This is a genomic window from Actinomyces ruminis, assembly GCF_002154335.2.
In the GTDB taxonomy this organism is placed as follows: Bacteria; Actinomycetota; Actinomycetes; order Actinomycetales; family Actinomycetaceae; genus Actinomyces; species Actinomyces ruminis.
Genome location: NZ_MTPX02000039.1, coordinates 57672 through 115342, shown reverse-complemented (window position 1 = coordinate 115342; position 57671 = coordinate 57672). Strand labels below are relative to the sequence as shown.

Below are 57671 nucleotides of genomic sequence, written 5' to 3'. Positions count from 1 at the left end.
GGTCACCTCAAAGTGCGGCCCGCGGTCGCGCACGCCGCGGTGGTTGACCAGTTCCACCTTGATGACGCCGTCGGCGACGGCGGTGAAGGTCGCCGACAGCAACGCCACGTTCAAGGTGTCGCCACGGCCGGAGACCGGGCGGACCGGGGCGTATGCGTGAACAGTGCTGCCGGTGTCGCCGCAGTGGGCGGCGCCGACGGATAGGTCGAGCAGACCGCGGGCCTTTTCCACGGTGTAACCGGAGCGGTCGAGCCAATAGCCGTTGGAGAACTTCATAGCGGGTTCCTTTACTTGACCGCGCCGGCGGTGACGCCGCGGGTCAGGGTGCGCTGGAAGAAGAGGAAGAACAGGAAAGTAGGAACAAGCGAGACGAGGGCGCCGGCGTTGAGGGTGGGCACGTCAAGCATGCGGTCCCCCTGCAGGCTGGACAGGGCGATCGGCACCGTCTGATTGTCATTGCTGGTTAGCATCACCAGGGGAATGAAGAACTCGTTCCACGTCCAAATGAAGAAGAAGATCGCGAGCACACTCATGGTGGGGCGCACGATCGGGTAGACCACCCGCCACAGGATCTGCCAGCGGCCGGCGCCGTCGAGCTCGGCCGCCTCCAGCAGGGCGCGCGGGAAGGTGCCCAGCACGGAGGACAGCAGGTAGGTGCCGAAGGCCGACTGAATGACCGTGAAGATGATGACGATCGACCACGGGTTGTCGGTGAGTCCGACCCGCTGCGCCATGGTGAACAGGGGGTAGATCAGCCCCTCCTGCGGCAGCATGTTGGCGATCATGAACACGGCCACGATCCAGGCGCGCCCCCGCACCCGGCCCACGCCGATGGCGTAGGCGTTCAGCAGCGAGAGCAGGGTGCCGGCCACGGCCACCAGCGCCGAGGTCCAGATGGAGTTCCACAGTTTGACGGGGAAGTTGACTCGCTGCCAGAAGTAGGCCAGGCCGTCGGTGTAGATCTGCTTCGGCAAGGACAGCGGACTGCCGCCGGAGTAGTCAGCCGGAGATTTGAAGGCGTTGATGACCATCAGCAGGAACGGGGCCACCATGAGCAGCGCGAACAGGCCGACGACGGCGAGCACGATCCAGCGTCCGGCACCCCGATGGAAGCGGTCCTTTTTGCGGGTGACCGCTTCCGGTTTCAGCGTCAGGGCGCGTTTGGTTGTGCCCGCCACGCGAGTGCCCGCAGATGCTGAGCCAAGAACGGTGTCAGGCATATCAGCGTCCCTCCTCCTCGCGGCGGGCACTGCGGTTCTGGAAGACCTGAATGACGCCGGCGATGACGATGATGACGATTGTGAGCACGGTTGAAATGGCGGCGCCGTAGCCGACCTTCGACTTGTCGAAGAAGTTCAGGTAGGAGTAGTAGCTCGGCACCAGGGTGGAACTCTCCGGGCCGCCGCGGGTGAGCACGTAGATGGGAGCGAACACCTTCAGCGCCGCGATCGTGCAGGTCAGCACGATGACGAATGTCTCCGGCCGGATCTGCGGCACGGTGATGGCGCGGAAACGCGCGAACCAGCCCGCGCCGTCGAGCTCGGCCGCCTCGTACAACTCCGGATCCACCCGCTGCAGGGCGGACATGAAGATGACGGTCGGGTAGCCGATCTGGATCCAGATGAGCACGAACATGACCGAGCCCAACGCCGTCGAGGTGGATCCCAGCCAGTTGGGCGGATCGGCGACACCCAGACCACGCAGAATCGTGTTGATCGCCCCCGTCTGGGAGTTCAGGATCCAGTTCCACACAATGCCTGCCACGGAAATCGGCAGGATCTGCGGCAGGTAGTACATGGCACGCAGCGTCGCGGCGGTACGGGAGCCAAAGTGCTTGCCGATGTAGTCGAAAAGCACCGCCGCCAGCACCAGCCCGATAAGTGTCGGGATGATGACCATGGCCACGATCATCGACAACGAGTTACGGAAAGACGCCCAGAACTTGGCGTCATCCAGCAGCCGGGCATAGTTGTCCAGCCCGATGAACCGCATCGGCGACATACCGCCCTTCCAGCTGTTGAGCGAGTACCAGACGTTCAGCGCCAGCGGCACCAGAATGATGATGGTGAAGCAGACCGCTCCCGGAATGAGGTAGGAAGGTAGGCCAGACTCCGCGATCTGCGGCGCGAGGGCCCTCCGGTTCGGGCGCGCATGGTCAGCCCTCGATGCCCATATCGGCCTTGCCCTCGTCGTAGGCGGCCTGCAGGTCGGCCAGGACCTCGGCACCGGTCTTGGAGCCGTTGATGAGGGACTGCATGGCGGAGACAATCTGGTCGTAGAAGCCCGCCACCGGCCAGTCCGGGTAGAAGGCCAGGCCGTCCTGCTCGTTGATCTGGGCGAAGTTCTCCGTCATGGTGCGGGTCTTTTCATCCTCAATGGCAGAGGGGTCGCCGGTCACCGGCAGCCCGCCCTTCTCGCCGAGAATCGCCTGAACCTCGTCGGACAGGGTGATGTCAATGAAGTCGTAGGCGAGTTCCTTGTTCTTGGCGTTGGTCGGCACCACCCACAGGTTCCCGGAGGAGCCCGGGAACAGGTCCGTGCCCGGGAAGAGGAACTGATCCCAGTTCTTGTCGGCCATGTCCCCGACGATCCGCCCGAACCACCAGGAACCGGAGACGAACATAGGGTAGCTGCCGTTGATGAAGGCGGTGCCGGCGTCCTCGGCGGTCAGGCCGGCGGAGTCGGCGGCTACGTACCCCTTATCGATCCACTCCACGAGCTTGTCGGTGCCGGCCTTGATCGGGTCGGCGGTCCAGTCGACGTCGCCTTCGAAGAGTTGGTAGGCGTTGACGAAGGAGCGATCGGCGTGGGAGAGAACCAGCTGGTACCAGAGCTGCCCCATGGGGTACTCCGAGCCGGCCTCGGCCAGCGGGATCTGCCCGGCGGCTACGAAGGCGTCGCATACGGCCTCGAACTCCTCCAGGGTGGTAGGCACGCTTAGCCCCTGGGCTTCGAACATGTCCTGGTTGTAGTAGACGAACACGTACTCGCCGTAGTTGGGAACCCCATACCAGTCGCCGTCGCCCATTAGCCCGTCCTCGGTGTAGCGGGCGGTGGTCTGCAGGGATGCGGCGAGCTTGGCGTCCCAGCCGCGTTCGGTCGCCTGCTCGGTGAGAGGCTCGATGAGCCCCTGGGAGGCGAGCTGCCCAGAGGTGGAGTTGCCCTTGTTGTACTCCATGATGTCTGGGACATCGTCCCCGGTCAGGACGATCTTGGCGTTCTTCTGCAGTTGCTCGAAGGTCTGGTCCTCGATTTTGACGGTGACCTCTGGATGCTGCTCCTTGAAGATCTCCACCGCGCGGGCCCAGGCCTGCCCCATGGCGGAGTCGTCGGACTCGTAGTCCCAGATGGTGAAGGTGTCCGATCCTCCTCCGGAGGACCCGGAGGAGCCGCAAGCGGACAATGTCGGGCCGAGCAGTCCGGTGGCGGCTGCGGCGGCCAGGAGGGCGTTGAAGTTCCTGCGTCTCATGATGTGATTCCTCTTCATTGAGTGTCCGTAAATGGGCGTGGTGGTGGAGCCCGGCGCGGTCGGAGCCGGGAGATGTGGGTTTTCCGCGGACGTTATGAGCCGCTCGCTCTAGCCGCTGGACAGCCGGCCTATTCGGGGCGGCTGCGGCGCAGGACCGAGGCTCTCGCCCTCGACCACCGTGCAGGTGACCAGTTGATGGCAATCGGCGGGGTCGAGCTTCTCGTCGAGGATCGCCAGTAGGGCGCGGGTGGCGAAGGCGCCCATGCGCTCGCCGGGAGCATGCGTCGTGGTCAGCGTGGGTACCGTCATGGCGCCGAGCGTTGGTGAGGAGACCGCGCCGACCACGGAGACATCCCTGGGCACCCGCAGTCCCATGGCATGCAGTCCGGCAAGCAGACCGAGTGCGGCCAGATCGTTCATGACGACGACGCCGGTGGGTGGGTCCTCGCGCCCCATCAGAGTGCGGGCCATGGCCTGACCGGCTTGCGGACTGGCATCGCAGTCATAGGCAAGCGGCGCCAGCGCACGATTGCTCACCGCGCGCAGATATCCCTGTCTGCCCCTGACGGCCGGACCGTAGCCCGCCTCCGTCTGAGATGCGGGACGCCCAATGAAGGCGATATGCCGGTGACCCAGGCGGTACAGCTCGCCGATGGCGTCGTCGACCGTGCGTTCGAAGTCGATGTCTACGTATGCCAGGCCGGTCGGGTCCGCAGTGCGCCCGACCATGACGAACGGCAGCCGGGCACGCTTGAGTGCGGTGACCCGCGGGTCCTCCACCCCGACCTCAACCAGCAGTACGCCGTCGGCCTTGCCCTGCCGCACCAGTTTGACTAGCTCGGCACCGGCCTCGGCATCCTCCAGCGGCCAGATGGCGAGGTTGTAGCCGTTGCGGGAGGCCTCGTGCTGAGCACCGCGGACGATCTCGAAGACGGTTTCGCCCATGGCGGTGTCGAAGTTGGGGAAGGTCATGGCCAGGGTATGGGAGCGGCGGCTGGCCAGCCCGCGTGCCATGGCGTTCGGCTGGTAGTTGAGTTCCTCCATTGCGGCGCGGATGCGTCGGGCGGTCTCTGGGGCCACTGGGCGCGCGCCAGAAAGGGTGTAAGAGACAGTTGACACGGCGACATTGGCCCGCCGGGCCACGTCCTGCATGGTCGCCATGTCTGCCTCCTCGATCCGATCGGCGTATCCGCTTCCCGGCGCTGTCCTTGCCGCGTACAAGCAGCACCGGAAGTCGTCCCGGCCGCTGCTGCCCGACCTGTGCTCGCAATCCATTGCGAGCCTCGCGTCTACGTTGGAACCCAACGTTCGAAGCGCTTCGTCGAAGCGTTTCGAACAGTGTGCTACGCGCCCGCGGCTGGGGTCAACGCAACAGCCAAAAGATCGAAATTTCGACTCTCGCCACTTCATTCTGTGTTGGTCCCGGGAACAAGCCACGCCCGCCGACTCGTTCGCCGCTCTCCACGGCCGCCGCCAGGGAGTATCTGCAGCAGCCACACCAACTGCCTTAGCATTGAGCCGTGGGCGAGGAGCGGGGCGACGTCGAGCTGCTGCTGCGGGTGGCACGTATGTACTACGAGCAGCACCTCACCCAGGCCGACATCGCCCGAGAAATCGGCTACTCCCGTCCCAGCGTGTCGCGCCTGCTAAACCGCGCCCGTGAGCAGGAGATCGTACAGATCACTATTTCCCATCCCCTGGAGCACATACTCTCGGTGGAGAAGCGCCTGCGCGAAAGGCTGCCGCTCAAGACGGTCCGAGTCGCCGAGGTCGACGGGACCGACGTGATCGGCGCCGTTGGGCAGGCCGCCGCGGAGCTTCTGATCGACTCGGTTTCCAATGGACAGGTCGTCGCCGTCGGCAACGGACGCTCTATCCAAGCCGCCGCCCAGCGCATCCCGCAGATCCCGCGGGTGGACTGCACTATCGTCCAACTGCTCGGTTCGATACCCGGCGGTTTGCCCTCCTGGGGCCGGGATGCGCCGACCATCTGCACCCGTATCGCCAGCCAGCTGGGCGCGAAGGTGTCCCGCATGCCGGTGCCACTGATCGTGGATAATCCCTCACTGCTGCGGCCGCTCATGCGCGAGGAAAAGGTTGCCACCACCCTGGCTCTGGCCGCCCGCGCCGATGTGGCGCTCGTCGGCGTGGCCGGAGTGGAGGCTAAGGCGCCGGCAACATCCTGGCCGAGTACCTAACCCCGGATGTGCGCGAGGCCATACGTGAGGGTGGAGCGGTAGGCATATCCTCGATCACCATTACGACGCTTCCGGCAACCCTGTGACCACGCCGCTAACCCCACGCACGCTGGCACTGCCGCTGGACGAGTTGCGGCGCATTCCGCTGGTGATCGGGGCGGCCGGCGGCGAGGACAAGGTGGAGGCGATCGTCGGGGCAGTGCGCGGCGGCATCCTCAGCGCCCTGGCAACCGACTACCAAACCGCCCTGTCGATTCTCGACTTCCTCTGAACCGCGCAACCGCCCATGTGTCGGGCTCGGAGGGGCACCACAAGCAAGCGGGCGCATTGCATGCTGGAGCCATCTCCCAGAACCAGCCATTCGTGTTTGAGGATGTGGTGCGCTGCCGGGCTGCGGTTCACCGGAGACGGCTGGCGTGCGTACCAGGGGCCCAGGGTGCGCAGCGTCCAAATACAGGACAAACGAGCATCGACGCCCGCGATCCCCGATCCTGCATCCGTCTGATTACGAAATAGTCCGCGGAAGCCGGCGCTGTCGTCCTCGTCCACCCGACATCGTCCTCGCAGGCCCGAGCACGTCCTCTAGTCGGCGAGAACGTCCTGTTTCGCCCCAAACCCTCACGAATGTGGAGGGTTTGGGGATGACGAGGACGTTCTCGACAGGAGGACGCCGCCCGAGGACGGCCTCCCAGGCCCGAATATGATCACTCCACCGCAGCCTCAGCTTGAACGACCACGCCCCCAAACACGGAGCGCCGCTAATTAGGGGTGGTGCTGACAGCGCCGAGGCGCGCGCCGATCACTCCCGGCACTCAACGCTGGCACCCGGGACATCGCCTGACGTACGACTTTCTGCCTCACGTACGGTTTTCCGCCACACGCACGCGTTTTGGAGTTCTACGGGGTTCTGGCACGGGCAAACCTCCAAAACGCGTACGTGAGAGGCGAACGCGTACGTGAGAGACGTCGTGGCGTCTGCCGCCGCGTCGCCTGGCGCCGGGCCGCCCGCCCCTGCCTGCCACCGCCCGGCCAGACGCACCTCCAGCCCAGCCGCTCATGGCGCCGCACCGTCCCGAGTTTGGACCCCTTACGTCGGTTTGGACCTCTTACGTCGGTTTGGACCGCCCACGTCGGTTTGGACCGCCCACGTCGGTTTGGACCGCCCACGTCGGTTTGGACCGCCCACGTCGGTTTGGACCGCCCACGCGGCACACAACGGCGGTCCAAACAGGGGCAAGCGGTCCAAATAGACTTACGCGGTCCAAACAGGGGACAGCGGTCCAAACCGAGGAGGTTGGCAGCGGGCATCCCCCTACACGCCACACTTAAGCAACACGATCGCGCCGACAACTCGGCATGTCGAAGAACCGGAAACACCGACGCCGCCAGGCCAAGGCGCCCAAGGGTATGAAGAGCAAGCAAAAGGCCCAGATCTGGCGGACGGCCATCGAAACCATTCCGCCCATCATCTGGGCCCTTGCGGCTCTGCTCAGCGTCCTACCGGGCCGCTGAGATCAACATCCCGGATGTCTCCGGAGAGCCGGGCGGTCCCGTCCGCTCGACTCCCCACATTGGTCTCACATCGCAAGTCATCGGCGCCATCACACGTTCACCGGCCGCCGCCCCATTAGTCCGTTTCCGCCTGTGGAACCGCGGCGCGCTTGCGGTGGTAGAGCAGATAGGCCCCGACGCGGGCACGCAGGCTCGGACGCACCTCATGCGGCCAGCGGCGGGCGACGTAGGCGACGGCGTCGTCCACCTCCAGCCGCTGCGTGGAATTGCCGACCCGCACCCACAGTTCGGTGCCGCCGTTGCCCTTCGGCCCCTTGAGGTAAACGGGCACGGGAGAGGGCGGAACCGTCACCCGGCACACCTCTCCGGAGCCATCGGTGGCCGGGGCAAAGTCCAGGCGTGGCAGCGCGGCGGCATTGGCCCCCAACCGTACCCGCCACAGACTGCGCAGAAACAGCTCGAAACGGTCGGCGTCGGGCTGACGCAGGGTGGCGTAGTCCGGATCCAGGCCGATCAGGCGCCCATCATCGTCCACACCCAGCAGCAGGGTGCCGCCACGGGAGTTCAGGAAGGCGGCCACGGTCTTCGCCGCCACCGTCTCCATGGCGTCGTCCCGCCTGCCGGTATGCATGTTGACCCGAGCGGAGGACTTAAGCTCCAGGCGCTCGGACTCGCCCTGCCGGGCCACCTCGGCGATCGGATCGAGCGGCGGTTCGTGCTGGATGCGAGTGATAATCAGCGCGGTCACCCCCACTACGATCACCGCCACTATCACGGCCGCCGCGAGCATGCGCGGCGCCCACAGATAGTCCTCGTTGAACAGCCAGGCGCCGCCGGCGAATCCGGCCCACAGCCCGATCAGGGCCGTCAGAGTAGCGGTAGAGGTGGAGATATGTGCCCGTCGCCGTACCAGGTGGGAGGCGAAGCGGCCGGCCAGGTAGGCGACCAGAAGCGCTGCCGGCTGAATGAGGACGGCGAACAGCAGCACCGGGCTGCGCGGGGCCGCCGGCAGGGCCGTGGCGTTGAGCGGCAGGGCGCTGATGAGAACTGTGAGCGTGACTGGCACGGCACCCCAGCGTAGAGGAACACCGGGGCACCGTGCCGTTCAGGCCGCCCAGGCGGCGAGAGCCTCGAAGATGAGGCGGCCGACGACGGAGCCACCATCGAGCACCCCGATGCTGCGGGAGGCGGAGTAGGCGGCACGCCCATGCACGGCCTCCATTTCCCGGGTGGACTCCGAGCCCTGGGCGGCCGCCTCGGCGGCGCGCTGCAGCAGCTCGCTCAGCGCAGTCTCACCCCCGGCGACGGCGTCGGCGCCCTCCACCAGGGCTGTCGCCCCGGGCGCGAGCGCGTCCAGGACGGTCTTCTCCCCCGGCTTGGACTCGGCCTTGTCCATGATGGCCTCCACGCCCGCCTGTAGGGCCTGTGCGGCGGTGACGACGTCGGCTTCTGTTTTGCCGCGCAGTGCCCGAGCCATGCCCATCATCCCGAAGCTGAGAATGGTTCCCAGCGACGATGGCGCCGCACTGTTGAAGGCCTTGGCCGCTCCGCGCAACAGCTGGCCGAGGTCGGTCTGCTCCTGGACAGCAAGGTAATCGGCGAGTGCCTTGAAGCCGTCGTCCATGGAGATACCCAGATCACCGTCCCCGTTGACCTGGTCCAGTGACACCAGGTAGTCCCGGTTGGCCGCCATCAGGGCGCTGATCTGGCCGGCGATTGCCAAAAGCGATTCACGGTTCAGCATGTGGTCCTCACTTGTTCGCGTTGGTGTAGAAGGGCGTGGTGGCCGGAGCGCGCAGCAGCTCCTTGAGCTCGGCGTCGAGCTTGAACACGGAAACCGACAGCCCGGCCATCTCCATGGAGGTGGCGAACTCGCCCACATGCGGCATGACCACCGTGACCCCACGTTCGGCCAGCAGGGCGTGCACGGAGCGGTACACGATGAGTTGTTCCTCCAGCGGCGTCCCGCCCAGGCCGTTGATCATGACGGAGACCTCGTCTCCGCCGGCCAGGGGCAGGTCCGCCTCGATGGTCTCCAGGATGAGACGGGCGATCTCGTCGGCGGTCATCATGGGACGCACCTCAATGCCAGCCTCCCCGTGGATACCCATGCCGATTTCGATCTGCCCGTCTTCGATGGTGAAGGTCGGCTCGCCGACCTTGGGGACAATGCACGGGGACAGAGCCACACCCATGGTGCGGATGTTGTCCAGGGCGCGGGCGGTGACGGCGGTGACCTCGTCGAGTGTCATCATTTTCTCGGCGGCCGCCCCGGCGATCTTGAACGCGTAGACCAGCCCGGCCACGCCTCGGCGCTTATCGGCGCGTTCCTTGGGGGAGCTGGCGACGTCGTCGCGGCCGAGCAGCTGCCGGGTCTCGATGTCGTCGAACTCGACATCCTCGCAGGCCATGCGGAAGTTGAAGATGTCGCCGTTGTAGTTGCCGTACAGGCACAGCACGCCGGCCCCCCGGTCGCAGGCCCGGATCATGTCGGCCATCTTCTCCGCGGCCGGTGAGGCGAAGACCTCCCCGACGGCGCATCCGTCCAGCATGCCCTGCCCTACGTAGCCGAGGAACAGGGGCAGGTGACCGCTGCCGCCCGCGGTGACGACGCCGACCTTGCCCTCGGGCGCCGGATACCGTGACATGAGCACCCGGAAGTCGCCGTCGAGCAGGCCCACGCGGTCGCCGTATGCCGCTTCAATGCCCTCCATCGTGTCGCGGACGAAGGTGTCGGGGCTGTTGAGTATTTTCTTCATTGTTCTCTCCCAGAGTTCTACGGGCCGGCTCAGTGGTGGTTGCAGAAGGTGATCTCCGACGGGTAGGCCCACTTCTGGAGTTCCTCGGTGGCGAAGGACTCGGGCTCGACGCCGCCGTTGGCCGTGAGCGCGTGGTGGTACAGCTCGGCCAGCTCCTCGATGTAGGCGGCCTTGAGGTAGGCCTCATAGAGGTTGCGGGAGTCGACGGCGACGGCGCCGTGCTTCTCCAGTAGCACGCAGTCGGCCTCGCGCACGGCCCGGCGCACCGATGCGGCCAGCTCGGGCGTGCCGGGGCGGCCGTATGGGGCCACAGGGATGCGGGCCCGGCTCAGCCCCAGGTTGGCGACCTCGTAGACGATCGCGGGGATCGGCTTGTTCAGCAGCGCAAAGGAGGTGGCGTAGGCGGAGTGCGTGTGCACGATCGCGACCACCTCGGGACGCTCCTTGTAGATCTCCAGGTGCATGAGCACCTCGCTGGTGGGCCGCAGACCGGATTCGTTCTCGACGACGTGGGCGTCCAGGTCCATGACCACCACGTCACGCGGAGTCATCAGATCGCGGTCAAGGCTGGTAGGTGAGGCGACCAGGAGGCCGCTTTCGGCGTCGCGAATGGAGAAGTTGCCGGACTTGTGCTTGCACAGCCCGTCGTGCTGGGCCCGCTTGGCGATCTCGCACAGTTCTTTCTTCAGGGTTTCAAGCATGGGTGTGTTCAACTTTCTTGTTGCGGTGAATTCTCGGGTGTTCATCGGAGCCGTGGCGGCGGTGGCGGAACCACCGCCGCCACGTGAGTCAGTTGCCTCAGGCGGCGGCCCCGGCGGTCTCAGCGGCGGCCGCGCGCGCCTCGTTGCGTTCCTTGATCAGGCTGCGGGAGTACAGCACGAAGCAGATCAGCCAAACCACGAAGATGAGCAACGGAATGAAGTTCCCGTCGAGGAACTGCATGAGATGGGACAGCGCGTAGGTGAAGATGGGCGCGTCGATGGAGGAGTTGGAGATCAGCTGCCCGGCGGACAGCTCCACGGCCTTGGTGGAGTTGGCCAACTCGGTCATGAAGGGGGCGAAGGCGGTACCCACCCACAGGAACACGGGCGCGAAGATCGTGCACTGGATGAGCATCCGAATGATGTTCCCCTTGCTGGCGAAGTAGGCCCCCACCGCGATGCAGATGTTGATGATGCCCGCGAAGGGGAGGATGCCGTTGCCCGGCAGGAAGAAGGCGTAGGCCAGGGTCACCGGGATGGTCCAGATGACGGCGATCCAGATCTCGTTGGCGCCGCCGAGGAAGGGCCAGTCGAGTCCGACGAACAGCTGGCGGTCATTGAAGCGCTTCTGCATGTACTCCGAGATGGCGTTCGAGATCGGTTCGAGCGCCTGCATGAAGTACTTGGAGATGACCGGGAACAGGGTCAGCGCCGTCGCGGCCTGAATGCCGAGCGTCAAAATGGCGGCCACATCGAAGCGGGCGAGAATGCCGAACAGGATCCCGAGGATGAAGCCCAGCACGTGGTTCTCGGCGAAGATGCCGAGTTTGTCGCGCAGGTCGGCGGCGTTGAACGAGCGGTCAAGCCCGGGAATCTTGCGCAGCAGCCAGTCGATCGGGTACATGGGTGCGGCCAGGAACACCATGCGTGGGTGATCGTCACGCCCGGAATGCCGGACATGGTCTCCACTCGATGCTGGTGGAAGTCGGCGGTTTTCAGTTCGAAGACCACCTGAATCGCCGCGATGACGAAGGCCAGCCAGACCTGCCCGGTGATGTAGTAGACGGCGACGGCGGTGAAGATCTTGCCCCACACGTTCCACAGGTCGGCGTTGAAGGTCTCGGTCTGCTTCAGCAGGATCAGCACGATGTTGATGCCGATGACCAGCGGGAACATCAGAAAGGCATAAGGCCACGACCAGGAGATCGTGGACATGGTGGTCCACCCGCCGTCGGTGATGGGCAGGTCCACGCCGATGGTCTCCGACATGGCCTGGGCGGCCGGGGTGATGGCCTCGGTCATGTAGGTGATGAGCATGGTCATGCCGGAGAAGGCCACGCCCAGGGTGATGCCCGCGGAGATGGCGTCCTTAACCTTCATCCGGACGATCAGCCCGGCGATGATGATGATTATGGGGACGAAGATGGCGGCCCCGAGCGAGAGCAGGAAGTTGACGGAGCTCTGAAGAACTTGCATGTCAGTTGCTCCCGGAGGCCTTGATGGCCTCGATCAGCTTGGCCAGCTCCTGGTCCTGCCCCATGCCGGTGAGGAAGGCGATCCCGTTGATGACGGGGACCGAGCGCGGCTTGTTCTCCCGCACGATGGTGATGTAGGCGGCGGCGTCGGTCAGGTGGCGATCGACGGACTTGAGGTCGACGGCCTGGACGTCGGCGTCGACCTTCGCCTCCTTCAGCAGACGGTTGACCTTGCTGGCCACCGTCTGGGAGGTGGCAACACCGCTGCCGCAGGCGACGATCACTTTCGCGGTCATGATGCTTCTCCTTGTGGATGGGTGGGTGTGGGGTACGGGCGCGCCCGGGTCATGCGGCCTCAAGGCCCGACATGCCGGAAAGCACCCGGTAGTACTCGTCCGGGGTCTGCGCCTCGCTCAGCTGCTCCATGAAGGCCGGGTCCTGGAAGGCCTGCAGCATGATCTGCAGCACCTCCACGTGGCGGTCCTCCTGTACGAAGCCGAGGACGAAGATGAAACGGACCGGATGGATGACGTCGTCGTTGCCCATCTCCCGCCAGTCAATCGGCTTGGCCAGCCGCACCGAGGCGATGAAGGGCCTGATGATGTGTTCGACATCGGAGTGCGGGATGGCAACTGCCTCGGGTGAGGTTGGAAGCGCCGTCGGATACTTGCGTTCCCGTTCCACCAGCGCCTCGCGGAAGGACTCCCTGATGTAGCCCGCGCGCAGGAGCTCCGTCGCGATCCGATCAAAGAAGTCCTCCTGGTCCTTCACCTCCCAATCGAGGCGAACCAGGTCGCGCTTGAGCAGATCCAGCTGCATGTCTGCCTCCTTGAGTCTCGTCATCGAGTACCAGGGCCCGGACGCGGTCCGGACACCCCGGAACGTAGCGCAGCCACTGCCCAAGAAACAGGGCCTCGACGCACATATGTTCACCGGATGTGCCGCCAATCACGCAGGGAAGGCCCGACAATCACGCATCTGTGAGCGCTTCTCGGCCTCCAAGTCCCATGCGGACCGCACGCGAACATGAACAGATGTCAACCCGGAGGATGAGGCAGTGTCCACGTCCTAACAACTCGAGACCTGCCGAGACCAAAGAGCCATGGAGGAATCACCGTTTGTAGCGCCTTGGACATCGCAGGCCTTCCGGCTCATAGGTATCGGTTGACGACCATGCGGTGGTCAATACCGGGGCTATGCGCCTGGGATCACACCCGAGTGCGAGAAGACGTAATCGGCTCAATGCGTACGTCATCGAGGTGATCAGGTCGTTGTCGGGACCCTGAGAGCAGATTCATCGTTGTCTATGTTGCCCGTCCCTGTTGACATGACCCCGAAGGCACCATGCTCCAGCGGGGCACGCTACGACCGCGCCTCGGAGTACAGCTCCGCAAGGCTTCAGGGCGGGGAGCAGGCAGACGGGAACATTCGTGTCACGGGGAGACTGACAAGCCCCTCGCCAGTGATGCCCCAGCAGGCCGACCATGACCCTCCCACAGTTCTCCGACGCCAGATCCCCGAAGCGGATAAACATATGGAGGTCCGCCGACCCCGATGTCGACGGACCTCCATCTGGGCACAGCGCTAGGCACCCATCGAGCGAACCGCATCCTCCCGCTCGCGGAAGTAGGCCACCGTGTCATGCACGAGTCGATCGAGTGCCGGAACGTCAGGAACGCCATTGCGCGCGGGATATGGCCCCGCACCAGGGCCGAGAGGCTCGGGAGTCATAAAACGCCCCTCGGAGTTGGCCCCAACAAGGTACGCCGCCATAATGACCGCGTCTAGATCGAGCGAGCCATCGCCCAATGCTCTCCTGTTCGAATCGGCCAGGTGCAAGTTGACTAGCCTGCCCCCCGCCTCAAGTATCGCCCTCGGGATATACTTCTCCTCCACCTGCATATGATACACGTCTCCATTGATGCATTGGACCCCTGGCGCATCAACCGCGTTAATGTAGGCCACGGCGTCCGCCACCGTATGTACAATCGAAGTCTCCGCGGATCGAATAGGCTCGATCGCAGCTTTGACCCCCTGCTCACTGAACACGTGTGCGACACGCTTAAGAGCCAATACCGAGCGCTCAAACTCATATGAGTCATAGGCATCGGCTCGCCCGACGGAGGCCGGAACCACTAGCAAGTAATGGCCTCCCATGGCCTTCGTGAACTCGACCTCCCTCTTAATGTAGTCAAGCGCCGCTTGCTGACAAATCGGACGATTCGAAGACAAGTCATTGTCATCCGAAAACATGCCACAGACGCCCGAGGTCTGCAGGCCGTAGCGATCGAGAATCGCACGGGTCTCCTCCACCTCATAGCCCAGCGAAGGACCATAGTGATTCCCGTGGAGCTCGATAAACGTGACACCATTGGCCGCCAGTCTCTCGGCCGAGCGCTCGAGATCCTCCAGTCCGAACCCCCAGTTCGACCACGATAAGTTCAGCCTGGGCGCGAACCGAGTAGGGTTCGCCTGCTTAGCAGCGAGGTACTGCTCGACAAGTTCGCGCTTCCAACGGTCAACATTCTGCTCCGACAACATTTACTGACTCCTAACTAGTTCATAGAAAGACGAAACATCAACCCACATCGGTGACTACGCTGATTGCCGCACGATGAGCTCCGCATCAAAACTGCGGCCCGACACCAACTCCCTCCCATTCAAGAAGCCGCCTATCTCCTGGGCGATGTGGTCGCAAATGCCCGCAATTGGCTGTCGTATGGTAGTGAGCGGAACGCCAAGCACAGACGCATATGGCACATCGTCGAAGCCAGAGACACACACATCACTACCAACCGTCAGACCAGCTTCCGTAACCGCCTTTGAAACACCCATTGCAAGGTGATCGTTAAGGCACACGAAGGCATCCGGCCACAAATTGTCCGGACGGACCAGGACGCGCCGCGCAACCTCGTAGCCGCCGTCCCAAGTGGGCCCGGACGCCCACTGAACGTCAACGTCCTCCACACGCATGCCGCGTTCCGCAAGCTCATCAGAGAAACCGCGCCAACGATCCTTATGCTGAGTCGCCTGTACCGGCTCGTTCACGAAACTGAACCTGCGCAGGCCACGCCTCCAAAGATGACCGGCCAACTTCCGCATGCCGTCATAATCGTCGATGCCTACCGACGGGAAACCCGGACGCTCGCTACGCTGCGCCATCAACACCACCGGAACACCCCGATCACGTATACGAGTCAAGTCGTCCCAGCAAGCACCGGTCGAGCACACGATCAAGGCATCGACCCCGACTCGCTCCATGTTACGAAGTACTCGGCTCTCAACCTCCGCCACCTGATCGGTTTCGGCTAGAACCATCGAACAACCAAGGTTTTCAAACAACCGACTCAACTGATGGGCCGCCTCAGCGAAGAACGGATTGGAAATATCGAAGAAGACCACACCGATCATGGACGAGCGACCCAGGCTAAGCGCGCGGGCTGTCGGATCCGGGCTGAAGCCGCTCACCTCCAATACACTCTCCACGCGCCTGCGCAAACCATCTGAAACCCGTTCCGGGTGGTTGATCACGTTTGAGACCGTGCCTACAGAAACGCCAGCAAGTCGCGCCACCTCCCGGATCTTCAGCCTTCTGCCGCGCACCGTGTCCAACTCTTCAGCTCCGTAGTTGATACCGGCGCGCAGCGTAACTATTGATCAGGATTGAACAAATCAGTACGGCGCCAAGCGCAAGCAATTGGGAACGCGATCCTGCGGAACCCTCCATCGAAATAAGCAGCCCGGCGTTCAACCACGTGATCAGCACCGCCGCCATGACGACGCCGCTCACCCTCCCAAATCCTCCTTGGATAAGGACACCGCCGAGCGCCGCTATCGTTATCGCAGTCAGCGCCATACCGTTACCCGCTGTACCAGCGTCCGGCCTTGCCGACGCGTACTGGGCGACATTGACGACCGCGGCAAGTCCGCACAGCAAGCCCGAAACCATATAAGACGAGCCTCGAATTGCGCGAACATTCTGAGCCGCATAGCGCGCCGCTGTCGCATTAGTTCCGACGGCCAATAGCGACCGCCCCCACGTCATACGGTCAAGCAACAGCCATGAAATGATCACGCTAGGAACCAGGATCGTTAGCACCTGCGTCGGAATCATAAGGCCGAACAAAGGAACCCGTCCGGTGAGAACCCCGTTCGCCGCCGTAATCCTGTCGCCGGAGATCGGCGCAGAGCCGGAAACCACCATGGCAATTGAGGCGTAGGCGTATTGCGTCGCCAGAGTAGCAATAAGCGGGGGAAACCTGAGATATCCCACTAGCATGCCGTTGACGGCCCCCAGCAGCCCGCCCGCAACAACTGTGCATACGACCGCCGGGACAAGCGGAATTCCGGCGTTCTGGATCAAGTATCCGAAGAGCATTCCCGCCAAAGACACTATAGCGCCGACCGACAGATCGATGCCCGAGTACCCGGAGATTATGACAAACATCTCCGCCAGTGCCAGAAGCGCAACCGGAACCAGAGATTGCAGCGACGACGCCATGTACGAGGCGTCGAAGTCGGCGAACAGATACCCGCCTCTTCCCAGTGCCGAGAACATAGTGACTAGAAGGACCGTCAGCAGCGCGAGTGCAGCGGTCCGCTCCGTCAAGAGAACACGTACGATTCGTGCTAGCACAGACTCGCGTTCCTCGTTCAATGCGCTGTCCATCGCAGGCGCTGTCATGACGTGGCCCTCCTTGCCTGACGCAGTAGATCCACGCCCACTGCGATCAGTATGATGATTCCGACAAATAGCTGTGTGATCTCGGTTGGCAGGTGAAGGTGGATGACCGCTGCCTGAACGCTTCCCACCAGTACGGCGCCCAACAACGTCCCCAGCACGGTACCGCGCCCCCCAATTACGGACGTTCCCCCAATGACGCACGCCGCGATCACCGACATCTCCATCCCGATGCCGACATTCTGCTGAATCAGGCCTCCGCTGCCAACCGATACGACGGCAGCTACCCCTACCATAGCGCCGCAGAACACGTACAACATGAATATGCGACGCCTGACCTTGACGCCTGCGAGTCGAGCGGCGTCGGCGTCGTTGCCGATCGCGTATATGTGGCGCCCAGTCGCCCAGTGCCTCATGTATACCCATACGGTCGCCGTCAGTACGATCGCAAGCCACATCGCGTTAGGCAGTCCCAGAAAACGCGCACGCGAGATGCTTCCTCCCAAGAAACTGAGAGTCCCCGGAACGCCGGCGACCTGAGTCTCTCCGAACACCTGAAGCGCTATATAGCGAAAGACGTTCAGCGTACCGAACGTACATACCATTGCGGGAACTCGTCCGAACGCTATAAGGGTAGCGTTGATGGCGCCTAATGCGCTACCGACCAGCAGCGCTACCGCGATCGCTATAGGAGCATTGACATCGAAGTCACGTATGAGTTTTGACACCACAACCATGACGACCGCGAGGCTGGATCCGACAGACACGTCGATGCCGGCTGCGCACATGATCGGCGTCATCGCGACACCTATGAGAGCGATCGGCGCAACCGTGTAAAAGATTGCGAATACGCTGGACGGCTCAACGAAGGTCGGCGTCGTAACACCCATAACCAGCCACAGCAGTGCAATCACTATGACGAGCACCATTTCCTGGCCCTCAATAATGGGCCTGCGCACCCTACGACCGTGCCTACGTGTCCCACCGATACGCTGGCCGGTTACTGATGGACTCATCTTACCTCCCCACTCTCAAGTTCTCCCGATGCGGCGCTTAGCAAGGCAACCGCCGACACGTCGCCATTTAACTCGGTTGATATCTCTCCATGTCTCATCACGAGTATTCGGTCCGCCAGGAATCGGATCTCGTCCAAGTCCGTGGAAAACACTATCGCCGAATGCCCATCAGCGGCGTGATCCAGAATCAACTGGTGTATTTCCGACTTTGCGCCCACATCCACCCCTTGAGTGGGTTCCTCGGCAAGCAGGACGTCGGGTACCTCCACCAGTTGACGACCCATAACGACTTTCTGTTGATTCCCCCCGGACAGTGCGCCAACCGGAGTCGAAGGCCCCGGTGCTTTGATGCCCAACCTGCGAATAAGCTCGCTCGTCATTCTCCGCTCGTGTCGGTCATCGAATACGCCCAGGCGGGAGAAGAAGGCAGGTGGCTGGCAGAGATATTGAAGGCCAGGCTCTTGGGTTGGAACACGCCTTGCAGCTTCCGGTTGCCGGGGAGCATGGCCATTCCTAGCCGCATTGCGATACGTGGCGAACGTATCCGCACCCGCTCGCCGTTGACCCGTATTTCGCCGCCTTCGGGACGCGTGACACCGAAGAGCGCCCGCGCAAGCTCCGTTGTGCCCGAACCAATGAGTCCATACACGCCGATGATCTCACCGCGACGCAGCTGGAAACTGACATTATTGAGCCGTTTACCCTGCGTCAGCGATGAGACTTCGAGCACGACATCGTCGCTCATGACACTGCGCCGGTCTGAGCGATCAGCGATTTCAAACTTGTCGCCCACCATTGCTTGCGCGATCTTGGTCGGAGACATTTCTTCGGTGGCGTAAGTCCCAATGACGGAACCGTCGCGCATTACTGTGATCCTGTCAGTGATGCGCCCCAACTCATCCAGTCTGTGCGAGATATAAATGACTCCTATGCCCTCATCACGCAAACCCCGGATGATATCGAAAAGGCGCTCTATCTCCATATTTGTTAGGATAGCCGACGGCTCATCCAGGATGAGTAGGCGAACGTCTACCGCGAACGCCTTTGCGATGGACACCAGCTGCTGCTCTCCAACGGGAAGGTCACCCACCCGGCTGTGCATGATTTCCGGGTCCAGCTTCAGGCGTCCCAGCAGTCTTTCGACTTTCTTCTGTTGAGTTGCCCAATCGACCCGGCCCATACGGGTCTCCTCACGACCGAGGAATATGTTCTCGGCCACGGACAGGTCAGCGAACAGCTCAGGCTCCTGATACACCGGAGACACCCCGGCGGCTAGTGCGGACTGCGTATCTCCTAGAATAATCGGCTGCCCGTGTATGAGCACGGTACCCTTGTCAGGGATCTCGGCCCCGCTGATCATTTTGATGAGAGTCGACTTTCCCGCCCCATTTTCACCGACCAGTCCGTGGACCTCGCCCGCACGAACCGACCAGTTGACGTTCCGAAGCGCGTGAACGCCGCCGTAGCGCTTGTCGACTCCCCGCACCTCCAGGATGTCTTCTTCGGAAGGCACGTCTTCGCTTCCAGTATTCGCCATATTCACGGTCCCCCATACTCCCGTGGTGTGCGCGGTCGTCATGACCGCGCACACCACGGTTCACGAAACGAGTCAGTAGTCGTAGTCCCCTGCGTTCTCCTTAGTCAGGATGAGCGGTTCTCCCATTACGAGCGTCTTCGACTCCTCGTCATAGGTCACACCGGTAATCCTGCCCACGTCCTGAGTCGCCTCGAACGACTCACCCTGCGCCAGCTTCCAGCCAGCCCATGCCGTCAAATATCCGAGGTTCTCTACGTCCCACAGCACTGACGAGCTCGCTGAGCCGTCCTCCAGGTACGGCAACATGGCCTGCGGCGTTCCGACGCCGACCGTGGCGATCTCCCCCGTCTTACCGGACTCCTGAACTGCTTGTGCAACCCCGGGTGCGGACGTTGTGCAGACCCCGACCAACCCCTTGAGGTCCGGGTATGCGTTGATGAGGTTCTTGGCCATGGTGACGGCCTTAGCCTGGTCCTCATCGGCATACACGGTGTCGACGATCTCCATGTCCGGATAGTCGGTAGCCGCCTTGTCCTTGAACACTTCAATCCACGCATTCAGGTTGGCTGCGGTCTGTCCGCACGACACGATCGCGATCTGACCTTCCCCATCGATCGGTTCCGCCATTTGTTCCAGCAGTGCTGTGCCGATCGCTTCCTCTGTGGCCTGAGTCACGAATACTTCGCGCGAGGACGATGAGGCGTCCGTGTCCGCCGTCCCGACCTTTATCCCCTGATCTTGGGCCTCGGTGATCAAGGGAGCCATGGAGTCAGGGTCGTTGGACGCGATCATTAGGGCGTCCACCTTCTGCTGCATCAAAGAACGAACAACTTCGCTCTGCGCGGCGGGATCAGCCGTGTTCGGGCCCGAATAGACCCAGTTGAAGCCAAATTCCTCGGCGGCGTCCGCACCACCGGTGTTCATGGCCTCAAAGAAGGGGATTCCCTGGATTTTCGGCACGAATGCCACGGAAACCGCTGCTCCGTCGGCCGTATCACCACTCGCTCCGCTCGACGCGCCTCCACCGCTGCCACCGGCGCAGCCTGCGACTGCCAGCGCGAGGCACGCGACACCTGTCAACGCTGCCATACCTAGACGATGTTTCATGTCAGTCCTCCATAGCCACGTTCCCGCGAACTCCCCGATGAGTCCACGAACTGGCTGGGCCGATCCGTCTTTGGACCGGTTCAAAACGTGGCGTGACGAAGTATTCACCACGAGATCCAGGTGTGTCAACTGGCCACTTGGAGTTCATGGCCCCCTACCATCGTTTGTCCGATCGCGATACATTTGCTTCGTGTGCGTCCTGGTGCCTTCGCCCGAGGTAGTGGTCGCGCCCAACGGGCCTCCGCGCCGAGGCCGCCGCGCTCACCGTCCGCTCACCACCGACCGAGCACCCGGTCCACGGTTGCACCGATGTGCAATGCCTCGTCTTGCCCCTGCGGGCAAGCGACGAGGATGATGCATCCAGGTACCTCGGTGGGCCCGTCCACCGACCGGGCGCGCGCTGACCGTTGTGCCCAAGGCACGCACCTGTCGTACAGACAACCGACAAAGGAGTTAGTCCATGACCACCGAGCCCCTCGAGCTCACCGACCTCGACCTCAAGGCCATTAGCGTCGCCAAGGCGCTGGCCGCCGACGCCGTGGAGGCGGCGGGCTCCGGGCACCCCGGCACCGCGATCTCGCTGGCACCCGTTGCCCACCTGCTCTACCAGCACGAACTACGCCACGATCCCGCCGACCCCAGCTGGCTGGGCCGCGACCGCTTCGTTCTGTCCGCCGGACACGCCTCCTTGTTGCAGTACTGCCAGTTGTTCCTGACCGGTTACGACATCCCGGTGGATGGCTTCATCCACTTCCGCTCCTCCACCGGCCTGCCCGGACACCCCGAGTACGGACACACCCCCGGCATCGAGACCACCACTGGCCCGCTGGGCGCCGGCTTCGCCAACGCCGTCGGCCTGGCCATGGCCGCCCGCCGCGAGCACGGCCTGTTCGAGCCCGACGCCGCCGACGGAGCCTCCCTGTTCGACCACTTCGTCTACACGGTCATGGGCGACGGCTGCATGCAGGAGGGCATCGCCTCCGAGGCCGCCTCCCTGGCCGGCACCCTGCAACTGGGCAACCTAATCGCCATCTACGACGACAACGACATCTCCATCGAGGGCGACACCGACATCTCCTTCACCGAGAACCCCTCCGCCCGCTTCGAGGCCTACGGCTGGCAGGTGCTCGACGTCGACTGGAAGGCCGGCGGCGCCTACCACGAGGATCTGCAGGCACTGCACGAGGCACTGGTGACTGCCCGCGCCGAGACCAAGCGCCCCACCATGATCCGCCTGCACACGATCATCGCCTGGCCCTCCCCCACCAAGCAGGGCTCGGAGGACTCTCACGGCGCCAAGCTGGGCACCGATGAGGTCGCCGGGCTGAAGGCGGCCCTGGGCCTGGACCCGCAGGCGTCCTTCCAGCTGCCCGACGACGTCGTCTCCTTCACCCGTGCTCACGCCGCCGAGCGCGCCGCGGCCGCCCGCGCCGACTGGGACGCCCGCTTCACCGCCTGGCAGCAGGGCTCCCCTCAGCAGGCCGCCCTGCTGGAGCGCCTGCGCTCCGGAGAGCCGGATGAAGGGCTGGACGCCGCGCTGCCGGTGTGGGAAGTGGGCGATGCCCTGGCCACCCGCGCCGCCTCCGGCAAGACGCTGACCGCACTGGCACCGGTCGCCCCGGAACTGTGGGGCGGCTCCGCCGACCTGGCCGGTTCGAACAACACCACCATGGCCGGCGAGCCCTCCTTCCTGCCCGCCGACCTGGCCCGCTCCGAGGCCGACGGCCCCTACGGACGCACGCTGCACTTCGGCATTCGTGAGCACGCCATGGGTGGGATCCTCAACGGCATCGCCCTGGACGGTCTCACCCGTCCCTATGGCGGCACCTTCATGGTTTTCTCCGACTACATGCGCCCGGCCGTGCGCCTGGCGGCGCTGATGGGTCTGGGCTCCATCTTCGTGTGGACGCACGACTCCATCGGCGTGGGCGAGGACGGCCCCACCCACCAGCCGATCGAGCACCTGGCCGCGCTGCGGGCCATCCCGGGGCTCGCCGTCGTCCGGCCGGCCGATGCCAATGAGACGGCCGCCGCCTGGGCGGAGATCATGCGGCGCCCGGAGGGCCCGGCCGGAATCGTCCTGTCCCGGCAGAAGCTGACCGTCCACGCCGATCCCGAGGCCGCTCGCGCCGGTGTGCACCGGGGCGCCTACGTGCTCGCCGAGGCCACCGATGCCGCCGGGGCGGAAGTCACCCCGGCCGTCACCATCATCGCCACCGGCTCCGAGGTGGGCGTGGCCATGGACGCCCGCGAGGCACTGCAGACCGAGGGCACGCCCACGCGCGTCGTCTCCGCCCCCTGCCTGGAGTGGTTCGCCCAGCAGGACGAGGCCTACCGCGCCTCGGTGCTGCCCGAGGCGGGCCTGCGGGTATCCGTTGAGGCGGGCGTCGCCATGGGCTGGCGCGAGCTCGTCGGCGACGACGGTGTGATCGTCGCCCTGGACCACTTCGGCGCCTCCGCCCCCGGCACGCAGCTGTTCGAGGAGTACGGCTTCACCGGCGAGGCGGTGGCGGCGCGGGTGCGTGACGCCCTGGCCCGCGCCTGACGATTATCTGTCAAGGCGTGGGCGGGCGGGTCGCCTCAGTCAGCGCTCGCCCACGCCTGACCAGAAACTCCGCCCGCCCACGCCCGGCCAGTGTCCGCCCTCCCGCTCTAGACGCTCCCGGGGTGCATTCCACGACCCCCGGCGCTGTTCCACGACCTTGGGGTGCTTTCCACGACCCCGGGGTGGTCGTGCAACATGCACCAAGGTCGTGCAATGCGGCCCAGGGTCGTGGAACGCGCCGAGCGCAGCCAGCGTGCCCACCTCTAGTAACAGGCTAACGGCCCCGCCGGACCCTCGATCACCTGGATGGGAGTGCCGAAGACGGCGGTGAGCACGTCGCCCCGCATGATCTCCGTCGGCGGGCCGAAGCGGAACACCGCACCGTCCCGCAACGCGCAGATGCGATCGGCGTAGCGGGCCGCGAAGTTGATGTCGTGCAGGACGATCAGGACCGTGCGGCCGAACTCCTTGGCGGCCCGTTCCAGGTGGTTCATCATCTCCACGCAGTGAGCGATATCCAGGTTGTTCAACGGCTCGTCCAGCAGCACGTAGTCGGTCTCCTGGCACAGCACCATCGCCACATACGCGCGCTGCCGCTGCCCGCCGGAGAGCTCGTCCAGGTGCCGCCCCTCCAGCTCCCCCAGGCCGAAGAAGTCGATGTAGCGGGTAATGATGCGCTCGTCGTCGGCGGTAAGGCGGCCCCGCGAGTAGGGGAAGCGCCCGAAGCCCACCAGCTGGCGCACGGTGAGACGGGTGATGAAGTGGTTCTCCTGCCGCAGGATGGACAGCACCCGGGCCAGATCCGCCGACTTGGTGGAGGACACATCCAGCCCGGCCACGCGCACCGCGCCCTCGTCAATGCCCAGCAGGCGCCCCACCATGGTCAGCAGGGTGGACTTGCCCGCCCCGTTGGGGCCAATGAAGGCGGTGATGCCGCCCGCGGGGATGTCCAGCGTCACCGGCCCAATGGCAACCTCGGAGTTGTAGACCTTGCGCACTTCGTCCAGCTCGATCACAGCCGCCCCTTTCTGAGCACGACGACGAGGAACACCGAGCCGCCCACCAGCTCAACGATGATGGAGACGACGCCCTGGGCGTAGAAGATGTGCCGCATGATGAAGTAGGCGCCGGTGAGCACCAGCAGTCCCAGGCTCGCGGCCATGGGGAACAGGTAGCGGTGGTCGTAAGTGCCGGACAGCTGGTAGGACAGCGTCGCCACCAGGAAGCCGAGGAAGGTCATGGGTCCGACCAGCGCCGTGGAGGTGGCCATGAGCACCGAGACCAGCACCAGCACGCCGATCGTGGCGCGGGTGTGGCTGAGCCCGAGGGTGGTGGCGGTGTCCCGGCCCAGGGCGAGCACGTTGAGCCGACGCGAGTACGCCAGCAGGGCCGCGGCGCAGACCACCACCAGCGGGATGGCGATCGGGTAGTACTCGGGGTCGGCGTTGGCGATGGAGCCGAACAGCCGGGCGGAGAGCAGGTCGAACTCGCTGGGCGTGAGCAGGCGCTGCATGAAGGTGGTCAGGCTCCCGAGCGCGGAGCCGATGACAATGCCGATCAGCAGCATCGAGTAGAGGTTCCGCGTGCCACCGGTGAGCAGCCAGGAGTACAGCAGCAGTGACAACCCCACCATGAGCAGCAGTCGCAGGGCAAACATGGGGGCGGTGCGGGTGGCAGTCAGGCCGGCGGCTCCGAAGAAGAAGATGGTGGCGGTCTGGATGGCCCGGTACAGGGACTCAAATCCCATGAGCGACGGCGTGATGATGCGGTTGCCTGTGGCGGTCTGGAAGGCGACGGTGGCCAGGGCCTGGCACAGGGCCACCACGACCATGGCGATGATGGCGTCCAGGCGCCGCTCGGCGATGAGCCAGAAGCCGCGGCTGCCCGGCGGCATCGGGTTCTTCCAGACCAGCAGGCCGACGGCGAAGCACAGCGCCAGGCCGGTGACGGCCAGGTAGGTCAGCCACCAGCGACGGCGGGCGGCGGGGGTGGCGAAGGCGCCGGAGCGACGGGCGGCGCCCGAACGATCCGTGGCATCGACCGGGGCGTGCGGGGCGGGAACCTCCGGTGCGGGGCCGGCCGGGACCTCGACGGCGGGCGGGGCTTCGACGGCGGGTGGGACTCCGGTGGTCTTGGGGGCCGTCGTCGCCGGGGTAGCCGGGGCAGCAAAGGTGTGAGGAGTCATGCCCATCCCCTCCTGGTCTGACGGATGATGAGGGCGATGAACACGGCCGCGCCCACCAGGCCCAGCACCACGGCCACCGGGATTTCGAAGGGGGCGATGATGGTGCGGGCGAGCAGGTCGCAGACGGTGATCAGGCCGATGCCCACCAAGCACACCCAGGGCAGGTTGGAGCGCAGGTCGTCGCCGCGGCGCATGGACACCAGGTTCGGCACGATCAGCCCGAGAAAGGGCAGGGAGCCTACCACCACGGTGACGGTGCCGGTGGCCACGGCCACTAGAGCGGTGCCGATCAGCACCGTGCGCCGGTAGTCGACGCCGATATTGGTTGCCACATCCTCACCCAGACCGACGGCGGTGAGGTGGTCGGCGTAGTAGAAGATGGCGGCCACCACCGCCACCACGATCCACAGCACCTCGTACTGGCCCCGGTACACCGAGGTGAAGCTGCCCTGGAACCACACCCCCAGGGACTGCAGCATGTCGGTTTGCAGGGCGAAGAAGGTGGAGACTGCGCTGACAACCGCGCCGAGCATCATGCCGATGATGGGTACCAGCAGGGAGGAGCGCAGCGAGACCCGGCGCAGCAGCAGGAAGAACACCATGGTGCCGATGAAGGCCGCCGTCACGGCGCCTACCATTCGCCCCAGCACGCTGGCGCGCGGGAAGAGCACCATCACCGCCAGCAGTCCCAGCCCGGCCCATTCGGTGGTGCCGGTGGTGGTGGGCTCCACGAAGCGATTCTGGGTGATCAGCTGCATGACCAGGCCGGACATGCTCATGGCGGCTCCGGCCAGCACTAGGGCCAGGGTGCGGGGAATGCGCACATTGCGGAACATCTCCCAGCCGTCCGCGTGGGACAGGATCGAGTACTGGCCGGTGGCCAGGCTCAGTCCCAGCAGCGCCAGGACTACCACCAGCCCGACCGCGAGCCCCCGGGTTGCCAGGGGCCCGCGGGTGCGGGCGGCGGCCGTGCCACTAGCCGGCATGCCCAACTTTGAGAGTTGTCGGATGCTCAGTTTTGGGCACCTTCGAAGGCGTCGGCGATCGAGTTGAGGATCTCGGTGTAGGTGATGATCGACTCGTTGGTGTAGGTGTCGTCGGGGGCGTAGACGATCTGGCCGGAGGTCACCGCGGTGACGTTCTGTAGGGCGGCGTTGCCGGCGATCACATCCGCGGCGGGCGTGTAGCTCGGGTCGTCCGCGGTGATGGCGGCGTCGCGGTCCATGACGAAGATCCAGTCCGGGTTGGACTCGGCGATCTGCTCCACGGAGACGTCGTCGCCTGGTGATCGTCGGTAGAGCCCTCGACCTCGAGGGCGGGCTGCAGCTCGAGCAGGTCGAACAGCGGCCCCCAGGTGCGTCCGGTGGTGGGCCCGGAGTAGCCGATCTCGCCACCGGAGACGATCACGGCCATCACGGTGGAGGAGCCGTCGTAGGCGTTCTGGGCACGCTCCAGGGCGTCCTCGAAGTCGGCGATAAGCTGCTCGGCCTCGGCCTCCTTGCCGAAGACCTGGCCCAGGGCGGTCACCTGGCGCTCGAGTTCGGCGTCGAAGGACTCGCCCTCGCGCGGTTCAAGGTCGAGCAGGGTGGCGTCCGGGGTGAGGGAGGCGATGGAGTCGTACTGGTCGGAGAAGCGCTGCCCGACGATCACCAAGTCGGGTGTGGCCGCCGCCAGCGCCTCCAGGTCGGGTTCCCGGTGAGAGCCGATGTCGGCGACTTCGTCGCGTCGTAGGCGGTGATGGAAGAGGGGATGAGCTGCTTGGGGGCAGCGACCAACGGCACACCCCAGTCGGCCAGGACCTCAAAGGTGCGGTTGTCGGTGGAGGCCGCCCGCTGCACGGGCAGGGCGACCTCCACACTGCCGTGGTTGTCCGCGATAGTGACCGAGGAGGCCTGGGAGGCGGAGGCAGAGGCGGCGTCGGACGCCGCGGAGGTAGAGGCGGAGTCGGTGGTGCCGGAGCAGCCGGCGAGCGCAAGGCTGACGGCAGCCGACAGGGCCATGAGCGCAGGGAGCTTGCGAGACATGTCTTCCTTCGGGATGGTAGGGCTCGCGTGGCACGGTCCACACGAGAGGAATAGGCTTACGCCGACCCATCGAACTTAGGTCAGCTTCACCTATGTAAGGCCAACCTATGTTGTCGCGAGGCAAACGGCAAGCCCCGTCTCATCCCATCTTCGAGGTCGGTCAATATGGTGACAGCCCGGTTCACGACGCCGTGGCGCTTGCGACGGGAGTCGCGGCGGCGCTCGCGGTGGCCCGGCTCGCCTCGATGGCGGCAACGACGTCGGGCACGTGGTTCTCGCAGCACCACGGCAGTGACAGTGGGGAGGCGGCGGCCAGGCTCATGGCGGCGACCTCGTCGGTTACGAACAGGGCCGTGCCATTCGCAACGGCCGGAATCTCGGCCAGCCGGGGGTCCACCTCGATGGCCTCCACGGCATCGTCACCGTCCACCTGTGCCCACAACAGGTCGGCCTCCAGCTGCGCTGCCTCGCTGAGTGGGTAGTTCACCGCAACCGCTCCCGCGGCCTCCTCCACGCTCTGAGCGGCAGGTGCACGCGTCAGGCCGAGTTGCTGCAGCACCTGCGAACGCGTATCGACCTCGGTAAACATGGTGATGGACGGGCCGCTCGCATCGAGCGCGACCGCCGCGTAGGAGGCGCCGGACAGGGACGGATTCAGGGTACGGGCGGTGGTCAGCACATCGGTGGTGGTGTTGACCAGGGCCTCGGCAGCGGCGGAACGCCCCAGCGCCCCTCCAACCGTGATGGTCACCGCCTCCCAGGTGGCCTCGTAGGCGGAGGCGTCGGCCGGATAGGCCAGGGTGGGTGCGACGGCGGACAGACGCGTGTACTCATCCTCGCTCATGCCCGAATGCACCCCAAGGATCAGGTCGGGCTCGAGGGCAGCGACCGCATCAACGTCGACGGCGTCCGCAGCGCCGTACAGGGTCGGCGCCGCGGCGGTATCCCATCCGGCTCCCAGCGCTTCAAGACCCGCCGTGGTCCAGGGGTAGGCGTCCTCGCCGTCGGCACCAGCGGCGACGGCGGGCATGCCGATGGGGACCACGCCGAGGGAGATGACCACATCGGCGTCGACGGTGGAAATGGCCACGATGCGGGTCGGCTCGGCCGCGATCGTGGTGGAGCCGTAGGTGTGAGCGATGGTGATGGGGAAGGACTCGGTGGCGCCCTGGGAGGCGTTGCCCGCAGCGGCGGAGGGGCCCGCAGTACTGCTGCCGTCGGAGGCGCAGGCCGCGAGCAGTGCGGCGGCGCCCGCGGCAGCGGCCCCGGCCAGGAGACTGCGGCGGCTCAGTTGGCGAATGCGGGCGGAGTCGGCCAAAGACGATCATCCTTCGGTCGCGGCCCCGGCGCCGGGCGTCCGGGGCTCGGTCTAGGGCATTTTCCTATGCCTCGCACCCGCCCGGCAAGGCGCTTCTGCAGCCGCCGCCGTCCTCGACCCGCCAGACCCGAAGCCCACTCCACGAAGCGAAGGCATGCGCGCATTGCGGCGGGCGGAGTCGCAGAACTGCCGGGGAGCGCTGCCCATGGGCAAGCCTTGCCGCCACCCGAATAAGCGCCAATACTGGCCATATACCAATTAGTTACCTACATCTTGTCCGAGGAGGCCTCCCATGAGGAACCAGAACCAGCAGCGCGTCCCCCACTCCAAGTACTACTGGGCGCTGATGACGGCGGCGATCGTGATTGGCGTCGCGGGCGTCTACCTGATCCTCGGCGTGTTCGTCGGATACCTAGGATTCAGATTCGGTCTTCGCGCCCTGGCGGTCGCCTGATGTTCTTCACCATTGGTGCCGCACGCGCAATCGACGAGAGAATCCTCGCCAAGTCCCCCCACTTGGTGCGCCCAAAGGACCGGCAGCTGCTCGCCGAGCGGCTCGGACGCGATCCCCTTACCGGTGCCCCGTTGGCTGCCGGCTATGGCCCGACCCCGGGTTATGGGCAGGCCCCGGGGCAAGGGCCGGCGCCGGTCTACGGCCAGATGCCCAGCTACAACCAAGCCCAGCAGCCCATGCCGCCCACCCAACCCACTGCGCCTGTGCAGACACAGCCATCCGCATACCAGGGGTACGGCTCTGGCAGCTACGGCCCGACGGCGTCCTGAACACGTGCGAATTCGTGTCGGCGGCTCCCGGTAGCCTGCCGGCATGGCCACCACGAAGACTGCCAAGGCACGCACTTCCTACGTGTGCACCGAATGCGGCTGGACCAGCCCCAAGTGGCTCGGTCAGTGCCGCGAGTGCCGCGCCTGGGGCACGCTGGAGGAGTTCGTCGAGCCCGCCCCGGGCGGGATCGGTTCCCCCGGGCGCGTTCCCGTGGCGGCCGCGGCCGTACGCCCCGCGGTCGCCGCCCGTCCCATCGCGGAGGTCAGCGCGGAGGAGGCCCGCGCCCGCCCCACCGGGGTGGGCGAACTGGACCGGGTTCTGGGCGGCGGCGTCGTGCCGGGGGCGGTGGCGCTGCTGGCCGGAGAGCCCGGCGTCGGCAAGTCCACGCTGCTGCTGGATGTGGCCGCAAAGGCCGCCGCAACCTCCCGCGAGCGCGGGCAGGGACCGGTGTTGTACGTGACCGGGGAAGAGTCGGCCAGTCAGGTGCGGCTGCGCGCCGAGCGCATCGGCGCCATCGACCCGGCACTGCTGCTGGCCGCCGAGACGGAGCTGGGTGCGTTACTCGGGCACGTCCAGGATGCCGCGCCATCACTGCTGGTCGTGGACTCCATTCAGACCATTGCCTCCGCGCAGGTCGAGGGCGGAGCGGGCGGGGTCACTCAGGTGCGGGCGGTGGCGAGCGCGCTCATTCAGGTAGCCAAGGAGCGGGCCATCCCGGTGCTGCTGGTCGGGCACGTGACCAAGGACGGCGGCATTGCGGGGCCGCGAGTGCTGGAGCACCTGGTGGACGTCGTCTGCCAGTTCGAGGGCGACCGGCATGCCCGGCTGCGGCTGCTGCGGGCGGTGAAGAACCGCTACGGCCCCACCGATGAGGTCGGCTGTTTCGACCTGGGCGAGCGCGGCATCGTCGGCCTGGCCGACCCCTCGGGCCTGTTCCTGTCTGCGGCGCGCAGCGAGGTGCCGGGCACCTGCGCCACGGTGACGTTGGAGGGACGCCGTCCCATGCCGGTAGAAATCCAGGCGCTGGTTGCCGGGACCGCCGCCGGCTCGCCGCGCCGCACCACCTCCGGGGTGGACCACTCCCGGGTGGCGATGGCGCTGGCGGTGCTGGCGGCCCGACTGCGAGTGGACACGTCCACCACCGACGTTTACGTCTCCACCGTGGGCGGGGCGCGGGCAGTGGAGCCGGCCACGGACCTGGCGGTGGCAATCGCCGTCGTCTCCGCCGCGCAAAACCTGCCCACTCCCCCCGGCTTGGTGGCCTTCGGGGAAGTCGGACTGACCGGGGAGGTGCGGGCGACTGTGGGCGTGCAGCGGCGACTGGCGGAGGCGGCACGCCTGGGCTTTGATCGTGCCATCGTGCCGCTGGCCGGGTCTGAGGAGCTGCGCGACGTAGACGGCATGCGCGTGCTACCGGTTGCGCATCTGAGCGAGGCCATCGGCGCGGCCCTGCCCCGCAGCTGACGTCCCCGTGCCCTTACAGGCGCCGCTGTCGCCGGCATGAGCACGAGACGTGCAGCACGGCGCGACCTGTTTCACGGCGTCGCGCCGCCCCGGACGGTTAGCATGGTGCGGGCATCGGCCCGACGCCCGCACTAGTCGGCGCGTCCGGACCACCCCCAGGAGAGCCCTATGACCGACACCCCCGTCAACCTGCTACGCGAGACGCTTGCACTCGTCGCCCCCGGCACCGTCCTACGCGACGGCCTGGAGCGCATTCTGCGTGGACGCACCGGGGCGATCATCGTGCTCGGCTTCGATGAGACGGTCGAGGCGATCTCCTCGGGCGGTTTCCGCCTGGACGTGGAGATGACTGCGGCGCGACTGCGGGAGTTGGCCAAAATGGACGGCGCCGTGATTGTGGACCGGGCGAATAACCGCATCCGACGCGCCAACGTGCAGTTGCTGCCCAATGCCTCCATTGAGACGGTGGAGGCCGGCATGCGCCACCGCACCGCCGAGCGCGTGGCCCGGCAGACCGGGCATCCAGTGATCTCGGTGAGTCAGTCCATGCGGATCATCTCCCTGTATGTGGATGGGCGCCGGCACGTGATCGAGCCGAGCGAGGCGATTCTGGCGCGCGCCAACCAGGCACTGGCCACGCTGGAGCGCTATAAGGCCCGCCTGGACAAGATCTCCGGCGCCTGGACGCCCTGGAGATCGAGGATCTGGTGACGGTACGCGACGTCACCGCCGTGCTGCAGTTGCTGGAGATGGTCAGCCGCATCGCCTCCGACATCGACGGCTACGTGGTTGAGCTCGGCACCGATGGGCGGCTCCTCGCTCTGCAGGTGGAAGAACTGACCCGTGGGCTCATGGCCGAGCGCGACTTCCTACTGACCGACTACCTGCCGGAAGGGCTGGACACGGCCACAGTGGACGCGCGCCTGAAGTGGGTGGGCTCCCCCGCCCTGCTGGACCTAGCTATGGTGGCCCGCGCGATGGGCCTAGGCGGCGCGGACGGGCAGGATCTGGATGCGTCGGTCTCGCCGCGTGGGCTGCGGATCCTGGCTAAGATCCCGCGGCTGCCGCTGGTGACGGCGCGCGCGGTGGTGGACAACTGGGGTTCCCTGCAGGCGGTGCTAGCCGCAACGGTGGAGGAACTGGAGGCGGTCGACGACGTCGGCGCGCGTCAGGCCCGTACCCTGCGCGATGGCCTGTCGCGCCTGGCGGAAGTGTCCATCGCCGACCGCTACGCGTGAGAGCAAGCCGCAGCCGCCGATGCTAAACTGAGACCGTCTGGAAACGGTTCGTTCGCGCCACGCGTCCCACTTGTCAGCGGGCGGGCGTCCACGGAAGGTGTTGAAGTGGTGCTGCAGGTTGTACCGGAGGAGCTTGCCGCCGCTCGTGCGTACTTAGACAACAGCAGGTATTCGTTGTCGCAGTTCCGGGCGGATTCCGGCAGTGAGGCCGTATTCGGTTCCGCCGTGCTTGCATCGGCTGCGGCGCAGTTCGCCGCTCGCCACGAGCAGCAAGCAGAGCGTACGGCGGCGCGGGCGGATGTGGACGCAGACGGGTTGCTGGCCGCGCAGCAGGGATACGCGACCACCGACGACGAGGCTGCCGACGGCGCGAATCGGCTCGCAGCATCGGCCAGTGGGCTACGCAACCTTGGCGGCTCGGCTGCGGGCGGTGCCGTTGCCGGAGCCAGGGCTAAGACCGTCACTTACCACGGCCTGACCAGCTAGACCACGGCGCAAGACAATCGGGAACTCCATGGGAAGAAGCGCGGCGTGAAATCAACGGCTGACGAGGAGTACGCGGCCTTGATGGCCTCGCCAAGGCGACGACGCATGCGGCGTGTCTTTACCGGCTGCCTCCTGGTCGTACTGCTGGCCACGGCGGGCTTCGGGGGTTGGCTGTGGTGGACCAGACCACTAACACGAGAGGTGCCGCTGCCCGATAGGATTGCCACCGATGACGGCCTCTACGCCCAAATACACAGTAGTATTCCGCCAATCGAGACCGATGACGGCAGGCTGCAGAGCAGTAGCATGCGCTCCGAAAACCATGAGTGGATCGGCGTGCTGAAGTGGGTAAGAAGAGACGGAACCGAGGAAATCTTTGAGCTGCGCCTGGGAGAGACTGCGCACATCGACAGCCTGGGAACAGTGACATTGCTCGGCGTCAATCCCAAACCACTCATTCCCGACTATAACGATGGCGGATGGACCTACAAGGTGTATATTGTCCTCGACCCCGGGGTAGAAATAATAAGGTGAACGCTCTCGCAACATGACTCTGGTTATGAGTATTACTCCGTCGATGTCGCTGCGAGACTACATGGATCAGGGCCTGTTACCCGTACGTGAGTCAGCGTAAGATCGATCAGGGTACATCAAGTTCAGTGGCAGACAAGGAGCGTGTTGGCAGTGGCATCAGCAATCGGCGACAACGGCGAGCAGTCCGGCGCTAGGTCCACGATGGCCCCCGTTGGAGCCGACACGGAAGCAGAATCCGTCGGGTACGGTGCTGTGAATCCATCAGGTGGAGAGGTCTCGATAGTCTCGCCAGGCCGACGTCTTATGCGGAGTGTCCTGCGAGGCTCCCTTGTGGTTGTGGTGGTTATGGTGGGAGTCGTGGGCGGTTGGTTGTGGTGGACCAGGCCACTGACACGGCAGGTGCCGCTGCCTGACGAGCTTGTCACCAAGGGAGGAATCTACGCGCAGGTTCATGTGAGTATCGAACCACTACAGACCGCAGAAGGCCAATTGCAAGTAGGACCATTGCGCTCGGAAGGACATAAATAGATCGGCACGCTGCTGTGGCGGCACAATGACGGCGTCCAAGAAGCCATCGAACTACGGCTGGGCGAAACCGTCCACATTGATGGGCTGGGCACAGTCACCTTGCTGGCTGTTAACCCAGAACCACTCCTCCCCGACTACCGATTAGGAGGTTGGACCTATAAGGTGTATATCGTCCTCGACCCCGGTGTAGAGCGAATAAGGTGAGCGCTCACGCGACATGACTCTGGTTAGGGGACTTCGCCGATGTCGGTGCGGTTGAAGTATTTCTCGTAGTCCTCGCGGGTGATTCGGATAATGCCGTCGTCTTCGGCGTCGGAGCCGTCGGCGGTGTTGTTGTGCGCCCAGGGGTTGCGCAGGGTCACATACTTCTCATCGATCGCAACCACGGTCTAGGCGTGGTCTTCAACGATCCGGTAGTCGCCGGTTCTGTCGCGACCGTCGATCGCGGCGTCCGGGTGCTGCCTGTCGGCGTCGTCGGTGTCGGTGTTGGCGGTCGCATCCGACGCCGTACTTCCATCACTGAAATCGCCGCCTGTTCCCGCGACCACCGGCCTGCCATCCTGCACGGCCTGTTCGATCTGCGCCCACTCCTGCTCGGTGTACTTATGATCCTCACGCACCGCACCCAGAAAGCCCGAGGTGCCTCTGGTGTCAACTACTGGCGGGCCGTACTGCCCGGAAATCGCCCGCATCGCATTGGCGGGCATGCCGTATGGCAGGTTGTGGTCGCCCAGGTACTGGCCGTAGGCACGCTCATACACGCTCATCAGGTTCGGCCCCCGCCGCCCACCACCAAGATCATCACCTTGATTACCGTTGGTGTAATAGTCGGTGACCTTGACCTCCACCGGAAAGCCGAAGAAGTTGTATAGGGTGACGATGAACGCCTGGTCCTCCTCACTCCACCGCACATGATCCCGCAGAAACTGCTCCCCATCCTCAGACAGCGAATACGCATCCAAAGTCGCCAAAAAGTAGCAATCACCAATATCTGCCTGGTCTACGGGGTCCCAGTCCGCAGAGCCATCCGCCTGCTGCCGCAACCTGCGGATGTCCTCATCACTGAAAGCAGTCTTATCCCCGGTGCCATCATCCCCACCTTTGCCCGCACCGACACTGCCGCTGTCCCATTGCACGCCCGCGCCACCAGCGGAGCTCGATCCAACCTCAGCCCGGGAGCCAGCACCTACACCAACCGCGTTCAAGGCCGCGGCTGTTTGCATGGCGGCGATACTCACCCGCGCCCGAATCCCCACCGCCGCACCCGCGGCCGCGTAGCGCACGCCCGCCACCAGCACCGCCGGCGCCGCAGCATCCACCGCCTCCAGCAGTGCCTCACCGACCAGGGCGCGCAGCCGCTCCAACGCCTCCTTCGCCTCGGCCAGCACCTGGCGTATGCCTCCAAACGGCTGGCCCCGTCCAACAGACTGGTGATCGAGGCATCCAGATCCGCCTCCAGGCCCCGGGAGGAGGACCGGAACGCCTCCGCACTGACCCCCTGCCAGGACGCCACCGCCAGACGTGAGGACACCACACTGCTGGCGGCCTCATCCAGCACCCGGGCTCCAGCCCGCCAGGAGTCCGCTACCGCTAGCACTCCGCCGGGCGAACCCGGAATCTCTCCGACAACCCCGCCCGCAACCTCATCCAGACTCAACCCCATACTTGCCCCTCACTCGTCAGATGGTTGGCGTCGCGCTCGCCCAGAGGACACCACAGTTCATCATCCCGAACCGTAACCCCACCGACACCAAAACACCATCCGCAGCGTCATTGTGAGAGTGGCGGCGGAAGACCTCTCGGCCGCTTATGCCCTACTCGATCACGAAGACGCGGTCCTCGGTGAGGTCCGTTCCGTCCAGTCGGATACGCACCCGGTAGGTGCCGGCGGTGGCCGCATTACCGGAAGCGGCGGCCGGGGCTGCCTCCCCAGCGGAGGCTGCCTCAGTTCCTTCGTCCCCCTGGGCAGCCTCGCCTTCCTCCGTATGCTCCGCGGCTGTGGGCGACGCCGTGGCCTCCTCGGCGGCAGATGCCGAGGCCGACGCCGAGGCAGCAGGCACACAATCCGACGAGGCGACGTTGCCGTCCCAGATGATGGTGGCGGCGGCCGCGGTGCCGGGAGACACAAGCAGGCGGCGGCTAGTGGGGGTGAAGGGGCAGACCGTCGACTCCCAGATGGTCTGGTTGCCTGAGGTTATGAGGGCGCCGATATGCTCCCCGCCCAGATCCAACAAGCACGCCTCGTCGGCAGTGTTGTTCACAGTAACGTTCAATGTCATCCCGGATCCGGCGGTCACCGAGTCCGGCGAGGTGAAGGTGACGTCCAGGTCCGCGGCGGTGCAGTCCACCGGGTTGGCGTAGGTGGTGGCGGTGTGCGCAGCGGCCTGGTCGTCTTGGGCGCGGATGGTGTCACGCGCCCAGACGGCCGCAGACAGGATGCCGCCGGAGATCCCCGCCAGCAGGGCCACGGCGAGCAGCAGCACCACGAGCCGCCGCAACCAGTAGCGCGGCCGCCGGGGCCGGGCCGGGCGGCGACTGGCGGTGAGTCCACGCCCCCGGGGCTGCCCGCGTCGATTGCCGGCTCTCGTTCGCGGCGCGGAACGGCTAGCACTGCCGCGAGCGCCTCCCCGTCCGGCCGCCTGACCGGAGCCGGACCGCGCCACCGAACGAGCGGTCTGGCCGCGCCCGGTGCGCGCGGTGCGGGCGGGACGGCGCCCCGGGCGGCCATCCTGGGTGGTGATGGAGCGCTGCGCGCCGGCCTGGCCGCGGGGTGCCTGCCGTGAGCTGGACGCACGGGCAACACGGGGTTGCACCGACGACGTCGAGCGAGACGCAGCCCCGCCGTCTGAAGCACCGGAGCGAGAGGCACCGCCACGCGCGGAGGCGGAACGGGAACCGCTAGAACGCGCAGACGACGCCCGACCCCCCGTGTTGCGACCGCGCCGGCCGCCGCGGGAGCCGTCTCCCGAGTTTCGTCTCTGCGCCATGGGGTCGACTGTACCGGCGCCGCACCCCCGCCCCGGTCAGCGCCCCGCCCAAGACGCCCGCCGGAACGCCCAGGGTGGGAGACATGTCACCACGCGGGATATACCGGCGCTGGCATCTCACAACGTCGGCGGCAACCAGGCCAGTTGGACGGACTGGATCGAATCACGGGTGCCCAGCGGGTCCCGGCTTGGGACGCTGACGCCCGAGCAGCGGCCCCTCGTCGGGGTTTCCGGGCAGCATGATGCCGGGGGTGGAAAGGTCATTTAGCGTCTGTACCAAGGGCTCGAATAGGGCCCGGCTGGCCCCGCCCGTGCGCCGAGTCAGCACCAGGTGCAGGCCGATATCCTGCCCCTGGGGCAGCAGGGCCTGGAGCGGCAGCAGCGGATTCATCTGGCCGGTGGTCAGCAGGTCGTAGTCGTCCACGAGGATGTACACCTCGGGGCCGTTCCACCAGCTGCGGGTACGCAACTGCTCCGGCGTCACCTCCGGACCGGGCAGGCGCTGCTTGAGAAACTCCGTCAGATCCGTCATCTCCTTGGTCGCCTGATCGCGCAAGGTCACATACGTGAGCATGAACTCCTCGGGAATGTCTCCGAGCAGGGAGCGACGCGGGTCGACCGGCAGGATGCGCACGTCATTCGGGGTGCGATTACGGGTCAGTTCGGCCATCAGTGCACGCAGGAAGGATGACTTGCCCTTCTTGCATCGCCCAGCACGATCAGGTGGGGCTCCTGCCGCATGTCGAGGGTAACGGGTTCCAGACGGGCCTCATTGATACCGATGACGGGGCCGTCCTTGGCGGGTACCAGCGCCTGCAGTTCAGAAAGGTCGATGCGGGTCGGCAGCAGCCGCAGCTTCGGTCCAGGCGCACCTTGATAGGAGTCCGCGATGGTGCGGCACGCGTGGCCGACACCTTCGGAGAGCGTGGCGGGATCGTGTTCGCCGTCCAGCCGCGGAAGGGTGAGCAGCATGTGTCGCCCGGTGGGGTCCAGCCCGCGCCCGGGGCGGCCGGCCGGCACCGCCTTGGCAGCGGGTCGGCTGATCTCGGAATCGGAGGGTTCCCCCAGGCGCAGGCGTGTTCACCCCAAAACAATACCGATGGCATCTTCGTGCCCGTGGCCGGGGATCGTCTACTACTCCGGTTCAAGCTCTGTTACCCCGGTTAGGTGTTTGTTGAAGGGCTCTGAAACCTTCAGCAGACGCCGAAGGGGCGTACAACGACACAGCACGGCCCCACTCCCAGCACCTCGGCCCCACGCCGTCATCCACCACACCCTCAAACCGACAGAGCCACATTGGTTTGGGTGGGTTTAATAACCATGCCCGGATGGAGGCCGACCTGAAGCACCTGTGGGAGTACTCCCTCCCGAGGGTGCGGGCCAGCGAGGAGGAGGTCATCCAGGCCGAGAAGCAGCTCGGGTTCCGGCTGCCTGAGTCCTACCGGACCTTCCTGCTTGCGGCCGACGGCTGGCCCAACTTCTATCACGACGTTGCGATCTTCTCCACCCGGGACCTTGTCGGAGGACCCTTGTACGACAGTGCCCGTATACCTCTGGATCTTCCGGAGTGTGTGGCGGCTTTGGCCAGGGATGGCGCGATCGCCGAAGACCAGTTCATCGTTGCAGCATCCGAACTCGACGAAGACGTCTTCCTCATGGGTAAGCCCGGAACCGCAACGAGGGCAAAACCGCCTGGTACGCCGACGGTCAGGTGATTGACCGCTATGACGACTTCCACGACTGCTACATGGCCATGCTCGAATACAACAAACGCAATGCTCGTAGGTTCCGTGCGGAGAACGGTCTACCGCCTCAGCCCCTACCTGATGAGAAGGGCTACCGGCCACCACGCTTCGATGATGATGGGCCATATACCGACACCCAAGCACCGTAAGCGCGAGTCGGCGTCATGAGCGACTCGGGGAGGAAGTGCGCATGAGCAGCACCTGCAGTGGACAGACCGGCACCGATACACCGACCCCGGAGACCGACGGCCCGACCGGGGCAGCGCCGGGCTTAGAGTTGTCTCTGCCTGGTGGTGGGGTGTTTCGGGTAGTTCCGCCCCAGGTGGGTGTGCCGGTGATCCGGTTGTGGTTGGAGCACCACTGGCCCATGAGCGTCCAGGAGGGCCTGGAGTTGCGCGACCAACTTGGCTGGCAGTCCTCACCGACCAGGGAGTCCATGTTTACTACCGGTCATGACCTGGGCGGCAAGGACGCCTCTTTCTTCACGCTCAAAGGTCAGATCGGGTCCTTCCGCATGGGGGTGGCTTCACGTATTCCGAAGGCCAGCGCACCAGCTCAGGCACCTACACTGGTGCGCCAGGCATACGACCAGTACGTCCAAGCGCTGACCGAATTGTACGGTACCGGCACCACCAAGCGCTCCCAGGGACGCAACGGCCCCCCAAGAGTCCACCACCTGGACCCTGCCGAGCGGAGCATCACTCCGACTCGGCACCGTCGGGCGAATCCTCAGCGCCACCGTGGACTCACCTGCTGCCAACCGTGCGGCCGAGGCCGAACGCCGCTACTTCGAGGAGGAGGCGGAGTTCCCAACCGAGCCCCCGCCACGGCCCCGCGGTCACCTCGGTGTTTGCGCCCTCCCAGATCCTCTGCCGGATTGAGGACGGGTATCATGCTTCCAGAAATGGATGGCAAGGCATGAATACGGCTCTCATAGGCTCCAGGAACGGCAGTGTTTGACTTGATTGGTGACGACGGAGTGCGTCGTCCGTTCACCGGCGATATCCGTGACCTCCGCCCAGGCGTCATTCAAGATCGTTTGCGCATTGATCAGGAGGAGGCCACGCGCCTGGGGCTGGGGCAGATCCCTGACGATCTTGAGGACCAGTACTGGGACCGACATTGGTACCCCACCCGCCCCGAGGACGGCACCATCGACTACGACTGTATAACCAAAGACGAGTTCTTTGAACGCGACGCGGAGAATCTTCGCCGCAACCGGCTGCGCCACGCACAGTTGCATTACACGGTCACCGAGGACACACGCGGCAGGACCCGTGTGCGCCAGGTCCCGCCGAAAAGGCCCCGCTGGGCGGATGACCCGACGGGGCTGAAGATGCTCCCGCCCACCTGCCGGTTCAGGTTGCGTCGGGGCTTTCTTACCAGCATCCGCCTCGACGCCGACCAGCCTGAGCCCGACGTCAATCAGTGGTATGACCGGCTTAACCGTCGGGAGCAGGATGCCTGGATCGTGGGACTGTTCCGCACTGACGCTCTTGAAGGGCAGACCACGTTGGTGCTGGAGTACTACGGTCAGGCGTGGGCGGCGTACCGCACCGACGGCATCCCCTGGCCCACCGACCTAAACGCCAGTGAACTCAGCATTCCGACACTGTGGTTGCCCGTGACCCTGACGCCGCTGCCCGCCATCCCCAACGACCCGGCCTGCCCGATTACTATCCCCCCCATCCGCCGAACCCGTTGCAGCCGCGGTCGCCACCGACCACGCCGTGTTCGGACCCTGGTGGAGTGATGGAGACCCGGTCCTGCCATACCGGCCCCAACCATGGGTGAAACCAGCCCCAAACCGTGAACACTTCCGACAAGCACAGGGCCACAAAGCCAAGCGCTCCTACCGGAAGGCCCCAGAACGCAAACAAGACGAGCCCCATAACCAAGAGGACGCCAGCCAATGACCACGCGCGACAGCCCACGCCAGAGGAGCGCTTCGAGCGCGCCGTCGCGGGACTGCGCGAACTGCCGCCCACCGGGGCGGTCACCTTCCGCGGCATCACCAGCCCCTCCGGCACCCAGCCAGGAGTGGTAGTGCCCCGGGGTATCACCGCCACTAGCCGTGACCTCGTGGTAGCCACCGCAGGCATGACCAGCCCCGGCATCGCCGTCGTGGTAGTGCACACAGGAAGAGATATAGCTCCTGTATCAGCCGTACCCCAGGCCCAAGAGGTGGCCCTTCTGCCCGGAACTGTCTTGTATACCGGCCGCTTCCTCCAGGTCGCCGGGCACACCGTCGAACTGGTTGAGCAGCTCATGCCCACCGACGACCAGCAGTGGGCCAGCCAACTCACCAACGACGCCGTCGCCCAGCTCATGCGCGCCGTCGCCACCACCATCACCAACGCCCAAGGCCAAACACCCCCGGTAGACCCCGCCTACTGCGCCCGCTTCGCCGTACCAATCGCATGAGCAACGGCCCGGCACATGCTGGAGTGCCGGGCTGACGGATTGGGCAACTGACTGACGAGCTGAGCCAATATCCGGCGCGGCTCATAGTCGTCGATCACCGGAGCCCGTAGCGCCGCTCCTGACTCTCGCGCACCAGCTGCTGCGCTTGCCAGGTGACGCCCGACAGCGGAATGTACTCATGCGTCTCCTGCGTGTAGCCGCGGGCCACCGCCCAGTCCCAGATCCGTGAGCACTGGGCCACGGCCCGAGCCTCCAGCGACGGCGGCCAGGCCCCCATCCAGGACAGTCCCGTCAGCACCATCGCCTGCCCATCCGGCATCACCATGCAGGCATCCGCACTCTTGACCACCTTCCCCAGCGTCACGCGGGCGAACAGGCTGGTGCGCGACGTTGGCCAGGGGAAGTCACGCGTTTGTCCGAACGCATGCAGGTGGATTCCGGTCGCGTCCAGTACGGTGTGGCTGCGCCACATGGCGACAACCAGAGCCAGCGACGCCAGGCCCGCGATCAGCGCCACCAGCATGTAGCCGATCCTGTCGGGCTCATTCACCAGGTACCAGCCGGCGCCGTACAGGCAGGCGAGTCCGAAGCCCGCCGTCAACCAGAAGGCAAAACCACCGGATACCGTGATATTGGACTTGAGCACGAGCCGCTCCTGGGAGAGCGGGATCGGTGCCAGTTCGACTTTCAGGGGCTGGTCCTCGCCCGCCATTCCCGGCTGCTGCAAACCTGCGGGATAGGGCTGCCCGGCGGACGGCGTCGCTGCCCCCTGGCCGACCGGAGGACCCGGCTGCGCATAGCCGTAGCCGGACTGCGTGGGGACGTACCCGTACTGACCGCTCCCGGGCGCCTGCTCGCCGCCATTCGAACCGTACTTGGGGGCACCGTACCCGCCGGGCTGACCGTACTGGCCGTACCCCTGTGCGCCCGGGCTCAGCCCCTGTCCCTGAGACTCCTGCCCCTGCCCCCGGTCCGACGTCGGCTGTGTCATATCACCCTCCTTTGTCACGGGACGATCATGATAACGCCTGGGATTACTAGCCGGAAACCGCATGATCCCGCGGCGACGAGGTGGATGTCACGCCTTCAGCACCCGCACGACGGTGACAGTCCGGACACAACTGGCGTAGCGTATTCGTGACATGGAGGTGGTCAGCCCCCCATCGCACCCGGTGCTTCGGCATCGGTCTGAGGGTGGGGAGCGCTCCCCACCCTCAGGCCTTCAGATCCACACCCTGACCGGCTACGGTCGGTCACATACGGCTCAATCGCTACAGACTTGCATCCGCCCCTGCGAACAGTTGGAGACACAATGTCCGTAAATTCTCCGTCGACTACGACACCGCGACGAGCAACTCCTCCAAGATGGCCACCGCCTCCGACGAGTACGCCTCACCCGCAGCGACCAGCGTGGACTCGGTCACCGTCAACCAGTCGACCACCACCTGGTCCACCCACACCCAGGCCCACTCCTGCATGCGCGCCTACACCGACGTGCTCGATCAGCTACAGGCCTGCATCGCTTCCACACAACAGGACCTGGACACGCTCAAGACCAACTATGACGCCGCCGTCACCGCCTTCACCGAGCAGGACCAGCAGAGCAAAGAAGATGCGGTGCAAACGCTGAAGAAGTGGAGCGAGAACCGCTCCGAAATCCCCGATGTATCGAGGCCGACCGGCCTGCCCGGCGGCCCCGTCCAGGCAAGGCCCACCGCCGAGTAGCCTCCATCGCCTGCGAGGCCACCAGCACGGCTGGCCTCAGCCGGTGCAGAAACAACGAAGAAGACTGATATACGTCGCAGGACCGACAAGGACTGAAGGACTAACGGAGCATGGGAACGAACACCGACGAGTTGAAGAAGATCCACGACCTCGACCTGGACGACTACGGGGACGACGTCACCCTCGCCCAGATCCGTTCGAACCTGGTCTCCTGCGACGACACCATCCGCACAATCGCCGCCAACCCCGCCTTTGAGGGTGAGACCCAACTCGCCGTCAACGGGGCACTCGCCCAGCTCCAGGCAGAGGTGCGCAAATGGTATGCAGCGGTCAATGCCATCAAGGCCGAGCGCACCACGGCCCGCGACTCCATGCGCACCGCCAAGCCCAAGTATGACGAGCTGCCCGAACACACCTCCGACATCATGGATGAAGAACTCGCCATTGAGGACAAGCGCGACCGGCAGGCCGCCGAAGCGCTCTCCCCCATGGACACCGCACTGACCACCTCGGCAGCGGCCCTGCGCGCAATTGACCTCTCACGGCCGGAGTTCGATCCCAACCGCCAGGTCAACCAGACACCGCTCGATCAACTACCTACCTCCAGTGCCGCGGGCGACGGCGGGGGTGGCGACACCGCTTCGGGATCGGGCGCCTACGGCGGTGGGGCCACGGGGTCCGGAGGAGCCGGGAGTACCGCCGGCTATGGAGGAAGTACTTACGGCACCGGTCACGCTGTACCCCTAGTACCGACGGCAACCGGTACGGCTGCAGTCGGGACGATGGCCGTGACCTCGGCCTCGCGTCTCGTTCCCAACTCTCATACCGGTTACTCCGTCACCCAGGTGGATCGATTCACCAGCAGGGTCAACGGCCCGGCCTCAACGCAGAGCACCGCCTTTGCAGCCGGACGTTACACGGTTGAAAACGGCAGGCTCATTCCCCTGGCCTCCGCTAGCAACAATGCGTCGGTTGGCGGAACCGGGGGTGTCGGCACAACTGGTCTTGTTGCTGGAGCGGTCGGCACCGCCGGCGTAACAGCCGCAACCGCGGCTGTCGTGCGCGGGCTGAGCGGAGTCAGCGGAACCGCAGCCGCAGGCACCACCGCAGCCGCAGGCGCCACCTCAGCCGTCGGGATCAACGGCAGCACCGGAATGGCAGCTACCACCGCCGCTCAGGGCAGCAGCACCGCGGGATCCGCCACGCACGGTGCAACCGGGCGCCCCGCCATGGGCGCACCGGCCGCGGGACGCGGCGCGGGGCAGTCGCGCCAACGGCGGCGCCCCCATGGCACCTATGACATCCCACTGCTGGAAGACGAGGTCCAGGAGGATTACATCGCGGATCCTGGTGTAGCCGGGCAGGCGGGCTCGCTCGAGACCCTGTCCACCCCGGGGTGGAAGCAGGAGTCCGACTCCTGGTGACGTCGGCGAGCAACGCCATCTGAAACCCGGGGAAGTCCTTCGCCTTCCCCGGGTTTCTCGCCTCAACCGGAGCGGTTCCAGCGGGCGTCCTCTCAGTCGTCCAGTTCCAGGAGCATGCGAGTGTTGCCCAGAGTGTTGGGTTTGGCGCGGGCCAGGTCGAGAAACTCGGCGACGCCGTCGTCGTGGCTGCGCAGCATCTCCACAAAGATGTCGGTGCCCACGGGCGTACCCTGAATCTCCTTAAACCCGTGGGCAGCGAAAAAGTCGACCTCGAAGGTCAGACAGAACACCCGCCGCAGCCCCAGGGTGCGGGCGCGGTCAAGCAGGTTGTTCAAGATGGCGTGGCCGACGCCGTGGTGCAGGTGGTCGCGGCGTACCGCCAGCGTGCGCACCTCGGCGATGTCGTCCCACATGACGTGTAGGGCGCCGCAGCCGATCAGCCCGGACTCAGTGGTGCCGTCGAGCCGGCCGGTGCCCTCCGCGACGGTGAACTCCTGGATGTCCTCGAAGTAGTTGATCAGGTCCTTGCCGATCAGGATGCGCCGCTCCGCGTAGGGGCGTACGAGCTCGGCGATGGCGCGCGCGTCGGCGGGGCGGGCCGGGCGCAGCACGGTGCGCCAAGCCGCATCCCGGAAGCGGTCGGGCATCCCGGTGGCGACGTCGGGTGCGGCCACGGACACCGGCCGTGACACCGCCGACGCGACCGGCGCCGCCGCCTCCGTCACTGTGGGCGTTCCCGTTTCGGCCCCCGGGGTGGTTGCGGGCGTCATGGCGTCCAACTCAGCGCTGTCGGTGCTGGGGGTGTTGCGCATGAGGCCCATGTTCGCGCTTCTCCTTCCGTGCGGCCAGTGCCAGCACCGCGCGGGCGGTCGCATCATCGACCACCAGGTCGGTGGCCACGCGCGCCCGCAGTGCCGCCAGCAGGGCGCGCGTCTTGCCGACACCCGCCACCACACACAGTCTGCGGGGAATCCGTGACAGCTGCGCCGGGGTCGGACCGGTGGCGCGCACATTGAGGGCGACATCACGCCAGGTGCCGTCCTGGCGCAGCATGACGGTGCACACGTCCCCGACGACGCCGTCGCGTCGCAGCAGGGCACGGTCCTGCTCACTCAGGTGCCCGCCGCTGTAGACCTGGCTGGGCAGTGCCGCGCTCGGATCCAGTGAGCCGACGCCGAACACCGCCAGGCTGGCCCGATCCGCCAGCGCCAGCACGCGCCGTACGGAGCGCTCCGACCACATGGCCTCCCGGGTGGCGGCATGGTCGAAGAACGCCGGAACCGGGAAGGCGACGGTGCGCGCACCGAGCCGCTCGGAGAAGTCGGCCAGAACCTCCCCCACATTCGGGCCGTCCCCCTCGGGAGCGGTGGCCCCATTGAGCTGAACCACCGTCAGTCCCGGCACGCGGCGTTGCGGCAGGGCGGCGGAGACCTCGGACATGGTGGTGCCCCAGGCCGCTCCCATCACCCCGTTCTCGGGGGCAAGCGCCGCCAGTTCCTCGGCGGCCACGGCGGCGACCTGCTCCAGCCGGTGGATCTCGGTGGTGCCCTCCCGCACGGGCACGATCCGGGCGGAAACGTTGAAGGTGTCCCGCAGCGCCGCCTCCAGGGTGCCGGCGCCGCCGGGTGCGGTCAGGGTGATGCGGACAATGCCGTCGGCACGTGCCCGGGCCAGCAGCCGGGATACGGTGGAGCGCGATACGCCCAGATGGCGGGCGATCACGTCCATGGTCTCCCCCTGGACGTAGTACATCGAGGCCGCCTCGTAGCACCGGCCGAGCGGAACCGTGCTGCCGGTCCCCTCCGTCATGCGTTCCCCCTGTCACCCGACGGTCTGCACGTTCGTGCACCATGGGCGACCATTATCGCATGCGGTGATGGCGGCAATAGCGCCGTCCCCTCACGGGGCGATGACAACCCTATTAAGCGAGTTGCGAGGAACGACTTGTCCGGTCTCGGCGCGTCACTAGTGCCGGTCTCGGCGTTCTGGCTTGGGCTCGATGCCGGCCAGGCGGGACAGGCCGTAGGCGGCGTGCAGCACCCAGATGGGGTGCACCGTCTTCACGCCACTGGACTGCTCGATCTGCCAACGGCAGGTCTCGGTGTCGCACACCGCCAGGTTCGGGTTGACGTCGCGCACGATGTCGAACAAAGGCTTGCCGACGGCCTGGGCGATGTCGTACTTCTCCTGCTTCAGCCCGTAGGTGCCCGCGACGCCGCAGCACGCCCGGCCGGACTCGACCACGTGGAAGCCCGGCACCAGTTCCATGAGCTCGATCGCGGGCATTCCCATGTTCTGCCCCTTGAGCTGACACGGAGCGTGGTAGGCGACCGTTGCCTCGATGCGGCGGAAGCGGTGGGGCAGCTCGCCGGCGTCGTCCAGGTCGCGCAGGAACTCCGACAACTCCACGGTACGTGGGGACACGTCGGCAAGTACCTCGGCGTCCACCCCCATGATCTCGTGGGCCTCATGCTTGAGCATGCCGGCGCAGGAGCCGGAGGAGGACACGATCGTCAGGCCCTTTCCAGCGGCAACCAGCTGCTCGCACAGCTTGACCACATTGGCCGACGCCTGCCCGTACAGCCCGTTGGACTGGGCGGCCAGGCCGCAGCAGCCCTGCTTGGGGACGATCACCTCGTAGCCGATGTGCTCGAGCACCTCGATGGCGCGCTTGGAGGTCTCCACCTCGAAGTATCCGCCTGCGCAGCCGTGGAAGAACACGATCGGACCACGTGAACCGGCCGGAACCAGCGTGTGCGCACGCTTGGTGCGGCGCCGAAGCCACTCGGCCAGAGACATTGGCTGGGCGTGCGGCATGGGGGCGTCGCGGTGCACTCCGACCGTCTTCTCCATGACCACGCGGATTGGCTTGTTGGCCAGAGCGGCGTTGGCCAACGGCGCGATCGGGGTCATCACCTTGCCCATGAGGGTGGTCTGCGTGATCAGCCGGTCGCGCACGGGCACCTCGCCGTGCTGGGCGCGCATGACGGCGCGGGCCTGGTTGTTCAGCTCGGCCACCTTCACGCCCTGCGGGCACACCCGGGTGCAGGTGCCACAGGAGGAGCAGTAGTCGATGGAGTGGTCCACGCTCTCCCCGTTGCGGTAGCGCTCGGCCTGCGGACCGACGAACTTCGGGCCGGGGAACAGCTCGGTGACCTCCATGACCGGGCACATCGTCTCGCAGATGGTGCACTTGACGCAGCAGTCAAGGCTGGCGCGGGCCAGCGAGTGGGCGGCCGTTTCGACGGCGGCGGCGCCACTCTTGACCCGCGCTCCGCCCTTCCCGGGCAGCGGCAGATCCCAGCGCTGAGCCAGGGTGTCGACGTCGAACATCAGTCCTGCTCCTTCGTTGCGTTCGAGCTGTCGTAGCTGGCGCCCGAGGCGACGCCGTGGCCGAGCTGGGCCAGCACGGCGTCGCCGGCGGCTCGGCCGATCCCAGCGCGATGCCCTCCCCGGACTTCTCGCTCCAGCGGACGGCGCCCGCCAGGACCCCGCCGACGGCGTAGACGCCGGCCAGCACCGGTTCGCCGTCGGCGCCCAGCGGCCGCATCTGCTTATCGACCGCCACACCCACGCGGAACAGCCCCTGCGGCGCTCCCCAGTAGTCGTGGTGGATCAGGCGGCGCAGATTCTCCGCGCCGTCGGCGCTCACGCCCGCCAGCGGCAGGCCGAGCACCGTGTCGGTGACCTGCCCGTAGGAGTCCATGGTCAGAGCGCCGGACTCGAAGCCGCCGGCGGCCAGAATGAAGGCGTCGGCACGGTGCTCACGGGGGCGGCCCGCGGCCGCGCTGGTGACGGAGACCAAGCGGCCGCGCTCGATGCGGCTGTCGACCACACGCGCCCCCATAACCACCCGCACGCGCTGCGCGGAGGCGAGCCGGTCCAGTCGATGCTCCAGGCGTAGCCCGGGCACCGACGGCGGCACCAGGGGGATTTCGCCCACGGGGGCGCCCAGGCGCTCGGCAAGCTCTTGGAAGACGCCGGGGCGGTCCAGGCCGAGCACGGCGGGCAGCAGTACGGTCTCGCCGTCGCGAACCTTGCCGTCCAGCAGCCGCGCCAGTCGGTCGATCGCGTCCGGGTGGTCCAGGGCGCGGGCATGGCCGACGGCGTTGGTGTCGCTCTCGCCGGAGCGGGCCTCGAAGTCGACCGTCAGGGCGCGCGCCTGGATGCTGCCGCCGTCCGGCAACTCGGAGCGGCTCAGGTTTCCGGCGACCATCTCCGCGGTGAAGTCCTTGAGCCGGGCCAGCCCGACGATCAGGTAGCGGCCGCCGTCGCGCAGCACGGAGGCGGCCATGGAGGGCTGCACGAGCAGCGTGGGGCGCACGGCGCCCACGGCGGTGGGCAGCCACAGGTTCGCGGGGCCGTCCGCCGAGCCCTCGCCACCGTCGGCGTCCTCCACGGCGTCCGGCCGGGCGGTGAGCAGCTCGGGGCCGACCAGGGCGGCGAAGCGGTCCACGCCGGCGGCCGTGGCGCGCCGACCGATCACGCGGTAGGGGTGCCCCTCGGGCAGCAGGTCGCTGCGGCGATGGCGGCATAGGGGTGGGTGACGGCGCGGCGCGCGGACCGCTCCTCCGTGGTGGCTCCGGCGCCCGGACCGGCGGGGCCGGCGGCGCCGCCGAGGCGCCCGAGCACGTCGACCGTGCCCGGGGACAGGGCGAGGGAGCCCATGCCCTTGGTGACCAGGGTGACGGTGGCGCCGGCCCGGCGCAGCCGCAGGGCGGCGGCGTACCCCGATATTCCGGCACCGATGACGACGACGTCGCTGCTCATGCGCGGACCTCCTGTTTCTGGTCGGTGGCGGCGCGGGAAGCACCCGCCAGGGCTGCGGCGTCGGGGTCGAGCCGGGGCGGGGCGGCCAGGGCCGCCATGGCCGCAGCCATCTCCTCAGGCAGCTCCTCGCCGTCCTCGGCGTCCGCGATGGGCGTGGCCGCGGCGGCGGGGCGCGCGGCAGTGGGAAGGTCCTCGACGTCGAGGGTTCCCTGCAGCATCCAGAAGTCCAGCGCCGCCTCGCGGACCTGTTCGCCGTGCAGGATCGACCACAGCCCGATCCAGCGGTGCCGCAGGAAGGTGCGCAGCAACTCGGTGGCGTCGGCGGCGTCGGCACGCCCCTGGCACACGTGCACGCCGGCGACGCGGGCGGCGCAGAAGCCGCCCTGGCACGGGCCCATGCCGATGCGCAGCTGGCGGCGCAGGTCGTCGAAGGACGCGTCGGGCTGCTCATCCATCAGGTCGGTGAGCATCTTGCGGGTCACCAGCTCGCACTCGCATATCGTCTGGTTCTCCAGCCGGTCCTGCTCGCGCGCCGCCAGGCGGTGGGTGACGCGGTAGTTGCGGCCGTGCTCGGAGCCGGGGACGGCCTCGGCGTCGGTGGTGCAGGGCCTATCGACACCGAGCTCGGCGCAGACGGCGTCGACGGTGTTCTTGGCCATGAGTCGGTAGGTGGTGAGCTTGCCGCCGGCCACGGTGATCAGCCGGCCAGCCCCTCGGCCTCGCTGTGCCGCAGCACGGTCATGCCGCGGCTCATGTGCCGGGTGTCGGTTCCGGACACGCGCTTGTCGCGCACCAGGGGGCGGGCGCCGGCCCAGGCGTGCACGGTGCGGGTCTGCCTGAAGCCGGGGATGAGCACCTCGCCGGCGTCGAGCATCTGGGCGACTTCCTCGCGGGGGATGAGCAGGTGGTCGGGGTCGGGTACGCGCCGGTCGGTGGTGCCGATGATGGAGACCGTGTGGTCCGGGACGATGATGTCTCCGTCGGAGGGATGGACGCAGCGGTTGATGACGTGGTTCACCAGGCGGTGGTTGACGGCCACCATGATGCCCGCGCCGGCGACGATCTCTATCGCCTCCGAGCCAGCCATGGCGGCGAGCCTGCCGCCCCAGGGGCCGGCCGCGTTGACGACCATGGCGCACGAGATGGTCAGGTCCTCGCCGGTCTTGAGGCCATGAGCGCGCACGGCGACGACGCGCCGGTCGGCCCCCTCGCCCTCTACCACCAGGTCGGTGACCTCGTGATAGGTCAGGATCTCGGCGCCGTAGGCCCGGGCCGAGCGGGCGGCTCCCCAGACCATCTGCCAGCCGTCGACGGCGCCGTCGTTGACGGCGAAGGCGCGCTTGATACCGGGGTTGAGGCGCGGCTCTATGCGCAGGGCCTCCGACAGGCTGAGCTCCTCGCAGGCGACGCCCGCCTGCTGCGCACCGACCAGGAACTTGTCGGAGAAGGCCAGGTCGTCCTCGGGGGTGACGACGAACAGTCCCCCCGTGCACTCGATGGCGTCGGCGTGAATGCGGGAGATGATGGTGTTCTCCTCGGCGCACTCGCGGGCCGAGCCGGGATCGGAGACGACGTAGCGGCCGCCGGAGTGCACCAGCCCGTGGAAGCGTCCGGAGGTGCCCTGGGCGAGGTCGGCGCGCTCCAGCAGCACGACGCTCATACCGCGCATCGCGGCGTCCCGGGCGACACCGACGCCGGTGGCACCGCCGCCGACGACGACCACGTCGGCAGTCATGGCTCTCACTGAGGGACCTCCTCGTCCGTCGAGGCGGGGCGAATGCCCTGGCCTGCCTACACCTACGGCGCGCTCTTGGTCGCGCCACCTTCTTTATGAGTACACGCCACAGAGAACTCGTGCACGCGCAATGCGCAAACGTTCAACGCGAGACACGATGCGACGCACCTATTTCCCGCCGCAAATACCAAAACCGGGACTTCTTCCCGAGATCTCAACACTTCTTCAACTTAGCCTGGACTCACCAACACATAACAAGAATGGCGCGGCACTGCGTAATCCAGTGTGACCCCGAGTACTTTCTGACTTGTTCGGGTGCAGCCAGGGCTTCGCCCGTTCCTTCGTGGAATGCGGGCGGCGAAATGTCGCTCGCCCTACGCATCGAGCACGCTGTCGTGCAGAAAGTGAGCAGGCCATGAGTCTCGCCCAGATCTTCCTCTCGGAGTTCTTCGGGACCTTCATCCTCATTCTCTTCGGAGCCGGCGTCTGCGCCGCGGTCAACCTCCCCAAGTCCAAGGCCCAGGCCTCCGGCTGGATCGTCATCGCCTTCGGATGGGGCCTGGCGGTCTTCATGGGTGTTTACGCCGCCTACGCCACCGGAGGCCACCTGAACCCGGCGGTCACCATCGGTCTGGCGGTTGCCGGCAAGGACCTTGCCGCCGGCGTCCCTGCGACGGCGACGAACATCATCGTCTACATCATCGCCCAGATGCTCGGCGCCTTCGTCGGTGCCGTGGCCGCCTGGCTGGCGTACAAGAAGCACTTCGACGAGGAGGGACCGGCCGACGCCAAGCTCGCCTGCTTCTCCACCGGCCCCGGCATCCGCGCCTACGGCTGGAACGTCGTCACCGAGGCCATCGGCACCTTCGCCCTGGTCGCCTGGGTGCTCTACAACGGCAAGTCCCCCTCCGAACTCGGCCCCCTGGCCGTCGCTTTCGTGATCGTCGCCATCGGCCTGTCGCTGGGCGGCCCCACCGGCTACGCCATCAACCCCGCCCGTGACCTGGGCCCGCGCATCGCGCACGCCGTGCTGCCCATTCCCGGTAAGGTTCCTCCGACTGGGCCTACTCGTGGGTGCCCGTGGTCGGCCCGCTTATCGGCGGCGTCGTCGCCGGGCTGCTGATCCCCAACATGGCCGGACTGTTCTGACGCCGGCCCCGCAAATCACAACGAAGTGAAGTGAAAGGACTCGTACATGACTGAAGCAACCGAGACCGAGAAGTTCGTCCTGGCGATCGACCAGGGCACGACCTCGTCCCGCGCGATCGTCTTCAACCACTCCGGCGAGGTCGTGTCTATCGGCCAGCAGGAGTTCACCCAGATCTTCCCGAACCCCGGCTGGGTCGAGCACGACCCGATCGAGATCTGGGAGTCGGTGCGCGCCGTCGTCGCCGAGGCCCTGCAGAAGGCGGAGATCAACCGCCACTCGCTGGCCGCCGTCGGCATCACCAACCAGCGCGAGACCACCATCGTGTGGGACAAGAACACCGGCGAGCCCATCTACAACGCCATCGTCTGGCAGGACACCCGCACCGCCCCGATCGTGCGCGAGATCGCCGCGGGCGACCCGCTGGGCACCGAGCGCTACCGCCAGATCACCGGTGAGAACATCTCCACCTACCCCTCGGCCACGAAGGTCAAGTGGATCCTGGACAACGTGCCCGGAGCCCGCGAGAAGGCCGAGGCCGGGGACCTGCTCTTCGGCACCCCCGACACCTGGGTGGTGTGGAACCTGACCGGCGGCGTCAACGGCGGCGTACACGTCACCGACGTCACCAACGCCTCCCGCACGCTGCTGATGGACGTGCGCACCCTGCAGTGGCGCGAGGACATCTGTGCCGACTTCGGCATTCCCATGTCGATGCTCCCGGAGATCAAGTCCTCCTCCGAGGTCTACGGCTACGGCCGCAAGAACGGCTTGCTGATCGACACCCCGATCGCCGGCATCCTCGGAGACCAGCAGGCGGCCACCTTCGGGCAGGCCTGCTTCGAGGTCGGCACCGCGAAGAACACCTACGGCACCGGCTGCTTCATGCTCATGAACACCGGCGAGGAGCCCGTGTTCTCCAAGAACGGCCTGTTGACCACCGTGCTGTACCAACTCGGCGACGCCAAGCCGGTCTACGCGCTGGAGGGTTCCATCGCGGTGGCGGGCTCCCTGGTGCAGTGGCTGCGCGACAGCCTCGGCCTGATCGAGAAGTCCAGCGACATCAAGGCACTGGCCGAGACCGTGGAGGACAACGGCGGGGTCTACTTCGTGCCCGCGTTCTCCGGCCTGTTCGCCCCCTACTGGCGCGACGACGCCCGCGGCGTCATCGTGGGACTAACCCGCTACGCCACCAAGGGCCACATTGCCCGCGCCGTGGAGGAGTCCACCGCCTTCCAGTCCGCCGAGCTGCTGGAGGCCATCAACGCCGACACCGGCGTCCCGCTCAAGGAACTCAAGGTCGACGGCGGCATGACCAACGACGACCTAGTCATGCAGTTCCAGGCCGACCTGTGCGGCGTCGATGTGATCCAGCCCGTGGTGGCCGAGACCACCGCGCTGGGGGCGGCCTACGCGGCCGGCATCGCCGTCGGCTTCTGGAACGGCACCGAGGACGTGGTCGCCAACTGGCAGGAGGGCAAGCGCTGGACGCCGTCCATGGACGCCGACGAGCGCGACCGCACCTACCGGCTGTGGAAGAAGGCCGTCACCCGCACCTTCGACTGGGTGGACGACGACGTGAAGTGAGCGCCGGCGTCGGGGCGGCAGCGTGAGGTCCAAGACCGCTGACGCGAGCGTCGCCCAAGCGCCCACACACCGAAACCGGCTGGGGCCCGGCACCGCGATGGTGCCGGGCCCCAGCGCATACCCGGCCGGGCACCGGGGCGCCGTATCGGGTTTCCCAATCAGGTTTCCCAAGCCTCATGTGACGAGAGCGAATTGATGTGATAATTCAATGGTCGCCGTCATCGCACGGCCTCATCACGATCCCAACCGACCTCGACACCGTCGTCGCCCACCCCGCCCGGAATAGCTCATGACACTTACCGCATCCCTGCTCGCAACGGCCTTCACCCCGTCCACCACGGCGGTAGGCGGCAACGTCTTCCTCACCGCGATCATCGGCCTGCTGCCGCTGATCGCGTTCTTCGTGCTCATGGGGGCCTTCAAGGTCGCCACCCACTGGTGCGCGATCATCTCCCTGGTGCTGTCGGCCGTGATCGCGATCGCGGCCTTCCACATGCCGGTGGGGATGACGGCACTGTCGGCCACGCAGGGCCTGGCCATGGGCTTCGTGCCGATCATCTACATCATCATCGCGGCCGTCTGGCTGTACAACCTCACCGAGACCTCCGGCCGCAGTCAGGATCTGAAGGCCGTGTTCAACGCCATCGGCAAGGGTGACCAGCGCGCCCAGGCCTGATCGTCGCCTTCTGCTTCTGTGGTCTGCTGGAAGGCCTGGCCGGTTTCGGCGCACCCGTGGCGATCACCGCCGCCATGCTGGTGACCCTGGGGGTGCCCAAGATCAAGGCCGCGATCGTCACCATCGTGGGCAACGGCATCTACGTGGCTTCGGCGCCATGTCCATCCCGGTTACCACCGCCGGAAACCTCGGCGGCCAGGAGCCGGTGTCGGTCGCCCAGAACATGGGTCACCTGACCTCGATCATCTGCGTGCTGGTGCCCTTCCTGCTGCTGTTCATCCTCGACGGCGCCCGCGGTGTGCGGCAGCTGTGGCCGCTGGCCCTGATCGCCGGCATCGCGGCCGGCGCCGGACACTTCATTACGCCCGGCGTCTCCTACGAGCTGACCTCGGTGGTGGGGGCGCTGCTGGCCTTCGCCGCCTGCTACCTGTTCCTGCTGGCCTGGACGCCGACGACGCCCGATGAGTACCACTCGGAGATTGACGGCGCGGACAAGCCCGACCGCGAGCGCGTCATCCTGGCGCTGCTGCCCTACGTGCTCGTGGTGGTCATCATCGCCATTACCAAGCTGTGGAAGTTCGGCGTGGATCTGTCCGCCGTCCTGTCCAGCACCGACATCAAGATCGCCTGGCCGGGCGTGTACGGCAACCTGCTCACCGCCGACGGCGAGGCCTCAACCTCCGCGATCTACAACCTGCAGACGCTGTCCAACCCGGGCACCTGGATCCTGCTGACGGCGGTGATCGTGTGCATCGTGTACGGCACTCGTTCTTCGGGCGGGCGCTTCCAGACCTCCGTCGGCGCCATGTTCGCGGTGCTGCCACGCACCATCTACACGCTGCGCATGTCCATCCTCACCATTGCCTCGGTGATGGCGCTGGCCTACGTAATGAACTTCTCAGGCCAGACCACCGCCGTCGGCGCCGCCCTGGCCACCACCGGTGCGGCCTTCGCCTTCCTGTCCCCCGTGCTGGGCTGGATCGGCACGGCGGTGGCAGGATCCGCGACGAGTGCGGGCGCCCTATTCGCCAACCTGCAGGCGACGGCGGCCGCCGGCGCCGGACTCGATCCGCGCATCCTGCTGGCCGCCAACACCATCGGCGGCGGCCTGGGCAAGATCGTCTCCCCGCAGAACCTGGCGATTGTCACCACTGCCGTGGATGCTCCCGGCACCGATGCGGAGATCCTCAAGAAGGCCGCCCCCTACTCCATCGGGCTGCTGCTGGTGCTGTGCTGCCTGGTGCTGGCCGCCTCCCAGGGTTGGCTCGGTGCCTACATGCCGGCATGATCATCAAGCCGGACCGGAGGTCCGCAAACCCGCAAGCTTGCACTCGACGCCCACGCAGGTGCCTGCGCATGGCAGTCGCCTGTCTGACTATGAGCACGTTCCTCCTCCTCGGAGCGTGCTCGGTAACTTCCCTCCAAGGACGAAGCAGTCAGCCGGACAACGTGCAGGATGCGCGTTTCGCCAAGTTCACGCAGTACGTTCCTGACCCACTGACCGTGCAGACATCCCTGGGCTCGGTCACCAGCCGCATGCCGGCCATGGGCGCCACCGGCGTGCACTTCGTCGGGCAGTACCGGGTCAATAAGAACGAGTCCCGGCTGCCGGAGCCCGATCGCCCCTACTGGTTCCACGCCGTCATCGAAGTCGACCAGGCCACCAGCCGGGCACTGGGCGACGCCGCCACTACCACGCCCGACCTGCTGCCGCCGATCTACCCCGACCTGCACCAGTACGTCCCCCAGGACTGCACCTTCGTCACCGTCCCGGAGTCCGACGCGAACCGGATTCTCGACACCGAGAACGCCGACCTCGTGGGCGGCTCGGAGCGGTTCACCGTGGATGAGCTGGCACTGTCCACCGAGTGCAACCTCGTCATCATGGTCGGCACCGGGCACTACTCCTGACGGCGTAACACCATGCTCAGGGGGTGCGGAGCTCGTAGTGGGGTGGCAATTCCCGTAGGGTCCCTTAAGCGGCGGGGAGACGCTTCGTACCCTGACTCGACGGTTCGTACCTTCCGGTGACGCCAAGTGCCGAAGCGTCGTCGGAAGTGCCGAAGCGTCGGCGCCAGGTGGCCAACCGCAAACAGCCGCACACCCCGGACGCCACCCCGACCGCCACACCCGCACCCTCGAACTGGAAGAGTCAGCCAACGACATCGTCGGCCGCACGCGGCAACAGGTGAGGAAAACCGAAGACAGGGCTTGCGGAATGTGACCCAAGACGCGCCCTCGGTGGCACCCGTGGGTGCCACGCTCCGCCCCGAACCGCACCCAGTCTCCCGCGAGATTTCGGGCTTTGATCAGAGGTTTTACAGGTGCTCGCACCGACCGGTGGAGGCGGGGACGCCGCTGCCCTAACCTGATCACGGTCACGTCGGTAGATTCCGTGGAGGAAAGGACCTCACCCCGTGCGCGTCGCACTATTCGCTACGTGTCTGGCAGACACGATGTTCCCTCAGGCCGCACAGGCCACCGTCAGTATTCTCGAGCGCCTCGGCCATGAGGTGGTCTTCCCCCAGGGGCAGGCCTGCTGCGGCCAAATGCACGCCAACACCGGTTACTTCAAGCAGGCCGCCGCCATCGTGGAGAACCACGTCAAGACCTTCGAGCCGGTGCTGGACGGGGAGTGGGACGCGGTGGTCGTGCCCTCCGGATCCTGCGCGGGGGCCGCCCGCCACGAGCAGCGGCTGGTGGCCGAGCACGTGGGCGACTCCGCCTTGGTCAAGCGGGTGGATGCGCTGAGCGAGTACACCTACGACATCTCCGAGTTCCTCATCGACGTGTGCGGTCTGGAGGACGTGGGCGCTTACTTCCCGCACACGGTCACCTACCACCCCACCTGCCACTCGATGCGAGTGGCGCACGTCGGGGACCGTCCCTACCGACTGCTGCGCGCCGTCGAGGGCCTGACCCTCATCGATTTGCCGGACGAGAAGGTCTGCTGCGGCTTCGGCGGCACCTTCTCCATCAAGAACTCCGACACCTCCACGGCCATGGTCGCGGACAAGGCCGCCAACGTCATGTCCACCGGCGCCGAGGTGCTATGCACCGGCGACTACTCCTGCCTGATGAACATCGGCGGGGCCCTGTCCCGTATTAACTCCGGCGTGCGCGTAATGCACCTGGCGGAGATCCTCGCCTCCACCAAGGACGCCCCATTCGAGGGCCACGTCTCCTTCCAGCCCAGCAAGGACCAGGTGCGACTGTAATGACTCAGACATCCCAGACATTTCTAGGCATGCCCACCTCCGCCCCCGACGAGCAGCCCCACACCGGCGGCTGGCGCACCAACGTCGAAGTCCCACAGGACACGCTGCGCTGGGGCCACACCTTCCCCGAGGGCGCCCACAAGACCCTCGCCAACACCCAGATGCGCCGCAACCTGGGCCACGCCACCCGCACCATTCGCAACAAGCGGCAAATGCGCGTGGACGAGATGCCGGACTGGGAGGACCTGCGCAACGCGGCGGAGGCCGTCAAGTTCGAGGTCGCCTCCCGCCTGCCGGAACTGCTGGAGCAGTTCGAGGCGAACGTGACCGCCAACGGCGGCATCGTCCACTGGGCGCGCGACGCCGCGGAGGCCAACCGGATCGTCGCCGACATCATCAAGTCCAAGGGGGTCGACGACGTCGTCAAGATCAAGTCGATGGCCACCCAGGAAACCAACCTCAACGAATACCTGGCGGACGAGGGCATCACCGCCCACGAGACCGACCTGGCGGAGATGATCGTCCAGCTCGCCGACGACATGCCTCCCACATCGTGGTTCCGGCCATCCACCGCAACCGCTCCGAGGTGCGCGGCATCTTCCTGGACCGCATGGGCGACGCCCCCGAGGACCTGTCGGACAACCCGCAGGAGCTCACCGCCGCCGCCCGAGC

Annotated in this window: 49 protein-coding genes and 9 pseudogenes (2 of these 58 cut by a window edge); 20 read left to right on the top strand and 38 right to left on the bottom strand. The window is 66.2% G+C overall.

All coding sequences use genetic code 11. From position 1 onward, the window contains the following. The 5 genes and pseudogenes from yicI to BW737_RS06650 form a co-directional block, all read right to left on the bottom strand. A pseudogene (yicI, locus tag BW737_RS06670) lies at positions 1–276 on the bottom strand (alpha-xylosidase) (its annotated part extends 1412 nt beyond the left edge of the window); the annotation flags it as partial. 11 nt (positions 277–287) lie between these two features. Then, positions 288–1220 (bottom strand): carbohydrate ABC transporter permease, encoded by a 933-nt coding sequence (locus tag BW737_RS06665; protein ID WP_086614775.1) that lies wholly within the window; start codon positions 1218–1220, stop codon positions 288–290. Position 1221: 1 nt separating this feature from the next. Further along, positions 1222–2052, bottom strand: coding sequence for a carbohydrate ABC transporter permease (locus BW737_RS06660; RefSeq protein WP_257210560.1), 831 nt, complete (start codon positions 2050–2052; stop codon positions 1222–1224). Positions 2053–2155: 103 nt separating this feature from the next. Beyond that, positions 2156–3469: an ABC transporter substrate-binding protein gene (locus BW737_RS06655; protein WP_086614774.1), complete on the bottom strand. Its 1314-nt coding sequence runs from the start codon at positions 3467–3469 to the stop codon at positions 2156–2158. Positions 3470–3577: 108 nt separating this feature from the next. Then, positions 3578–4630, bottom strand: a complete 1053-nt coding sequence (locus BW737_RS06650; protein ID WP_180272107.1) for a LacI family DNA-binding transcriptional regulator — start codon at positions 4628–4630, stop codon at positions 3578–3580. A gap of 359 nt (positions 4631–4989) precedes the next feature. Between BW737_RS06650 and BW737_RS06645 the strand changes: the two genes are divergently transcribed. Both BW737_RS06645 and BW737_RS06640 read left to right on the top strand, forming a co-directional pair. Further along, the gene (locus BW737_RS06645) at positions 4990–5667 is read left to right on the top strand and encodes a sugar-binding transcriptional regulator (RefSeq protein WP_086614772.1); all 678 of its coding nucleotides are present in this window, start codon (positions 4990–4992) and stop codon (positions 5665–5667) included. A 46-nt stretch (positions 5668–5713) separates the two neighbouring features. Then, positions 5714–5938 carry a sugar-binding domain-containing protein gene (locus BW737_RS06640; RefSeq protein ID WP_086614771.1) on the top strand — a complete coding sequence of 75 codons (225 nt, stop codon included), beginning with the start codon at positions 5714–5716 and terminating at the stop codon, positions 5936–5938. A gap of 1356 nt (positions 5939–7294) precedes the next feature. Here BW737_RS06640 and BW737_RS06635 read toward each other — a convergent pair. The 14 genes and pseudogenes from BW737_RS06635 to BW737_RS06575 form a co-directional block, all read right to left on the bottom strand. Then, positions 7295–8245 carry an AlbA family DNA-binding domain-containing protein gene (locus tag BW737_RS06635; RefSeq protein WP_420835713.1) on the bottom strand — a complete coding sequence of 317 codons (951 nt, stop codon included), beginning with the start codon at positions 8243–8245 and terminating at the stop codon, positions 7295–7297. A 39-nt stretch (positions 8246–8284) separates the two neighbouring features. After that, entirely contained in the window at positions 8285–8923 is a 639-nt protein-coding gene (locus tag BW737_RS06630; RefSeq protein ID WP_180272105.1) for a dihydroxyacetone kinase subunit L, read from the bottom strand. Positions 8924–8930: 7 nt separating this feature from the next. Further along, the gene (locus BW737_RS06625) at positions 8931–9938 is read right to left on the bottom strand and encodes a dihydroxyacetone kinase subunit DhaK (RefSeq protein ID WP_086614770.1); all 1008 of its coding nucleotides are present in this window, start codon (positions 9936–9938) and stop codon (positions 8931–8933) included. A 29-nt stretch (positions 9939–9967) separates the two neighbouring features. Next, positions 9968–10639, bottom strand: a complete 672-nt coding sequence (locus BW737_RS06620) for a class II aldolase/adducin family protein (protein WP_086614769.1) — start codon at positions 10637–10639, stop codon at positions 9968–9970. A gap of 97 nt (positions 10640–10736) precedes the next feature. After that, positions 10737–12115 (bottom strand): annotated as a pseudogene (locus BW737_RS17990) (PTS galactitol transporter subunit IIC). A 1-nt stretch (position 12116) separates the two neighbouring features. After that, complete coding sequence (locus tag BW737_RS06610) at positions 12117–12410, bottom strand: PTS sugar transporter subunit IIB (RefSeq protein ID WP_086614768.1); 294 nt, start codon at positions 12408–12410, stop codon at positions 12117–12119. A 49-nt stretch (positions 12411–12459) separates the two neighbouring features. Further along, the gene (locus tag BW737_RS06605; RefSeq protein ID WP_086614767.1) at positions 12460–12933 is read right to left on the bottom strand and encodes a PTS sugar transporter subunit IIA; all 474 of its coding nucleotides are present in this window, start codon (positions 12931–12933) and stop codon (positions 12460–12462) included. 765 nt (positions 12934–13698) lie between these two features. Then, a complete protein-coding gene (locus tag BW737_RS06600; protein WP_086614766.1) occupies positions 13699–14655 on the bottom strand; it encodes a sugar phosphate isomerase/epimerase family protein in 957 nt (318 codons plus the stop codon). A gap of 54 nt (positions 14656–14709) precedes the next feature. Then, positions 14710–15717 carry a LacI family DNA-binding transcriptional regulator gene (locus BW737_RS06595; protein ID WP_257210567.1) on the bottom strand — a complete coding sequence of 336 codons (1008 nt, stop codon included), beginning with the start codon at positions 15715–15717 and terminating at the stop codon, positions 14710–14712. Between the two features lie 13 nt (positions 15718–15730). Further along, the gene (locus BW737_RS06590) at positions 15731–16798 is read right to left on the bottom strand and encodes an ABC transporter permease (RefSeq protein ID WP_218961808.1); all 1068 of its coding nucleotides are present in this window, start codon (positions 16796–16798) and stop codon (positions 15731–15733) included. Further along, entirely contained in the window at positions 16795–17724 is a 930-nt protein-coding gene (locus BW737_RS06585; RefSeq protein WP_257210559.1) for an ABC transporter permease, read from the bottom strand. Before BW737_RS06585 ends, BW737_RS06590 begins: the two co-directional genes overlap by 4 nt. A gap of 83 nt (positions 17725–17807) precedes the next feature. Further along, positions 17808–18227: pseudogene (locus BW737_RS16735) on the bottom strand (D-xylose ABC transporter ATP-binding protein); the annotation flags it as partial. Next, positions 18188–19390 (bottom strand): sugar ABC transporter ATP-binding protein, encoded by a 1203-nt coding sequence (locus BW737_RS06580; RefSeq protein WP_218961807.1) that lies wholly within the window; start codon positions 19388–19390, stop codon positions 18188–18190. The gene BW737_RS06580 and the pseudogene BW737_RS16735, both read right to left, overlap by 40 nt. A 30-nt stretch (positions 19391–19420) precedes the next feature. Beyond that, entirely contained in the window at positions 19421–20437 is a 1017-nt protein-coding gene (locus tag BW737_RS06575) for an autoinducer 2 ABC transporter substrate-binding protein (protein WP_257210558.1), read from the bottom strand. A 478-nt stretch (positions 20438–20915) separates the two neighbouring features. Between BW737_RS06575 and tkt the strand changes: the two genes are divergently transcribed. After that, positions 20916–23000: a transketolase gene (gene tkt / locus BW737_RS06570; RefSeq protein ID WP_086614761.1), complete on the top strand. Its 2085-nt coding sequence runs from the start codon at positions 20916–20918 to the stop codon at positions 22998–23000. 263 nt (positions 23001–23263) lie between these two features. Here the strand turns inward: tkt and BW737_RS06565 are convergent, their stop codons facing one another. The 6 genes and pseudogenes from BW737_RS06565 to BW737_RS06545 form a co-directional block, all read right to left on the bottom strand. Continuing rightward, positions 23264–24016, bottom strand: coding sequence for an iron ABC transporter ATP-binding protein (locus BW737_RS06565; RefSeq protein WP_086614760.1), 753 nt, complete (start codon positions 24014–24016; stop codon positions 23264–23266). Beyond that, a complete protein-coding gene (locus BW737_RS06560) occupies positions 24013–25185 on the bottom strand; it encodes an iron chelate uptake ABC transporter family permease subunit (protein WP_086614784.1) in 1173 nt (390 codons plus the stop codon). Before BW737_RS06560 ends, BW737_RS06565 begins: the two co-directional genes overlap by 4 nt. Then, entirely contained in the window at positions 25182–26171 is a 990-nt protein-coding gene (locus tag BW737_RS06555) for an ABC transporter permease (RefSeq protein WP_086614759.1), read from the bottom strand. The genes BW737_RS06560 and BW737_RS06555 overlap by 4 nt, the downstream gene beginning before the upstream one ends. Positions 26172–26197: 26 nt before the next feature. Beyond that, positions 26198–26892: pseudogene (locus BW737_RS17980) on the bottom strand (siderophore ABC transporter substrate-binding protein). Then, a complete protein-coding gene (locus BW737_RS20205; protein WP_257210556.1) occupies positions 26832–27209 on the bottom strand; it encodes a substrate-binding domain-containing protein in 378 nt (125 codons plus the stop codon). The pseudogene BW737_RS17980 and the gene BW737_RS20205 overlap by 61 nt, the downstream one beginning before the upstream one ends. Before the next feature lie 181 nt (positions 27210–27390). Further along, positions 27391–28527 (bottom strand): ABC transporter substrate-binding protein, encoded by a 1137-nt coding sequence (locus BW737_RS06545; protein WP_086614758.1) that lies wholly within the window; start codon positions 28525–28527, stop codon positions 27391–27393. A gap of 292 nt (positions 28528–28819) precedes the next feature. On the opposite strand from BW737_RS06545, the gene BW737_RS16190 reads away from it, so the two are divergent. The 5 genes and pseudogenes from BW737_RS16190 (at position 28820) to BW737_RS06520 (ending at position 33033) form a co-directional block, all read left to right on the top strand. Continuing rightward, entirely contained in the window at positions 28820–28981 is a 162-nt protein-coding gene (locus BW737_RS16190; RefSeq protein ID WP_180272104.1) for a hypothetical protein, read from the top strand. A gap of 372 nt (positions 28982–29353) precedes the next feature. After that, the gene (gene radA, locus BW737_RS06535) at positions 29354–30775 is read left to right on the top strand and encodes a DNA repair protein RadA (protein ID WP_086614756.1); all 1422 of its coding nucleotides are present in this window, start codon (positions 29354–29356) and stop codon (positions 30773–30775) included. A gap of 168 nt (positions 30776–30943) precedes the next feature. Then, positions 30944–32013: pseudogene (disA, locus tag BW737_RS06530) on the top strand (DNA integrity scanning diadenylate cyclase DisA). A 105-nt stretch (positions 32014–32118) separates the two neighbouring features. Beyond that, positions 32119–32499, top strand: a complete 381-nt coding sequence (locus tag BW737_RS06525) for a hypothetical protein (protein ID WP_086614755.1) — start codon at positions 32119–32121, stop codon at positions 32497–32499. Between the two features lie 45 nt (positions 32500–32544). After that, on the top strand, positions 32545–33033 hold the full coding sequence (locus BW737_RS06520; RefSeq protein ID WP_143233310.1) for a hypothetical protein: 489 nt from the start codon (positions 32545–32547) through the stop codon (positions 33031–33033). A 755-nt stretch (positions 33034–33788) separates the two neighbouring features. Here BW737_RS06520 and BW737_RS16185 read toward each other — a convergent pair. The 5 genes from BW737_RS16185 to BW737_RS06500 form a co-directional block, all read right to left on the bottom strand. Continuing rightward, a complete protein-coding gene (locus tag BW737_RS16185; protein WP_180272103.1) occupies positions 33789–33947 on the bottom strand; it encodes a hypothetical protein in 159 nt (52 codons plus the stop codon). A 3-nt stretch (positions 33948–33950) separates the two neighbouring features. After that, positions 33951–34949 carry a calpain family cysteine peptidase gene (locus BW737_RS06515; RefSeq protein WP_086614753.1) on the bottom strand — a complete coding sequence of 333 codons (999 nt, stop codon included), beginning with the start codon at positions 34947–34949 and terminating at the stop codon, positions 33951–33953. Positions 34950–35375: 426 nt separating this feature from the next. After that, entirely contained in the window at positions 35376–36047 is a 672-nt protein-coding gene (locus tag BW737_RS06510) for a hypothetical protein (RefSeq protein ID WP_086614752.1), read from the bottom strand. Between the two features lie 664 nt (positions 36048–36711). Then, positions 36712–37218: a hypothetical protein gene (locus BW737_RS06505; RefSeq protein WP_086614751.1), complete on the bottom strand. Its 507-nt coding sequence runs from the start codon at positions 37216–37218 to the stop codon at positions 36712–36714. Then, on the bottom strand, positions 37218–37520 hold the full coding sequence (locus BW737_RS06500; protein WP_143233309.1) for a hypothetical protein: 303 nt from the start codon (positions 37518–37520) through the stop codon (positions 37218–37220). Before BW737_RS06500 ends, BW737_RS06505 begins: the two co-directional genes overlap by 1 nt. 356 nt (positions 37521–37876) lie before the next feature. On the opposite strand from BW737_RS06500, the gene BW737_RS06495 reads away from it, so the two are divergent. Continuing rightward, complete coding sequence (locus BW737_RS06495; RefSeq protein ID WP_086614749.1) at positions 37877–38263, top strand: SMI1/KNR4 family protein; 387 nt, start codon at positions 37877–37879, stop codon at positions 38261–38263. A 192-nt stretch (positions 38264–38455) separates the two neighbouring features. Here the strand turns inward: BW737_RS06495 and BW737_RS16180 are convergent, their stop codons facing one another. Then, on the bottom strand, positions 38456–38731 hold the full coding sequence (locus tag BW737_RS16180) for a hypothetical protein (protein WP_180272102.1): 276 nt from the start codon (positions 38729–38731) through the stop codon (positions 38456–38458). Between BW737_RS16180 and BW737_RS17970 the strand changes: the two genes are divergently transcribed. The 3 genes from BW737_RS17970 to BW737_RS15655 are packed head-to-tail and all read left to right on the top strand — an operon-like array spanning position 38661 to position 40717. After that, a complete protein-coding gene (locus tag BW737_RS17970; RefSeq protein ID WP_257210555.1) occupies positions 38661–39215 on the top strand; it encodes a DUF6301 family protein in 555 nt (184 codons plus the stop codon). The two genes, BW737_RS16180 and BW737_RS17970, sit on opposite strands and share 71 nt — an antisense overlap. 30 nt (positions 39216–39245) lie before the next feature. Continuing rightward, complete coding sequence (locus tag BW737_RS06485) at positions 39246–40046, top strand: hypothetical protein (protein ID WP_086614748.1); 801 nt, start codon at positions 39246–39248, stop codon at positions 40044–40046. 56 nt (positions 40047–40102) lie between these two features. After that, positions 40103–40717: a hypothetical protein gene (locus BW737_RS15655; protein ID WP_143233308.1), complete on the top strand. Its 615-nt coding sequence runs from the start codon at positions 40103–40105 to the stop codon at positions 40715–40717. Between the two features lie 94 nt (positions 40718–40811). Here BW737_RS15655 and BW737_RS06475 read toward each other — a convergent pair whose 3' ends face one another. After that, positions 40812–41708: a hypothetical protein gene (locus BW737_RS06475; RefSeq protein WP_086614746.1), complete on the bottom strand. Its 897-nt coding sequence runs from the start codon at positions 41706–41708 to the stop codon at positions 40812–40814. A gap of 374 nt (positions 41709–42082) precedes the next feature. Here BW737_RS06475 and BW737_RS06470 point away from each other — a divergent pair, with 374 nt between their 5' ends. Together BW737_RS06470 and BW737_RS06465 are read left to right on the top strand one after the other, a co-directional pair. Then, positions 42083–42442, top strand: coding sequence for a hypothetical protein (locus BW737_RS06470; protein WP_086614745.1), 360 nt, complete (start codon positions 42083–42085; stop codon positions 42440–42442). A gap of 110 nt (positions 42443–42552) precedes the next feature. Then, complete coding sequence (locus BW737_RS06465; RefSeq protein ID WP_086614744.1) at positions 42553–43866, top strand: hypothetical protein; 1314 nt, start codon at positions 42553–42555, stop codon at positions 43864–43866. Between the two features lie 92 nt (positions 43867–43958). Here the strand turns inward: BW737_RS06465 and BW737_RS06460 are convergent, their stop codons facing one another. The 6 genes and pseudogenes from BW737_RS06460 to glpA all read right to left on the bottom strand — a co-directional run. Further along, positions 43959–44513 carry an amino-acid N-acetyltransferase gene (locus BW737_RS06460; RefSeq protein WP_180272108.1) on the bottom strand — a complete coding sequence of 185 codons (555 nt, stop codon included), beginning with the start codon at positions 44511–44513 and terminating at the stop codon, positions 43959–43961. A 133-nt stretch (positions 44514–44646) separates the two neighbouring features. After that, positions 44647–45675, bottom strand: a complete 1029-nt coding sequence (locus BW737_RS06455) for a sugar-binding transcriptional regulator (protein ID WP_086614743.1) — start codon at positions 45673–45675, stop codon at positions 44647–44649. A 156-nt stretch (positions 45676–45831) separates the two neighbouring features. Then, complete coding sequence (locus BW737_RS06450; protein WP_420835715.1) at positions 45832–47091, bottom strand: anaerobic glycerol-3-phosphate dehydrogenase subunit C; 1260 nt, start codon at positions 47089–47091, stop codon at positions 45832–45834. Further along, a complete protein-coding gene (glpB, locus tag BW737_RS17965) occupies positions 47072–48352 on the bottom strand; it encodes a glycerol-3-phosphate dehydrogenase subunit GlpB (protein WP_420835712.1) in 1281 nt (426 codons plus the stop codon). Before glpB ends, BW737_RS06450 begins: the two co-directional genes overlap by 20 nt. Continuing rightward, positions 48349–48636, bottom strand: a complete 288-nt coding sequence (locus tag BW737_RS19880) for an FAD-dependent oxidoreductase (RefSeq protein WP_180272101.1) — start codon at positions 48634–48636, stop codon at positions 48349–48351. The genes glpB and BW737_RS19880 overlap by 4 nt, the downstream gene beginning before the upstream one ends. A gap of 182 nt (positions 48637–48818) precedes the next feature. Next, positions 48819–50380: pseudogene (glpA, locus tag BW737_RS06440) on the bottom strand (anaerobic glycerol-3-phosphate dehydrogenase subunit GlpA); the annotation flags it as partial. Between the two features lie 406 nt (positions 50381–50786). On the opposite strand from glpA, the pseudogene BW737_RS06435 reads away from it, so the two are divergent. The 6 genes and pseudogenes from BW737_RS06435 to BW737_RS06410 form a co-directional block, all read left to right on the top strand. Continuing rightward, a pseudogene (locus BW737_RS06435) lies at positions 50787–51520 on the top strand (MIP/aquaporin family protein). 46 nt (positions 51521–51566) lie between these two features. Next, a complete protein-coding gene (gene glpK, locus BW737_RS06430; RefSeq protein WP_086614741.1) occupies positions 51567–53105 on the top strand; it encodes a glycerol kinase GlpK in 1539 nt (512 codons plus the stop codon). A 289-nt stretch (positions 53106–53394) separates the two neighbouring features. Further along, positions 53395–55069: pseudogene (locus BW737_RS06425) on the top strand (L-lactate permease). An 89-nt stretch (positions 55070–55158) separates the two neighbouring features. Next, a complete protein-coding gene (locus BW737_RS06420) occupies positions 55159–55692 on the top strand; it encodes a hypothetical protein (protein WP_143233306.1) in 534 nt (177 codons plus the stop codon). 506 nt (positions 55693–56198) lie between these two features. After that, a complete protein-coding gene (locus BW737_RS06415) occupies positions 56199–56999 on the top strand; it encodes a (Fe-S)-binding protein (protein ID WP_086614739.1) in 801 nt (266 codons plus the stop codon). Then, positions 56999–57671 (top strand): annotated as a pseudogene (locus BW737_RS06410) (LutB/LldF family L-lactate oxidation iron-sulfur protein); it runs 928 nt beyond the window's last position. Before BW737_RS06415 ends, BW737_RS06410 begins: the two are co-directional and overlap by 1 nt.

Excerpts from the sequence above, each read along its gene's own strand:
- BW737_RS06475 (WP_086614746.1), bottom strand. The coding sequence starts at position 41,708 with ATGACACAGCCGACGTCGGACCGGGGGCAGGGGCAGGAGTCTCAGGGA.
- BW737_RS06465 (WP_086614744.1), top strand. The coding sequence starts at position 42,553 with ATGGGAACGAACACCGACGAGTTGAAGAAGATCCACGACCTCGACCTG.
- BW737_RS06580 (WP_218961807.1), bottom strand. The coding sequence starts at position 19,390 with ATGACGACCGCGCACACCACGGGAGTATGGGGGACCGTGAATATGGCG.
- BW737_RS17970 (WP_257210555.1), top strand. The coding sequence starts at position 38,661 with ATGAGCGTCCAGGAGGGCCTGGAGTTGCGCGACCAACTTGGCTGGCAG.
- BW737_RS06555 (WP_086614759.1), bottom strand. The coding sequence starts at position 26,171 with ATGCCGGCTAGTGGCACGGCCGCCGCCCGCACCCGCGGGCCCCTGGCA.
- BW737_RS06560 (WP_086614784.1), bottom strand. The coding sequence starts at position 25,185 with ATGACTCCTCACACCTTTGCTGCCCCGGCTACCCCGGCGACGACGGCC.
- BW737_RS06625 (WP_086614770.1), bottom strand. The coding sequence starts at position 9,938 with ATGAAGAAAATACTCAACAGCCCCGACACCTTCGTCCGCGACACGATG.
- BW737_RS06650 (WP_180272107.1), bottom strand. The coding sequence starts at position 4,630 with ATGGCGACCATGCAGGACGTGGCCCGGCGGGCCAATGTCGCCGTGTCA.
- BW737_RS06655 (WP_086614774.1), bottom strand. The coding sequence starts at position 3,469 with ATGAGACGCAGGAACTTCAACGCCCTCCTGGCCGCCGCAGCCGCCACC.
- BW737_RS06605 (WP_086614767.1), bottom strand. The coding sequence starts at position 12,933 with ATGCAGCTGGATCTGCTCAAGCGCGACCTGGTTCGCCTCGATTGGGAG.
- BW737_RS06455 (WP_086614743.1), bottom strand. The coding sequence starts at position 45,675 with ATGACGGAGGGGACCGGCAGCACGGTTCCGCTCGGCCGGTGCTACGAG.
- BW737_RS16190 (WP_180272104.1), top strand. The coding sequence starts at position 28,820 with ATGAGGAACCAGAACCAGCAGCGCGTCCCCCACTCCAAGTACTACTGG.
- BW737_RS16180 (WP_180272102.1), bottom strand. The coding sequence starts at position 38,731 with ATGGACTCCCTGGTCGGTGAGGACTGCCAGCCAAGTTGGTCGCGCAAC.
- BW737_RS06575 (WP_257210558.1), bottom strand. The coding sequence starts at position 20,437 with ATGGCAGCGTTGACAGGTGTCGCGTGCCTCGCGCTGGCAGTCGCAGGC.
- BW737_RS06630 (WP_180272105.1), bottom strand. The coding sequence starts at position 8,923 with ATGCTGAACCGTGAATCGCTTTTGGCAATCGCCGGCCAGATCAGCGCC.
- BW737_RS06505 (WP_086614751.1), bottom strand. The coding sequence starts at position 37,218 with ATGGCCGAACTGACCCGTAATCGCACCCCGAATGACGTGCGCATCCTG.
- radA (WP_086614756.1), top strand. The coding sequence starts at position 29,354 with ATGGCCACCACGAAGACTGCCAAGGCACGCACTTCCTACGTGTGCACC.
- BW737_RS06460 (WP_180272108.1), bottom strand. The coding sequence starts at position 44,513 with ATGCCCGACCGCTTCCGGGATGCGGCTTGGCGCACCGTGCTGCGCCCG.
- tkt (WP_086614761.1), top strand. The coding sequence starts at position 20,916 with ATGACCACCGAGCCCCTCGAGCTCACCGACCTCGACCTCAAGGCCATT.
- glpK (WP_086614741.1), top strand. The coding sequence starts at position 51,567 with ATGACTGAAGCAACCGAGACCGAGAAGTTCGTCCTGGCGATCGACCAG.
- BW737_RS06470 (WP_086614745.1), top strand. The coding sequence starts at position 42,083 with ATGGCCACCGCCTCCGACGAGTACGCCTCACCCGCAGCGACCAGCGTG.
- BW737_RS06495 (WP_086614749.1), top strand. The coding sequence starts at position 37,877 with ATGGAGGCCGACCTGAAGCACCTGTGGGAGTACTCCCTCCCGAGGGTG.
- BW737_RS20205 (WP_257210556.1), bottom strand. The coding sequence starts at position 27,209 with ATGTCTCGCAAGCTCCCTGCGCTCATGGCCCTGTCGGCTGCCGTCAGC.
- BW737_RS06600 (WP_086614766.1), bottom strand. The coding sequence starts at position 14,655 with ATGTTGTCGGAGCAGAATGTTGACCGTTGGAAGCGCGAACTTGTCGAG.
- BW737_RS06610 (WP_086614768.1), bottom strand. The coding sequence starts at position 12,410 with ATGACCGCGAAAGTGATCGTCGCCTGCGGCAGCGGTGTTGCCACCTCC.
- BW737_RS06420 (WP_143233306.1), top strand. The coding sequence starts at position 55,159 with ATGAGCACGTTCCTCCTCCTCGGAGCGTGCTCGGTAACTTCCCTCCAA.
- BW737_RS06590 (WP_218961808.1), bottom strand. The coding sequence starts at position 16,798 with ATGACAGCGCCTGCGATGGACAGCGCATTGAACGAGGAACGCGAGTCT.
- BW737_RS06585 (WP_257210559.1), bottom strand. The coding sequence starts at position 17,724 with ATGGTGCTCGTCATAGTGATTGCACTGCTGTGGCTGGTTATGGGTGTT.
- BW737_RS06665 (WP_086614775.1), bottom strand. The coding sequence starts at position 1,220 with ATGCCTGACACCGTTCTTGGCTCAGCATCTGCGGGCACTCGCGTGGCG.
- BW737_RS06620 (WP_086614769.1), bottom strand. The coding sequence starts at position 10,639 with ATGCTTGAAACCCTGAAGAAAGAACTGTGCGAGATCGCCAAGCGGGCC.
- BW737_RS19880 (WP_180272101.1), bottom strand. The coding sequence starts at position 48,636 with ATGAGCAGCGACGTCGTCGTCATCGGTGCCGGAATATCGGGGTACGCC.
- BW737_RS06500 (WP_143233309.1), bottom strand. The coding sequence starts at position 37,520 with ATGCTGCTCACCCTTCCGCGGCTGGACGGCGAACACGATCCCGCCACG.